At 63.5% G+C, this 57,671-nt stretch carries 50 protein-coding genes and 1 pseudogene; 31 read left to right on the forward strand and 20 right to left on the reverse strand.

Annotation, left to right across the window (positions count from 1 at the left end; genetic code table 11):
* Positions 1–139 precede the first annotated feature (139 nt).
* Entirely contained in the window at positions 140–1,393 is a 1,254-nt protein-coding gene (locus ACERK3_14185) for a murein transglycosylase A (protein MFA9479434.1), read from the reverse strand.
* Positions 1,394–1,668: 275 nt separating this feature from the next.
* On the opposite strand from ACERK3_14185, the gene ACERK3_14190 reads away from it, so the two are divergent.
* Entirely contained in the window at positions 1,669–1,932 is a 264-nt protein-coding gene (locus ACERK3_14190) for a hypothetical protein (GenBank protein MFA9479435.1), read from the forward strand.
* Positions 1,933–1,984: 52 nt separating this feature from the next.
* Here the strand turns inward: ACERK3_14190 and ACERK3_14195 are convergent, their stop codons facing one another.
* Positions 1,985–2,983: a Gfo/Idh/MocA family protein gene (locus ACERK3_14195; GenBank protein MFA9479436.1), complete on the reverse strand. Its 999-nt coding sequence runs from the start codon at positions 2,981–2,983 to the stop codon at positions 1,985–1,987.
* 216 nt (positions 2,984–3,199) lie between these two features.
* Between ACERK3_14195 and ACERK3_14200 the strand changes: the two genes are divergently transcribed.
* The 5 genes from ACERK3_14200 to ACERK3_14220 all read left to right on the forward strand — a co-directional run bounded on the left by ACERK3_14200 (position 3,200) and on the right by ACERK3_14220 (position 11,165).
* Complete coding sequence (locus tag ACERK3_14200; GenBank protein ID MFA9479437.1) at positions 3,200–5,620, forward strand: hypothetical protein; 2,421 nt, start codon at positions 3,200–3,202, stop codon at positions 5,618–5,620.
* Positions 5,621–5,705: 85 nt separating this feature from the next.
* Positions 5,706–6,737 (forward strand): ABC transporter ATP-binding protein, encoded by a 1,032-nt coding sequence (locus ACERK3_14205; protein ID MFA9479438.1) that lies wholly within the window; start codon positions 5,706–5,708, stop codon positions 6,735–6,737.
* A 274-nt stretch (positions 6,738–7,011) separates the two neighbouring features.
* Positions 7,012–8,856: an ABC transporter permease subunit gene (locus ACERK3_14210; protein ID MFA9479439.1), complete on the forward strand. Its 1,845-nt coding sequence runs from the start codon at positions 7,012–7,014 to the stop codon at positions 8,854–8,856.
* A gap of 32 nt (positions 8,857–8,888) precedes the next feature.
* The gene (locus ACERK3_14215; GenBank protein ID MFA9479440.1) at positions 8,889–10,694 is read left to right on the forward strand and encodes a HEAT repeat domain-containing protein; all 1,806 of its coding nucleotides are present in this window, start codon (positions 8,889–8,891) and stop codon (positions 10,692–10,694) included.
* A 66-nt stretch (positions 10,695–10,760) separates the two neighbouring features.
* A complete protein-coding gene (locus ACERK3_14220; protein MFA9479441.1) occupies positions 10,761–11,165 on the forward strand; it encodes an acyl-CoA thioesterase in 405 nt (134 codons plus the stop codon).
* Between the two features lie 307 nt (positions 11,166–11,472).
* On the opposite strand, the gene urtE is transcribed toward ACERK3_14220, so the two are convergent.
* The 6 genes from urtE to ACERK3_14250 all read right to left on the reverse strand — a co-directional run bounded on the left by urtE (position 11,473) and on the right by ACERK3_14250 (position 18,854).
* Positions 11,473–12,168, reverse strand: coding sequence for an urea ABC transporter ATP-binding subunit UrtE (gene urtE / locus ACERK3_14225; protein MFA9479442.1), 696 nt, complete (start codon positions 12,166–12,168; stop codon positions 11,473–11,475).
* A 12-nt stretch (positions 12,169–12,180) separates the two neighbouring features.
* Entirely contained in the window at positions 12,181–12,984 is an 804-nt protein-coding gene (gene urtD, locus ACERK3_14230) for an urea ABC transporter ATP-binding protein UrtD (protein ID MFA9479443.1), read from the reverse strand.
* A complete protein-coding gene (gene urtC / locus ACERK3_14235) occupies positions 12,981–14,582 on the reverse strand; it encodes an urea ABC transporter permease subunit UrtC (protein ID MFA9479444.1) in 1,602 nt (533 codons plus the stop codon). Before urtC ends, urtD begins: the two co-directional genes overlap by 4 nt.
* Positions 14,575–16,293, reverse strand: a complete 1,719-nt coding sequence (gene urtB / locus ACERK3_14240; protein ID MFA9479445.1) for an urea ABC transporter permease subunit UrtB — start codon at positions 16,291–16,293, stop codon at positions 14,575–14,577. The genes urtC and urtB overlap by 8 nt, the downstream gene beginning before the upstream one ends.
* A gap of 349 nt (positions 16,294–16,642) precedes the next feature.
* Positions 16,643–17,833, reverse strand: coding sequence for an urea ABC transporter substrate-binding protein (gene urtA / locus ACERK3_14245; protein ID MFA9479446.1), 1,191 nt, complete (start codon positions 17,831–17,833; stop codon positions 16,643–16,645).
* 169 nt (positions 17,834–18,002) lie between these two features.
* Entirely contained in the window at positions 18,003–18,854 is an 852-nt protein-coding gene (locus tag ACERK3_14250; protein ID MFA9479447.1) for a hypothetical protein, read from the reverse strand.
* Positions 18,855–19,255: 401 nt separating this feature from the next.
* Between ACERK3_14250 and ACERK3_14255 the strand changes: the two genes are divergently transcribed.
* The 9 genes and pseudogenes from ACERK3_14255 (at position 19,256) to ACERK3_14295 (ending at position 29,855) form a co-directional block, all read left to right on the forward strand.
* Positions 19,256–19,909 carry a sigma-70 family RNA polymerase sigma factor gene (locus ACERK3_14255; GenBank protein ID MFA9479448.1) on the forward strand — a complete coding sequence of 218 codons (654 nt, stop codon included), beginning with the start codon at positions 19,256–19,258 and terminating at the stop codon, positions 19,907–19,909.
* The gene (locus ACERK3_14260; protein MFA9479449.1) at positions 19,906–20,826 is read left to right on the forward strand and encodes an anti-sigma factor; all 921 of its coding nucleotides are present in this window, start codon (positions 19,906–19,908) and stop codon (positions 20,824–20,826) included. Before ACERK3_14255 ends, ACERK3_14260 begins: the two co-directional genes overlap by 4 nt.
* A gap of 528 nt (positions 20,827–21,354) precedes the next feature.
* On the forward strand, positions 21,355–22,386 hold the full coding sequence (locus ACERK3_14265) for a LacI family DNA-binding transcriptional regulator (protein ID MFA9479450.1): 1,032 nt from the start codon (positions 21,355–21,357) through the stop codon (positions 22,384–22,386).
* An 87-nt stretch (positions 22,387–22,473) separates the two neighbouring features.
* Complete coding sequence (locus ACERK3_14270) at positions 22,474–23,313, forward strand: LamG-like jellyroll fold domain-containing protein (GenBank protein ID MFA9479451.1); 840 nt, start codon at positions 22,474–22,476, stop codon at positions 23,311–23,313.
* 94 nt (positions 23,314–23,407) lie between these two features.
* The gene (locus ACERK3_14275; GenBank protein MFA9479452.1) at positions 23,408–25,525 is read left to right on the forward strand and encodes a LamG-like jellyroll fold domain-containing protein; all 2,118 of its coding nucleotides are present in this window, start codon (positions 23,408–23,410) and stop codon (positions 25,523–25,525) included.
* 4 nt (positions 25,526–25,529) lie between these two features.
* Positions 25,530–27,830: a hypothetical protein gene (locus tag ACERK3_14280; GenBank protein MFA9479453.1), complete on the forward strand. Its 2,301-nt coding sequence runs from the start codon at positions 25,530–25,532 to the stop codon at positions 27,828–27,830.
* A gap of 24 nt (positions 27,831–27,854) precedes the next feature.
* Positions 27,855–27,941, forward strand: a pseudogene (locus ACERK3_14285) (type II secretion system protein).
* Positions 27,942–28,016: 75 nt separating this feature from the next.
* Positions 28,017–28,457 (forward strand): hypothetical protein, encoded by a 441-nt coding sequence (locus ACERK3_14290; protein MFA9479454.1) that lies wholly within the window; start codon positions 28,017–28,019, stop codon positions 28,455–28,457.
* Positions 28,458–28,826: 369 nt separating this feature from the next.
* Positions 28,827–29,855, forward strand: coding sequence for a hypothetical protein (locus ACERK3_14295; GenBank protein ID MFA9479455.1), 1,029 nt, complete (start codon positions 28,827–28,829; stop codon positions 29,853–29,855).
* Positions 29,856–29,895: 40 nt separating this feature from the next.
* Here ACERK3_14295 and ACERK3_14300 read toward each other — a convergent pair whose 3' ends face one another.
* From ACERK3_14300 to ACERK3_14310, 3 genes are read right to left on the reverse strand one after another with little or no spacing between them, the layout of a single operon-like run.
* Positions 29,896–31,929 (reverse strand): aldehyde dehydrogenase family protein, encoded by a 2,034-nt coding sequence (locus tag ACERK3_14300; protein MFA9479456.1) that lies wholly within the window; start codon positions 31,927–31,929, stop codon positions 29,896–29,898.
* Positions 31,926–33,089 (reverse strand): isocitrate/isopropylmalate family dehydrogenase, encoded by a 1,164-nt coding sequence (locus ACERK3_14305; protein MFA9479457.1) that lies wholly within the window; start codon positions 33,087–33,089, stop codon positions 31,926–31,928. The genes ACERK3_14300 and ACERK3_14305 overlap by 4 nt, the downstream gene beginning before the upstream one ends.
* On the reverse strand, positions 33,086–34,234 hold the full coding sequence (locus ACERK3_14310) for a class I adenylate-forming enzyme family protein (GenBank protein MFA9479458.1): 1,149 nt from the start codon (positions 34,232–34,234) through the stop codon (positions 33,086–33,088). The genes ACERK3_14305 and ACERK3_14310 overlap by 4 nt, the downstream gene beginning before the upstream one ends.
* 176 nt (positions 34,235–34,410) lie before the next feature.
* Between ACERK3_14310 and ACERK3_14315 the strand changes: the two genes are divergently transcribed.
* Positions 34,411–35,397 carry a hypothetical protein gene (locus tag ACERK3_14315; protein MFA9479459.1) on the forward strand — a complete coding sequence of 329 codons (987 nt, stop codon included), beginning with the start codon at positions 34,411–34,413 and terminating at the stop codon, positions 35,395–35,397.
* A 56-nt stretch (positions 35,398–35,453) separates the two neighbouring features.
* Here the strand turns inward: ACERK3_14315 and ACERK3_14320 are convergent, their stop codons facing one another.
* Positions 35,454–36,182, reverse strand: coding sequence for an SDR family NAD(P)-dependent oxidoreductase (locus tag ACERK3_14320; GenBank protein MFA9479460.1), 729 nt, complete (start codon positions 36,180–36,182; stop codon positions 35,454–35,456).
* A gap of 202 nt (positions 36,183–36,384) precedes the next feature.
* Between ACERK3_14320 and ACERK3_14325 the strand changes: the two genes are divergently transcribed.
* On the forward strand, positions 36,385–37,047 hold the full coding sequence (locus ACERK3_14325; GenBank protein MFA9479461.1) for a hypothetical protein: 663 nt from the start codon (positions 36,385–36,387) through the stop codon (positions 37,045–37,047).
* A gap of 22 nt (positions 37,048–37,069) precedes the next feature.
* On the opposite strand, the gene ACERK3_14330 is transcribed toward ACERK3_14325, so the two are convergent.
* Positions 37,070–37,648: an SIS domain-containing protein gene (locus ACERK3_14330; GenBank protein MFA9479462.1), complete on the reverse strand. Its 579-nt coding sequence runs from the start codon at positions 37,646–37,648 to the stop codon at positions 37,070–37,072.
* Between the two features lie 67 nt (positions 37,649–37,715).
* Entirely contained in the window at positions 37,716–38,327 is a 612-nt protein-coding gene (locus ACERK3_14335) for an aminodeoxychorismate/anthranilate synthase component II (protein MFA9479463.1), read from the reverse strand.
* A gap of 251 nt (positions 38,328–38,578) precedes the next feature.
* Here ACERK3_14335 and ACERK3_14340 point away from each other — a divergent pair, with 251 nt between their 5' ends.
* Genes ACERK3_14340 through ACERK3_14350 form a run of 3 tightly spaced genes read left to right on the forward strand, consistent with a single transcriptional unit; the run spans position 38,579 to position 40,685 of the window.
* Positions 38,579–39,148 carry a hypothetical protein gene (locus tag ACERK3_14340; protein ID MFA9479464.1) on the forward strand — a complete coding sequence of 190 codons (570 nt, stop codon included), beginning with the start codon at positions 38,579–38,581 and terminating at the stop codon, positions 39,146–39,148.
* A 34-nt stretch (positions 39,149–39,182) separates the two neighbouring features.
* Positions 39,183–39,824 carry a hypothetical protein gene (locus tag ACERK3_14345; GenBank protein ID MFA9479465.1) on the forward strand — a complete coding sequence of 214 codons (642 nt, stop codon included), beginning with the start codon at positions 39,183–39,185 and terminating at the stop codon, positions 39,822–39,824.
* 27 nt (positions 39,825–39,851) lie between these two features.
* Complete coding sequence (locus ACERK3_14350) at positions 39,852–40,685, forward strand: SDR family NAD(P)-dependent oxidoreductase (GenBank protein ID MFA9479466.1); 834 nt, start codon at positions 39,852–39,854, stop codon at positions 40,683–40,685.
* A 5-nt stretch (positions 40,686–40,690) separates the two neighbouring features.
* On the opposite strand, the gene pyrE is transcribed toward ACERK3_14350, so the two are convergent.
* A complete protein-coding gene (gene pyrE, locus ACERK3_14355; protein MFA9479467.1) occupies positions 40,691–41,215 on the reverse strand; it encodes an orotate phosphoribosyltransferase in 525 nt (174 codons plus the stop codon).
* A gap of 36 nt (positions 41,216–41,251) precedes the next feature.
* Here pyrE and ACERK3_14360 point away from each other — a divergent pair, with 36 nt between their 5' ends.
* On the forward strand, positions 41,252–42,076 hold the full coding sequence (locus ACERK3_14360; protein MFA9479468.1) for an SDR family NAD(P)-dependent oxidoreductase: 825 nt from the start codon (positions 41,252–41,254) through the stop codon (positions 42,074–42,076).
* A gap of 16 nt (positions 42,077–42,092) precedes the next feature.
* On the opposite strand, the gene ACERK3_14365 is transcribed toward ACERK3_14360, so the two are convergent.
* Positions 42,093–42,674, reverse strand: a complete 582-nt coding sequence (locus ACERK3_14365) for an NfeD family protein (GenBank protein MFA9479469.1) — start codon at positions 42,672–42,674, stop codon at positions 42,093–42,095.
* A gap of 163 nt (positions 42,675–42,837) precedes the next feature.
* Between ACERK3_14365 and ACERK3_14370 the strand changes: the two genes are divergently transcribed.
* Positions 42,838–44,175, forward strand: a complete 1,338-nt coding sequence (locus tag ACERK3_14370; GenBank protein MFA9479470.1) for a GspE/PulE family protein — start codon at positions 42,838–42,840, stop codon at positions 44,173–44,175.
* Between the two features lie 40 nt (positions 44,176–44,215).
* On the opposite strand, the gene ACERK3_14375 is transcribed toward ACERK3_14370, so the two are convergent.
* A complete protein-coding gene (locus tag ACERK3_14375) occupies positions 44,216–45,217 on the reverse strand; it encodes an AAA family ATPase (GenBank protein MFA9479471.1) in 1,002 nt (333 codons plus the stop codon).
* A gap of 72 nt (positions 45,218–45,289) precedes the next feature.
* On the opposite strand from ACERK3_14375, the gene ACERK3_14380 reads away from it, so the two are divergent.
* The gene (locus ACERK3_14380; GenBank protein ID MFA9479472.1) at positions 45,290–46,297 is read left to right on the forward strand and encodes an alpha/beta hydrolase family protein; all 1,008 of its coding nucleotides are present in this window, start codon (positions 45,290–45,292) and stop codon (positions 46,295–46,297) included.
* A gap of 29 nt (positions 46,298–46,326) precedes the next feature.
* Here ACERK3_14380 and ACERK3_14385 read toward each other — a convergent pair whose 3' ends face one another.
* Positions 46,327–46,944, reverse strand: coding sequence for a superoxide dismutase family protein (locus ACERK3_14385; protein MFA9479473.1), 618 nt, complete (start codon positions 46,942–46,944; stop codon positions 46,327–46,329).
* Positions 46,945–47,183: 239 nt separating this feature from the next.
* Between ACERK3_14385 and ACERK3_14390 the strand changes: the two genes are divergently transcribed.
* From ACERK3_14390 to ACERK3_14415, 6 genes are all read left to right on the forward strand, one after another.
* Positions 47,184–48,770, forward strand: coding sequence for a sodium-dependent transporter (locus tag ACERK3_14390; protein ID MFA9479474.1), 1,587 nt, complete (start codon positions 47,184–47,186; stop codon positions 48,768–48,770).
* Positions 48,767–48,922 (forward strand): hypothetical protein, encoded by a 156-nt coding sequence (locus ACERK3_14395; protein ID MFA9479475.1) that lies wholly within the window; start codon positions 48,767–48,769, stop codon positions 48,920–48,922. Before ACERK3_14390 ends, ACERK3_14395 begins: the two co-directional genes overlap by 4 nt.
* Positions 48,923–48,972: 50 nt before the next feature.
* Positions 48,973–49,137, forward strand: coding sequence for a hypothetical protein (locus ACERK3_14400; protein ID MFA9479476.1), 165 nt, complete (start codon positions 48,973–48,975; stop codon positions 49,135–49,137).
* Between the two features lie 242 nt (positions 49,138–49,379).
* On the forward strand, positions 49,380–49,718 hold the full coding sequence (locus ACERK3_14405; GenBank protein ID MFA9479477.1) for a hypothetical protein: 339 nt from the start codon (positions 49,380–49,382) through the stop codon (positions 49,716–49,718).
* A gap of 66 nt (positions 49,719–49,784) precedes the next feature.
* On the forward strand, positions 49,785–50,690 hold the full coding sequence (locus ACERK3_14410; protein MFA9479478.1) for a helix-turn-helix domain-containing protein: 906 nt from the start codon (positions 49,785–49,787) through the stop codon (positions 50,688–50,690).
* A 179-nt stretch (positions 50,691–50,869) separates the two neighbouring features.
* Complete coding sequence (locus tag ACERK3_14415) at positions 50,870–51,196, forward strand: Rieske (2Fe-2S) protein (protein ID MFA9479479.1); 327 nt, start codon at positions 50,870–50,872, stop codon at positions 51,194–51,196.
* 45 nt (positions 51,197–51,241) lie between these two features.
* Here the strand turns inward: ACERK3_14415 and ACERK3_14420 are convergent, their stop codons facing one another.
* Both ACERK3_14420 and ACERK3_14425 read right to left on the reverse strand, forming a co-directional pair.
* Positions 51,242–52,945, reverse strand: coding sequence for a hydantoinase B/oxoprolinase family protein (locus ACERK3_14420; GenBank protein ID MFA9479480.1), 1,704 nt, complete (start codon positions 52,943–52,945; stop codon positions 51,242–51,244).
* Complete coding sequence (locus tag ACERK3_14425; protein ID MFA9479481.1) at positions 52,926–55,076, reverse strand: hydantoinase/oxoprolinase family protein; 2,151 nt, start codon at positions 55,074–55,076, stop codon at positions 52,926–52,928. Before ACERK3_14425 ends, ACERK3_14420 begins: the two co-directional genes overlap by 20 nt.
* A gap of 197 nt (positions 55,077–55,273) precedes the next feature.
* Between ACERK3_14425 and gatC the strand changes: the two genes are divergently transcribed.
* Both gatC and gatA read left to right on the forward strand, forming a co-directional pair.
* Positions 55,274–55,570, forward strand: coding sequence for an Asp-tRNA(Asn)/Glu-tRNA(Gln) amidotransferase subunit GatC (gene gatC, locus ACERK3_14430; GenBank protein ID MFA9479482.1), 297 nt, complete (start codon positions 55,274–55,276; stop codon positions 55,568–55,570).
* A 102-nt stretch (positions 55,571–55,672) separates the two neighbouring features.
* The gene (gene gatA / locus ACERK3_14435; GenBank protein MFA9479483.1) at positions 55,673–57,142 is read left to right on the forward strand and encodes an Asp-tRNA(Asn)/Glu-tRNA(Gln) amidotransferase subunit GatA; all 1,470 of its coding nucleotides are present in this window, start codon (positions 55,673–55,675) and stop codon (positions 57,140–57,142) included.
* Positions 57,143–57,671: the final 529 nt, after the last annotated feature.

The following is a 57,671-nucleotide window of genomic DNA, read 5'->3' on the forward strand; positions in this document are numbered from 1 at the left end:
TCCGCAGTCGAGACCCAACAGCATGCTGCGTCGTGGATGGTACGGGGTCGTCCGACCCTCACCCTGACCCTCTCCCTGGGAGGGAGAGGGAACCGGACGCGCTGGGATTAACTTGAAGCCGTATAAATCGTTAACCGGATCAGTCGACCGAGCGCACGCTGGCGGGGTCGCCCTGGCGGAGTTGGTCGTGCCAGTGCTGGACGCGGTCGGGCTTGAGCAGCAGGTAAAACAGTCGCCCCTCGGCGGCCTGCCGACCGGCGATGAGGCCCGCCTGTTCGCCGACGCCGAGGTAGATGTCGCCTCGGCCTGCGGCGCGGATCGCGCCGCCGGTGTCCTGGTCGACCATGAGCTGGCGGAACGGCCGCGTGCCGCCTTGTGAGGAGGGGATGGTGGTTTCGACGAAGACGACCGCGCCGCGTGGGAAGATGGACTTGTCGGTGGCGAGGGTTCGCATGGGCGTGACCTTGACGCCGAGCGAGCCGGCGGGCCAGGTGTCGCCGGCGTATTCGCCGAAGAAGACGAAGCGGTCGTTGCGTCGGGTGTAGCGTTGGAGGTCGTCGGGGTGTCGGCGGAAGTGTTCGCGGATGGCGGGGAGGCTGAGGCGATGCTCGGGGATGTGGCCGTCTTTGACGAGCAGTGCGCCGATGCTGACGTATTCGTGTCCGTTGTTGCCCGCGTAGCCGACGTACATCGTGCCGCCGTCGGCGAGTCGGAGCTGAGCGGAGCCGTTGACGTGAATGAGGTACGCGTCGAGTGCGCTGGAGAGGTAGACGAGCTCGTGGCCGTCGAGCAGTTGGCGTTCTTCGATTTCGGCGCGGGTCGGGTAGGTGACGACGCCGGTGGAGGTTTGTCTGCCTTTGACTTCGCCGGTGGCGGGATCTGCGACGAGGTCGTCGGGGCGGGTGTAGAGCGGATAGTTGTAGGTGCTCGTGCGTTCGCGGGAGGCGCGGAAGATGGGCGAGTAGTAGCCGGTGTAGAAGACGGTGCCGTTGTGGTCGTAGCCGACGGATTCCCAGACGTCGAACTCATCGCGGAGGGCGCGTCGGGCGTCGCCTGGCGAGAGGTCGCCGAGCTGTTTGAGGGCGTAGGCGGAGGCGTGTGCGTGTTCGTGGGTGATGGGACCAAGCGGGAAGTGCTGCGGGGTCGAGGGGATGCGATACCAGCGGAGGCTGTGGTCGAGGGCCTCGCGGAACTGGCGGTCGGAAAGCTGTTCGCTCACGGGGGTGAGATCGGGCATGCGAGCGGTGTCGGTGACGCGTCGGAGGCCGAACTCGCCGGGGGGGAGGGGCCGGTTGTAGTGTGGCTCTTCAACGGGGCGCTGGCAGCCGACGGTCAGCAGCGGGAGGCTGAGCACGATGAAGGTGAGGACGGCGATACCCATGCGTGCGGTCATCGAAGCGGTTCCTTAGTGGGGCGGCGGCGGGGGAGCGAATGTCGTGAGGATATATCGGCTGGTCGGCGGGTGTAGCGCCAAAGTCGCGGGGGTAGGGGGAGTTTTGAGTTTCGAGTTGGGGGGCGCCCACGGCGTGACGCCGTGGGCTTCGGGGGAAGGGAGGTATGCGAGGGCGGGTTGTATGGAATTGCTCGGTGGGTGTGGGATTGTCGGGATTGGACGCCTACGCTTGATTGGTAACGGGCAGGCCGAGCAACCGGGAGAGGAGCTTAATCATGGGCGCACGCGAACAACGGACGGGGATTGCAGCGACGATTTCGATCATCGCGGCGATCGGCAGCTATGTGACGACTTGTGCGGGGCACCCGATATGGGGCTTCGTGCTGGCGTTGGTGTCGATTCCGCTGGGTGTGGTGGGGCTGGTGATCTCGGCTTCGCCACGCGTGACGGGGGGGATGATCAGCATCGCGGCGATCGTGCTCGGCGGCCTCGGGTTGATCGTGGCGATCTTCGGCATGCTTGGCGTGCTGGTGACGTGACGTCACGTGACGTGAGGACGGTGCGATGGTTGGCGATTAATTGCGGCGGACGTTACTGGCGGCGAGGCTTGGCCGGGGCGTTGGTCCGGGCGGACTCGTAGATGGCGTCCATGAGTTCGGACTGGACGACGCCGTTAGCGGGGGTGGCGGCCGGCTCGGCGTTGCCTTGGATTGCGTCGATAAAGTTGTCGTCAGGCGTCACGGGCTCGCCGACGATGGGCGGGTATTTGATGCGGCGGTTGCCCTTGAAGACTTCGATCCACGTGCCGGACCAGCCGTCGACGTTGATCTTGCCGCCGTCGAAGATGAAGCTCATGTACGTGCCGTTGGTGGGGCAGTTGCCGCTGATGGCGATGCTGGCGAGCACGCCGTTGGCGAAGCGGATGTTGATGGCGGAGTTGATGTCGACCTTCGTGCCATGGTTGTCGATGAAGGCGAAGACCTGGTCGATGTCGGCTTCAACGGACCAGACGAGGCTGTTGAGCAGGTGGGCGCCGGAGTCGTAGGCCTGCCCGCCGCCGGAGAGTTCGGGCTCTTGCCGCCACTTGCCGAGGGTGAATGCCATCCAGCTTTGTGAGATGTGGCCGACGACGAGTTCGAGTTTGCCCAGTTCGCCGGTGCGGATGCAGTTGCGGGTGTATTGGAGTTCGGGGGTGCAGGAACTGTTGTAGCCGACGGTGACGATCTTGCCGCTTTCGTCGGCGCGGGCCTTGAGCTGGTGGGCCTGCCGCGCGTTGGTGACCATGGGTTTTTCGATAAAGACGTGGCAGTCGGCGTCGAGGGCCTGCATCGCGTGTTTGAAGTGAAGGGTGTGGGGCGTGCAGATGAACACGGCGTCGGGCGCGGCGTCGCGGTACATCGCGGCCGGGTCGGTGAAGTGCTGCGGCGCGGTGGGGCAGTCGGCGAGATGGTAGTCGGCGTAGGCGCGGGTGATCTCGTCTTTGACGTCGCAGAGGGCGACCAGTTCGACGTCGTCACGTTGGCGAAGGCGTTGGGCGTGGACGCCGGCGTAGCCGCCGCAGCCGAGTATGGCGATTCGAAGTCGGGCCATGGTGCGCTCCCGAATGAGGGTCGAGTGACTGGCCGAAGCCGTTCGTGCGATGGTCTGGAAACGAACATCGTGTTGCGCGTTAGCGTAGCGAGGGTGCACAGCGGAGGAAAGGCTGCGTTCTGACAGCGGCTTAATGATGCGGTATGATGCGGTGCCTGTGTTGACACTTTTGCGATAGCGATTTTTGCATTTTTAATCCTCTCGGAGCGGCATAGCGTGCGAAGTATGCAACCTGCGACGTTTTGTTTGAGTCTGCTGGCGGGGGTGTTTTCGATGCTGCTGGTGTGCACCGCGGCGCAGGGGGAAGTGTCGGATCGCCTCGATATGGAGGGGGCGGGGGGCATGGCGGGCATTACGGTTTATTCGCCGGACCAGTGGGGGCTGGTGCGGACGACGGTGGCGAATCGCGGGAGCGAGGCGCGGTCGCCGCTGGTGGTGCATGCGTTGGGGGAGCGTCGTCATATTCAATACGCGCATCGGTTGTGGTTGCCGGGCAACAGTCGTCGGACGCAGTTGACGCCTGTGTTGCCGCTGGAGGGGCCGCGCGATGATCGGGCGTTTGCTTTGCGGACGTGGATGATCGAAGACGCGGACGGCCGCGAGCGATCGGGCCCGCCGAGCGAGGGGCTGCTGCTTGCAGCGCGGGGAACATTTCAGATGGGCGTCATGCTCGATCGCGATGACGCGTCGGCCGGCGACGCGGCGGCGGCGCTGCGGGCGGCAGCGGGGCATGGCGTGGGCGCGTCATACTTGGGCGACAGTGCTGCGCCGGCGTTGCCTGCGGCGTGGGATGTGCTCGATGCATTCGTGCTCGGACGTACGCCGGACCTGAACGCGGCGCAGGTGGATGCGATGCGCCGGTGGGTGTTCGGCGGCGGTCGGCTTTGGGTGATGCTGGACAAGGTTGACCCGGCGTTTGTCGAACGGCTGCTGGGCGATGCTTGGGACGTGTCGGTGGCGGACCGCATCTGGCTTGACGAACTTTCGATGGAAGATGTCGAAACAGGTGACGTGCACGAAGTCATCGACGAGGCGGGCACGCAGATGCTTCGCGTGCACGCGCCGGGGATGCGGGTGACCCATGAGGTGGCGGGATACCCGGCCGCGGCGTGGCAGCGCGTCGGTCGAGGCAAGGTGATGATGACGACGGCGCACGCGAAGGCGTTCATCGAGCCTGGTGTTGATGAGGAAGGTGTCGAAGTCAAAGTCGCCGCAGCGCCGTTGCAGTCGCTAACGTGGTTTTTCGATGAGCATCGCCATCTCGCGGCGGACGAAAACGCGTTGGTGCATGAGACGATGGACGGCCAGTCGCGAGCCCAGATCGGTTACAGCATCATCAGCCGAACGCCGGTGTTCGCGGTGCTGGCGGTGTTCACACTGGCGCTGCTGGGCGTGGGTGTGATGCTGCTGCGTCGCGATCGGCTGGAGTGGATCGGCGTGGTGGGTGTGGTGTTCGCGGTGGCGACGTCGGCGGTGCTGGTGGGTATGGGCAAGATGCGTCAAAGCGATCATGCGATGACGCTGGCGGGGGCGGATCTGGTTGAGCCAGTGCGCGATCAGCCTTACGCGTCGGTGCGTGGGTCGTTCAGCGTGTTTCGGCCGGACCATGCGGCGGGGCAGGTGACGTTCGCGGGGCCCGGCGATGCGATTGCATTCCCGAAAGATGCAAGGCGGACGAGCGAGCGGGTTCGCATTGTGTGGCAGGGGCTGGACCGCTGGTCGTTTGAGAATCTGAGTCTGCCGGCGGGAGCGGCGCGTAACTTTTCGCATGATCGCGTGGTGACGTTGGATCGGCCGATGAGTGCGTCGGCACGCCTGACGGCCGAGGGGCTGGCGGGCGAAGTGCAAGGCCACGGCGGCGCGACGCTCAGCGATGCGCTGATCGCCATGCCCAACGGTCGGCTGGCGACGCGCGTGTCGAGCGATGGCCGGTTCGCCAGCAGCCTCGATGACCGACTCATCGGCGAGCAGTACGTGCATGCCGCGACGCTGGGCACGCTTAGCCAGACGCAGATGAATCGCCAACAGGCGTTTCGCCAACTGCTCGGCTCGGCGGAGTTCCCCGCGCAGCCGACGCTGCTTGCGTGGGTGGACGCGCAGGACCTGGCGGTGGAGATGTCGGCGGACGCGGTGCGGCGGGGGCAGTGGCTATTGGCGTTGCCGTTGCAGATCGAGTTGCCCGCGTCGGGCGAGCGTGTGACCGTGCCCGCGCCGATGATGACCATACGATCTTACCGCGGTGCTCCGGGTGTGAGTGGCGCGACAGTCTACGATGAGCAGCAGGGCGAATGGATCTATCCGATTTCGCAGCCGAGCACGCTGTTCATGCGGTTCGAGCCGCCGGAGGGGCTGGACGCGATTGACGTGGATGGCGCGGTGCTGTCATTGAACCTGCACGCGCCGGGCTGGGAATATGAAGTGTTGCGGATTCACGACGGCGAGGTTGAGGTGGTTTACGAAGGCCGAAACCCGGGTGGGCGGTTGAGCATTGAACTCGACGCCGACCAGTCGCCTGCGATGAACACGGACGGCGCTGCGGCGATCGGTATTCGTTTGAGCCCGATCCCCGGTTCGGACGGCGGCCGGGGTTGGAGTCTGCAACGCATGGAACTGAGCCTGCGCGGTGTCGTGCGATAAGAAGCGTCGGCCGAGTGGTCGGCTTGTACGCATCGCTGAGTTGTCATCATCAACATGATTTTCACCCCTGCTGGGAAGCTGGATTATGAGTGAGTCTCCCGTTGTTCAGATCAATAACCTCACCAAGCGGTATGGCGAGTTCGTCGCGCTGGACTCGCTGACGATGAGCGTCGACCGCGGCCATATCCTCGGGTTCATCGGCCCGAACGGTGCGGGTAAAACGACGACCATCAAGATCCTCGTCGGCTTGTCCAAGCCCACAGAAGGCCAGGCCACCATCGCCGGCGCCGACTGCGTCAAGGACACCCGGCAGATCAAACGGCTGGTCGGCTATATGCCCGACACGTTTGGCTCGTATGAAAACATGCGCGTGCGCGAGTATCTCGACTTCTTCGGCGCTGCGTTCAAGATCCCGCGAAAGGATCGGCTGAAACGCATCGACGAATGCCTGGAGATCACCGGCTCGTCGTACATGAAAGACCGCTACGTCGAAGCGCTGTCGCATGGCATGAAGCAGCGCGTGGGCATTGCCCGCACGCTGCTGCATAACCCGGAAGTGCTCATCCTCGACGAGCCGGCCAACGGGCTCGACCCGCAGGCCCGCATTGAGATGCGGCAGATCCTGCTTCGCCTGGCGGAGATGGGCAAGACGCTGATCGTCACCAGCCACATCCTGCCGGAGCTGTCGCGCATCTGCGATACCGTGTCGATTGTGATCCAGGGCCAGCTTCGCGCGTTCGGCACGCTGGAAGAGATCATGCGGAAGATCAGCCAACGGCGGATCATGGAAGTGCAGCTTACCGAGCAGGCCGCGGTGCAGAAGTGTGCCGAGCTGATCAAGCAGCACGTGGAAGATGATTCGGAGATCACGCCTTCGGAAGCGGAGGCGGAAGTGCGCTTCACCACCAGCCGGGATGATGGTCAGCTTGCGGAGTTGCTCGCGTTGCTGGGGCAGTCGGGGTTGAAGGTGGTGCAGTTCCGCGAAGTGCCTTTGGATCTGGAGGACGCGTTCTTAAGTGTGACGCGTGAGATGAAAGGCGGCAGCGGCGACCGACCGGGCGGCATGGCCGAGCCCGCGGGCACGGGCGTGGCGGCAGCGGAGCCGGCGAAGCGTTAACCGGATTGGCTGGATTTGCAGGTTCGTTTGACAGCATTCGATTTTCAGCACGAAGGACACGAAGCACACGAAGGGCACGAAGAAGAAAAAGAAGAGTGTGTTTTGTTTCCTTTGTGGTCTTCGTGTGCTTCGTGTCCTTCGTGGTGAATATTCAGTTGTACGACTTGGGCAATTAAATAATTCAGCCGGTGCAGACTGGAAGGGCCTGTGAGCCGGTCGATTGATGAATCGGTATGGATGTCCGTCGTGACGACGCCTCAGCTTTGAAAAGATCATGAACAATCCCATCATTCAACGCGAACTCATTGGAACGCTTCGCACGCCGCGGGCGTGGATGCTTATGCTGGCGATGGTTGTCGCGCTGGCGGCGCTGGTGCTCGTGCGGTGGCCAAGCGATGCGCTGGTCGACATCAGCGGCGCGGAAGCGCAGCAGGTGTTGCGCGTGTTCGGCTACGGGCTGATGGTTGCGTTGATCCTCATCGCACCGGTCTTCCCGGCGACCAGCATCGTCAAGGAAAAGCGCAAAGGATCGCTTGCGCTGCTGCTGAACTCGCCGATGAGTCCGTGGGCGATCATGGGCGGTAAGCTCATCGGCTCGTTGGGCTACCTGTTGATTCTGCTTGCGCTCAGCGCCCCGGCGGCGGCGGCGTGTTTCACCATGGGTGGGATCGATGTCGAACAGATTCTGCACATGTATCTCGTGCTCGCGATGCTTGCGCTGATGTATATGACGCTGGGGTTGCTGGTGTCCAGCTATGCGAGCAGTACGGACTCGGCGTTGCGGATTACGTATGGGTTGATTCTATTGCTTGCGATTGTGACGCTCGGGCCTTACCAGTTTATTGGCGGTTCGCCGTGGGCGACCGATACGATGGTGACGGCGACGGACTGGCTGCGGTCGGCGTCGCCGATCCCCGCGATGATGGAGGCGATGCGCGACTCGGCAATCGAAGGGCTCGCGGGCGGTGGCAATGTGATGCGCTTCACGGTGATCGCGCTGGTCAGCAGCCTGGTGTTCTGCACGTGGACCGCCAGCCGACTGAATCAACGGATCTTCGATCAGTCGCGCGATGCGGGCATGGTGACCGATGATCGCTCGGCCAAGGCGCAGGCGTATCGGCGGATCATGTACCTGTGGTTCTTCGACCCGCAGCGGCGAAGTGAGTTGATCGGCTTTCGGCCGGTGGGCATTCTTGCAGCGCTGGTGGTCGCAGTGGCGTCGGGTTCGGCGGCGGTGTGGTACTTCACGAACACCGAGTTTGAAGGCGACACCTTCGCGATGCTCGGGCAGACGATCATCGGCGTCGTGCCGGGGTTCATCTGCCTGGCGAGCCTGGTGGGGGTGTTCTGGTTGGCGATCAACGGCGTGCCAACCGCGGTGAAAGAGCAGAAGACCAACCGCTTCGGACGCGGTCATTGGATGATGCGATTGATCGTCGCGGCGCTGATTCTTTCGCTGGGCCTGGTGCTGATCACCGTCAGCGGGACGATCGATTGGGGCACGGAAACGCTGGGTGGGATTCTCGTGCTGCTGCAAATGGCGTTGATCGTGCTGCTGACGCCGAGCCTGGCGAGCGGTGTGATTTCGACGGAGCGTGAGAGCGGGGGGTGGCAGCTGTTGCAGATGACGCCGCTGTCGTCGGTGGCGATTGTCATGGGCAAGCTGTTGAGTGTGAGTTGGACGTTGGCGCTGCTGCTGCTGGCGACGCTGCCGGCGTACGTGGTGCTGATTGCGATTGATCCGGGGCAGCAAATGGTGATTCTGAACGTGCTGGTGAGCCTGGTGCTCACGGCCGCGTTCGCGGTGCTGCTGTCGGCGGCGGTGTCGAGCATGTGCATGCGAACGGCGACGGCGACGGGCGTGTCTTATGCGTTGCTGATCGGCTTGTGTGCGGGGACGATGCTGTTCTGGCTGGCGGAGGATGCGCCGTTCGCGCGGAACACGGTGGAGATGTTGTTGCTCGCCAACCCGCTTGCGGGCGCGCTGAACATCATCGAAGCGCCCGGGTTCTCCGGCTATAACCTCGTGCCGACGAACTGGTGGATCATGGGCGTGCTGATCGGCGCGTGCCTGGCGGTGCTGATCGGACGAACGTGGTATCTGACTCGGCCGCGATGAGTGAGCCGACTTTTCTGGAGTTGATACGAATCATGAGCAAGTGTGAATGGCATGGTCGTGGTCTGTTGTTTGTTGCCGCCTTGGTGGTGGCGATGAGCGGTGGTGTGTTCGTGCAGGCGGATGATGCGGACGATCTGTTTGAGTCGTTGACACCTGCTGAGGGCGGGTTGATTGATCTGCCGATGTATCGCGATCCGGCGATCGAGACGCCGGAGCATCCGCGGACGTTTCACCCGCGGCTGCAGTCGCTTTGGTTGGCGGCGCTGGAGCGCGAAGAGTCGTCGACGCGGCTGGAGGCGGCGCGGGCGTTTTACGAGGCGGCCGGGCGGGGGATGGAGAATTTGAACGATGCCGCGGCGCGGCTGATCGAAGTGGTGCGCGATGACGACGATCGGCATGTGGTGCATGCGGCGGTGGAGGCGTTGCGGGCGATGGGGCATGCGGAGGCGGCCGAGGTTGTGCTGGAGCGGGCGCAAGCGAGTCGGCATGAGGACTTGTTGATGCTGGCCGACCGCGCGTTGGCCGAGTGGGATCATGAAGCGGCGCGGTCGTGGTGGCTGAGTCGGTTGGACGATGGCGATGCGTCGCGTCGGCTGCGCGTGTCGGCGGTTCGATCGCTGGGACAGGTGGGGGCGTCGGACGCGGCGGCGGCGCTGCGCGAGTTGGCGTTGGATGCATCGACGCCAATGGAGGTTCGACTGACGGCCGGCGAGGCGCTGGGGCGGATCGCTGGCGATGGCCTGGTCGATGATGCCGAAGCGCTGGCGGCGGCGGATAATGCGTCGGTGATCGATCGCCTGGTGGCGGTGCGGATGCTCGCGGGGCATGGCGAAGATGCGGCGCTGGCGCTGGCGGAGCAATGGACGGCAGATGAAGATGCGACAGTGGCGCGGCGGGCGATGGCGAACCTCAATGCACACGACCTGGATCGGGCGGCGGCGCTCGCGGTGACGTTGCTGTCGCACGCGGATGCGAACGTTCGGCTGGAGGCGTTGCAGGCGGTGGCGTCGCAGCAGTCGGCCGAGGCGGTGCAGATCATGGCGGAGCAGTTGGATGACGTCGCGCCGGCGGCGCGGACGTTCGCCCGGCGGACGCTGGAAGGGTACGACGAAGACGCCTCGCTGAGCCCGGTGGTGCGCGAGCAGCTTGAGCGCGTGCTCAACAGCGGGGCATCGTGGCGGGCGCTGGAGCAGGCGGGGGTGCTGGCGACGTTGCTGGATCACAAGCCGACGGCGGAGCGATTGGCGGAACTGCTGACGCATGATCGGGCGGAGGTGCGTCGCGCCGCGGCGAACGCGATGCGCGTGCTGTCGGTGGAGGCGACGCTGCCTGCGATCGCAGCGCGGGCCGAGGCGTTGACGGACATCGACACGGCGTCGGACCTGGGCCCGTCCGCCTCGGAAGAGGTGACGCAGTTGTTTCACGCGATTGGGCAGTTGCGATATGAGCCTGCGGATGAAACGCTGCGGCGGTACATTCCGAAAAACTCGGACTACTCATCGGTGTCGCGCAGCGCGGCGATCTGGGCGCTGGGGCGGATCCATGAAGGCGAGTCTCGGCCGGAGCTGGCGCGGGCGCTGGTGGGACGGGTGACGGACCAGTCGATGATGGACCCGGAGTCGGAAGATGTGCAGCGTTTCTCGGCGATCGCGTTGGGGCGGATGGACGCGGCGGACCATGTCGACGACCTGCGTCGGATGTATCGGCTCGAGGAGATGTCGGAAGCGTTTCGCGAGGCGTGCCGGTGGGCGGTTCGTGAGTTGACCGGGGAAGAGCTTGACCCGCTGCCGAAGCGGCCGAGCTACATCGGCGGGTGGTTTATCGAGCCGGTGGATTGATGCGATGAGCGGCGAAGGCGGCGGCGTGCGTGGCAGGCGGACGCGAGTCGGCTATCATCGTCAGCCATGAAAATCACTGAACTTTCCGTGCCCGTGCGCGTGCGTTACGTGGAGTGCGACCCGATGAACGTCGCGCACCATTCGGTGTATCCCGTGTGGTTCGAGATGGCACGCACGGAGTTGCTTCGGCAGCAGGGCGAGGTGTATCGCGAGATGGAGGCGGGGGGTGTGCTGTTCGTGGTGGCGCGAATGAATGTGCGCTACCATCGGCCGGCGATGTACGACGACGAGCTGACGATTCATGTCAAGGCGCTGCCGAGTGCGGGGGTGAAGATCGAGCACGAATACAAGGTCTATCGCGATGGCGTGACGCTCACGAGCGCGGAGACGACGCTGGCGTGTGTGGATCGCGATGGCAAGCTTCGCGCGATCCCGGCGTCGCTGGCGATCGAATCGGTGGAGCGTGGGTGAGTAGGCTTATCACGCCAAGACGCCAAGACGCCAAGACGCCAAGACGCCAAGACGCCAAGACGCCAAGACGCCAGGAAGAAAGGCAAGCCACGAAGGCACGAAGGGGAAGAAGGGGCACGAAGGAAGAGGGAAGAAGGAAAAGTAGGAGGAGTGGGGGGATGATTCAGAGAGGAGATGTATTTGTGAATAAGGAACGCTTTTCTGCCTTCTTAAAAAATACTTCTCTGCCTTACTTCATGCTTTCTTTGTGTCCTTCGTGTCTACGTGGCGAGAACGATCTGCTGTTGCTGGCGACTTGGTGCCTGGATCATACGCTGAGGTGTCGGCTGATCATTTCCTGTGAGATTTCGCCTGCTTGCGTTTGGGCGACGACCTGGCCGGCGTCGAGGATGTAGACGCGTTGGCCGATGTCGCGGACGAAGTCGAGGTATTGTTCGACGAGGATGACGGTCATCTGCATGTCGCTGACGAGTTGCTGGAGCACCTTGCCGATGTGGTGGATGATGTTGGGTTGAATGCCTTCGGTCGGCTCGTCGAGCAGTAGGACTTTGGGGTCGCCGGCGAGGGCTCGGCCGATGGCGAGTTGCTGTTGCTGTCCGCCGGAGAGGTCGCCGCCGCGGCGGTGGCTCATCTGTTTGAGGACGGGGAACAGGTCGTAGATGTTTTCGGGGATGCGGCGTTGGCCGTCGGTTCGGCCTTGCAAGCCGATGCGCAGGTTTTCTTCGACGGTGAGTTTGGGGAAGATGTGTCTGCCTTGCGGCACGAGGCCGAGGCCGGCGTAGACGCGTTTGTGTGCGGGCCAGCGGGCCATGTTTTTGCCATCCATTTCGATGCTGCCGGAGGCGGGGCGGAGCACGCCCATGAGGTTTTGCAGGAGCGTGGTTTTGCCCACGCCGTTGCGTCCCATGATGCAGGTGATTTCTGCTTTGGGGATGGTGAGCTCGATGTCGGTGAGCGCCTGGACCGAGCCGTAGGCGAAGTTGAGGTTGGTGATGTTGAGCATGTTGGGTTGCCTTTATCGTCCGAGGTAGGCTTCGATGACCTGCGGGTCTTGCTGGACTTTTTCCATGGTTCCGTCGGCGAGCATTTTGCCTTCGTTGAGGACGGTGACGCGTGAGTCGAGTTGGCGGACGAATTCCATGTCGTGTTCAATGACGACGATGGTGTGTTCGCCGCGGAGTTCGAGCAGTAGTTCGGCGGTGAGTGCGGTTTCTTCGTCGGTGAGGCCGGCGGCGGGCTCGTCGACGAGCAGCAGCTTGGGGCGGGCCATGATGAGCATGCTGATTTCAAGCCACTGGCGTTGGCCGTGGCTGAGGTAGCGGGCGGGGGTGTGCAGGGCTTGCAGCAGGCTGACGCGTTCGAGCATGGTGAGGATGCGGTCGCGGTCGTCGCGGGTTTCCTTGCTCCAGAGGTTGGGGATGACCTTCTGTCGGCCGGGCAGGGCGAGCTCCATGTTTTCGTAGACGGTGAGCGAGTCGAAGACGGTGGGGGTTTGAAACTTTCGGCCGACGCCGCGCTTGGCGATGTCGGTTTCGGAGACGGCGGTGATGTCGTCGCCGTCGAAGTAGACGCGGCCGGCGGTGACGTCGGTCTTGCCGGAGACGATATCGCAGAGGGTGGTTTTGCCAGCGCCGTTGGGGCCGATGATGACGCGCAGCTCGTTGTGGAAGATGCCGAAGGCGTCGATGTCGAGCGCGCGGAAGCCGTCGAACTCGACGACGATGTCGCGGAGGTAGAGCAAGAACTTCAACTCGGCTTCGTCGGCGTAGTAGTCGGGTTCGGGGTTTCGTGTTGGCTTGGTGGTGGTTTTGGTGTTCATGATTGCGTTCCTTCCTTGCCGCCGAGGAAGGTGCGGAGGCTGGCGAGGTTGGATTGGAGCGTGTCGATAGCGTGCTGCCTGCCGTCGCGGATGAGGTAGTAAAGGGCGACCGCGGCGAGGATGGCGATGACGACGGGGTACTTCATGGGCAGGCCGAGGAAGTCGGCACGCATTGCGTTGGGCATCGCGCCGACGGCGTCGGCGAGGATGAAGACGAAGATGGTCGCGAGCGGGATGGCGGCGACGGCGACGCGGCCCCAGAGGGTGACGAGCAGGGCGGCGGCGAGGAGCCAGTAGGGCAGATCGAAGCGGACGTCGGCGGGCCAGCGCATCGCGTCGGGGATGATGCCCTTGCGGTCGAGCAGGAAGACGGTGAAGACGAGCAGCATTGCGATGAGTACGCGGTAGGCGTTTCGGCCAGCGGCGATTTCTTTTTCCAGCTTATCCCACAGGCCGACGAGTCCGTTGGGGAAGAGCAACACGACGGCGAGGAACATCGCGCCCTGGATGAAGGGCCAGGCCTGCGGGAGGTCGGAGGTCATCATGGAGTAGGTGAGGCCGACGACCATTGCGCCGAAGACGGCGCCCCAGAGTCGTCCGCGTCCGCCGAGGGCGACCCAGACGATCATCCAGATGGAGTCTTCGACGCGCATGAGGTTGGGTGTGATGATGCCGTTTTGCGGGACGTAGAGCATGCCGCCGACGCCTGCGAGGACAGCGGCGATGATGAAGACGAAGAGCTTGAACCACTCGGGTCGATAGCCTGCGAAGCGAAGGCGTGACTCGTTGTCGCGGGTGGCGATGAGGATACGGCCGAGGCGTGATCGGGTGAGCGATCGGCAGCCGAGGAAGGCGACGATGATGGTGCCAGCGGTGAGCAGGTAGAGGCCGAGCACCCAGACTTGTGATTGGTTGAGGCTGCGATTGAAGTTGGTCAGGCCGTTGCTTCCGCCGAGCAGCAGTTCGTTGCGGGCGAATGTGAGGGCGGCAGCCCACGCGAGGGCCTGTGTGATGATGGCGAAGTAAACGCCGCGCACGCGTGAGCGGAAGATGAAGAAGCCGAACACGCCGGCGATGGTGGCGGGGATGAGCATGCCGGCGGCGATGGCGAAGGGTAATGAAGCGAACGGCTCCCAGAACAGGGGCAGCTCGCGGACGTTGGAGAAGTGGAAGAACTGGGGGATGTTGTTGTACTCGGGGCGAACGTCGCCGCCGCCTTCGGGCAGTGAGAGGTGCATGCCGATGGCATATCCGCCGAGGCAGAAGAAGAAGGCCTGGCAGAGCGAGAGGACGCCGGTGTAGCCCCAGATGAGGTCGATGCCGAGTGCGACGAGGACGAAGCACATGTATCGGCCGATGCGGTTCATGTTGTGCGTGTCGATCAGGCCCATGAGGTTGAGCGCGGGCAGGGCGATGATGACGACGCCGGTGAGAAAGAGCAGGGCGGTAAGGCGGAATCGGCGGACGGCGGGGTCGACTTCGGGTTGGATGAGTTCGCCTTCGCTGTTGGTCGATGCGCGTAGGGGCCTGGTCGGCTTGGTGACTTGAGCAGGCTGGTGGGCCGGCGGTGTGATTGTGGTGGTGGTTGATTCAGGCATCGAGGGCAGCCCTTCCTTTGGCGGCGAAGAGGCCGGAGGGCCGCCATTGCAGGAACATGATGACGATCAGCAGGACGATGACCTTGGCGTAGACCGCGTTGGTGAATGGTTCGATGTACTTGTTGAGCAGTCCGAGGCCGAGGCCTGCGCTGACGGCGCCGAAGAGGTTGCCGACGCCGCCGGAGACGACGACGAGGAAGCTGTCGACGATGTAGCGTTGGCCCATCTGGGGTGTGAGGTTGTCCATGAAGACGACGCCGCAGCCTGCGAGGCCGGCGAGGCCCGTGCCGAGCGCGAAGGTCAGGCCGTCGACACGTCGAGTGGACACGCCGAGCGATGCGGCCATCATGCGATCCTGCACGGTTGCGCGAAGGAGCAGGCCCATCTTCGTGCGTTGGATGACCAGCCAGGTGACGAGCACGCAGAGGCCGGCGAAGATGAAGACGAACAGGCGGTTGTAGGCGAGGTTGAGGTCGTGAACGACTTCCCAGTTACCGTGCAGCCAGGAGGGCGAGAGGATGCGGTTGGTATCGCCGAACCAGACGCGCGCGGATTGCATGAGGATGAGTCCGATGCCCCATGTGGCGAGGAGCGTTTCGAGCGGTCGGCCGTAGAGATGGCGGATGACGAGCTTTTCGCACAGCAGGCCAACCGTGCCGGCGACGAGGAAGGCGGCGGGGATGGCGACGACGAGGTAGTAATCGAAGACGGCCGGGGGGAGGTAGGCGCGGAAGAGGTTGGCGACGACGAAGGTGGTGAACGCGCCGATCATCATGAACTCGCCGTGGGCCATGTTGATGACGCCCATGAGTCCGAAGATGATCGCCAGGCCGAGTGCCATGAGGATGAGGATGCTGCCGATGGAGAGGCCTTCGAGCGTGTAGCGGACCCAGCGGAGGCGTTGGGCACGGCTGTTGACGCGGTCGAGGGCGGTGGTGGCGACGGCGAGCAGTTGGTCGTCGTCGGCTTCGGTTGCACGTTCGATGGCGGCGGCGAGGCTGCGAGCGCCGCGGACGCCGCCAATCTCGCCGAGCTGTTGCGCTGCGGCGAGTTGGGTGTCGCGGTCGCCGGTGTCGAGTTCGATGCGGGCGATCGATTCGCGCAGGTAAGTGCGGAACTGTCGCGTGGGCTCTTCGTCGAGCTGGACCTTCAGCTGTGCGAGCAGGGCGTCGTCGGCGCGATCGCCTGCGCGGACGATTGCGCGACGTCGGCGCTCGGGGTCGGGGTGTCGCAATGAAAGGGCGGAGATCAGCTCGCCGAGCATGCGGCGGTCGGGGCGGGCGGCGCGGAGCATTTCGCCGACGTCGCCGAGGCTGTCCGCGTAGAGCGGTTGGTCGTTGTCGTCGCGGAGGGGTTGCTCGTTGAATGCGTCGAGGATGGGGTAGACCTCGCCGCGGTTGTCGACTTCGGTGCGTGAGCCGTAGATGACGAGGGTGTCGTCGTCGCGGATGGCGAGCAGGCCTGCGCGGAAGGCTTCGAGCGCGGGGACGAGTCGGCCGTCGCCCTGGCGTGCGAGTTGCGTGAAGCGGTCGGCACGCTCGCTGCGGTCGGTTTCGGTGACGGCGGTACGCAGCAGGTCGCGCAGCTCGGCGGGCACACGGTCGATGTCGTCGGCAAGTTCGTCGAGTGGTGCGGCGTCAGCGCCGATGTCTTCGGCGTCGAGCGTTTGCGCCTGAACGGGCGCGGGCATGGCGAGGAGTGTGATCGCCATGACTATCATCCACCACCCGAGCGAGGCGGTGGGTTGAGTCCGCCGGGCTCTTGAATGAAGCGTCATGTTGATAACCATTGGTTGTGGTTGCGGGAGGTCAGTGATTTTTGAAACGGTTGGTTCCGGGAGACCCACGGATGTAATCCGTGGGCTTCGATTTTCGTTTTCGTTTTTCGATGTTTGATGTTTGATGTTGAGGGTGAAAATGCGGTGGGGATTGGATGCCGTGTGTTTGAGTCATTGATCGATTGACTCGAACGACACGGCATCCATCCCGCCGCGCTGCTCCCTTTTGCCCGCAAGGTCCCAGAGAGCCCCTCGGAACAGATTCCCCCGGAGGTTGCGTGGTTTATTCGTCCTGCAGGTAGCTGCTGAAGGACTCGGGCTCGACGAGGCCGTCGGATTCCCAGATGATTTCGAACTGGCCGTCGGCGAGGATTTCACCGATGTAGACCGGCTTCCAGGTGTGCATGTTTTCGGCGTGCATTTTCTTCGGGCCGCCTGGGGCGTCGAATTCCATGCCGAGCACGGCTTCGCGGACGGCGTCGACGTCGGTCGTGCCGGCGGCTTCGACGGCGGCGGCGTAGACCTTCAGGCCGAAGTACGTGCCTTCCATCGGGTCGTTGACGACACGGCTGCTGCCGCCGGGCAGGTTGTTGGCCTGGGCGTAGTCGCGGAACTTCTGGACGAACTCTTCGTTCTCGGGCGTGTCGACGGACTGGAAGTAGTTCCACGCGGCGAGGTGGCCGACGAGGGATTCGGCTTCCATGGCGCGGAGCTCTTCTTCGGAGACGGAGAAGGCCATGATGGGCACTTCAAAGGGGTCGAGGCCCTGGTTGGCGAACTCGCGATAGAACGGGACGTTGGAGTCGCCGTTGATGGTGGAGAGCACGGCGGTGTTGCCGTCGCGGGCGAGTTCGCGGATTCGGCCGACGATGGACTGGTAGTCGGCGTGGCCGAAGGGGGTGTACTCTTCGCGGATGTTTTCTTCCGGCACGCCTTCGGAGATCAGGTAAGCGCGGAGGATGGCGTTGGCGGTGCGGGGGAAGACGTAGTCCGTGCCGAGGAGGTAGAACTTTTCGAAGCCGCCGCCGTCTTCGCTCATGAGGTAAGCAGCGCCGGGGATCAGCTGCTGGATGGGCGTTGCGCCGGTGTAGAAGATGTTGGGGCTTTGCTCTTCACCTTCGTACTGGACGGGGTAGAACAGCAGTCCGTTGTGCTGTTCGAAGACGGGGAGGACAGCCTTTCGGCTGACGGAGGTCCAGCAGCCGAACACGACGTCGACCTCGTGGTCGAGCAGCAGTTCGCGGGCGCTCTCGGCGAAGAGGTCCCAGTCGGAGGCGGGGTCGATGACCACGGCTTCGAGCTGTCGGCCGAGCACGCCGCCCTCGGCGTTGATTTCGTCGATGGTCATCAGCGCGACGTCGCGGAGCGAGGTTTCGCTGATGGCCATGGTGCCGGTGAGTGAGTGGAGGATGCCGACCTTGATGGGCTCTTCGTCGGCGCGTGCGGGTGAGGCAGCGGCGGTGACGAGGAGCATCGTGGCGGCGATGAGTGTGAGTGTTGTGGTTCGGAATGTTTTGAGCATGTCAGTCATTTGCCTCTTCCTTTCGGATGGAACGGTTCGCGAGTGCGTTTGGGCGTTTTGATAAAGCGGCCGTGCGGGTCGGTGTTGACGCCGACCCGCACGGCGCTGTGGTGTGGTTGGCTTAGAAGTCGAGATAGAGTCCGACGAGTCCGGTGAGGAAATCGGATCGTGGGTTGCCGATGGCGTCGGCGTCGGTCCAGTAGTAGGTGAGGTTTGCGCCGAGGCTCCAGCTGCCGTAGTCGGCGGGGATGAAGGTCAGGGGCATGCCGGCGGAGACGCCGAGGGCGGCGTATCCGAAGCCGTTGTCTGCGTAGAAGCCGTCGATGCCGAAGGCGACTTCTGCGGGGAGTGAGAAGGTGACGGGGAAGTCGCCGTCGGGCATGACGGTGTATTCGGGTTCGATTCCGAAGACGAAGACCGTGCCGCCGGTGAAGTCGGGGTCTGGGCCGTGGAGGCGGGTGTGTGCGATGAGCGAGGGGTTGAAGGCGAAGCCTTCGAAGAGCAGATCGCTGTCGTCGAAGCCGAGGACGACGTCGAATACTTCTTCCGTGCCTTCGTCGGTGTAGAACCAGGCCTGGTAGACGAGGTCGACGCGGAAGCGGTCGATGTTTTTGCCGATGCCCAGGTACCAGTCAACTTCGTTGATGGGTCCGCCGAGGGGTCCGCGGTCGGATTCGCGGATGTCGAACCAGACGCCTGTGGTGACATCGAAGTAGTCGAAGTCGATGGAGACTTCGGAGAAGGCGAAGACGGAGGGTCGGCTCCAGCTGCTCCCGGCGCCCCAGACGTCCGTGCCGTACGAGATGAAGTGCGAGGAGACTTCCGTGCCGAGTGCGCCGGAGACGCGAAGGCCGTCGGGCACGGCGATGCCCGGGTCGTCCTGAGCGACGGCGGTGGCGGCGGCCCCCCCTGTGATGGCGGTCGCCAGTGCGGCGGCCGCGGCGATGTGTCCACGTCCCTGAATTCGATGCATAAACGCTCTCCTTTCAAGCGTGTTGCCGTCCGCCGATGCTCGGCGTGGTTGTGACGGCGGTTTGTCGTGGTCGGAGCGGGCCGACACCCTGTCAGCCATCGCGACCGTGGCGTCGCTCCCCCAAGCGTCCGCCTGGGAAGCTTGGTAAGAGGCAAAGGTTGTGCCACGGGGACGAAAATGCTTATTTGCAGGGTTTAGGTTTGATGAGGTGCCTAATGATTGGGCATGGTGTCGATGGCTGCGCAGTAAACGGGTGGTGCGTTGGCGGTCGGTTGTGAGGGCTTTGGGAATTGGTTGGGTTGTCATACTTGAACGGAAGGGGGTGGTTGTGCAATACTGGAGGGCTGCGGGCGTCACGGTTTTTCGGCGTGCGGTCCGGGGGCGGGGGGGACCAAAGCTTTATGAATGGATCAGACAAGCAACGCAATGCTGGCACGCTGGCGATTACCGGCGGGCCGACGGGGAAGTCGTCTGTCGATGGCGATGGCGAGCTGTCGGATCGCGAACTGATGCGGCGGGTGGTTGACCGGGACCGCACGGCGCTGGCGGAGCTGTACGACCGTTACAGCCATTACGTGCAGGCGGCGTGCCTTCGTGTGCTGGCGAACATGACGGACGCGGAGGATGTGACGGTTCAGGTGTTTATCGAGGTGTGGGAGCGGCCGGGGCGATTCGAAGCGAGCCGGGGTGAGTTTGTGACGTATCTGATGATTTTGGCGCGTTCGCGGGCGACGGACCTGCGTCGATCGCAAACACGTCGTCGGCAGTTGATGCGGAATGCGGCTGACGAGTTGATTATGCCGATGGTGGATACGACGACGCCAGCGGAGTCGGCATCGTGGCGTGAGCGTCGCGGGCGGGTCCGTCGGGCGTTATCGCGGTTGGGCGAGCTCCAGCGTGAAGCGGTGGAGCTGGCTTTTCTGGAAGGGCTCAGTCATCGGGAGGTTGCTGAGCGGCTGAACACGCCGCTTGGAACAATTAAGACTCGTATCCGTCTAGGGCTCATCCAGTTGCGTGACTCGTTGCGTACTATGGGGGAAGGTGACGAACCATGAGCTGCGAATATTCTTCAGAACGGTTGATGTTGTACCTGGCCGGCACGCTGGAAGCGGACGAGGAGTGTGCGATCGAAGCGCATCTTCGCGACGGCTGCATGGCGTGCGAGGCCCGACTGGCTGAAGGGCGTCGTGTGCTCGATGAGATTCCGTTGGCGCTGGAGCCGCGTGCGGTTCGGCCGGCGGTGCGTGATCGTTTGATGGCGCGGATTGCCGAGCATGCGGACGAGGACGCGCCGGCGGCGATGCGTCTGACGCGGTCGGAAGCGGCGTCGGCGGCATCGGCGGCGACGTCGGTGGGGTCTGCGGGGGCGCAGCCGACGGGAGCTGCGTCGGGTCTGCGGCGATGGTCGTGGATCGGCGGGATCGGTGCGTGTGCGGCCGCGGCAGCGCTGGCGGCGGGCGTGACGTTTACGACGATGGACCGGCAGGTGCAGCGCCAGGCTGAGGCCGTGGCGTTGTGGCAGGTCGAGGTGGAGCAGTACCAGAAGCGGCTGGCGGACTCGGACACGCGGACGGTTCGGCTGGAGCAGCTGGCGGATATGGCGGCAGAGCTTTACGCGACGTTCCGCTCCTCACCGGTGGAAATGGTCCGAATGAAGGGGATAGACGAGTACCAGGACACGTCGGCCAGGCTGATCTGGGATCGCAGCCGAAACGTGGGGCATTTTGTGGGGCCGGAAGGCTTCCGCCCGCCGGACGGTCGTCGGCTGAAGCTGTGGCTGGTGTCCGGGGACGAAGAAGCCCTGTCCGCAGGCACGTTCGCACTGGACGAGTCGGGCTGGGCCCGCTTTGACATCGGCATGCCGGAGGTCGATTTCAGCACCTTCGATGCGGCCTATATCAGCTATGACGATGGCGATGACGCGGACGGCGTGTCGAAGCCTCGCCGAGTGCTGTTGAGCGGCAATTTCTAAAAATGACAACGTGGGTTCCGGGTTCGGAGCGATGGCCTGTTCAGGTGCGGGAGTCGGCTTGCGCGTTTGGTCTGTGTGGCCGAAGCGTGCGGTGCAAGATCCGCGACTGAATGGTTGTGGGTGTGCCGCAGGGCGGTCGCATCTGGCTGACCCATGTAATCACAGCGGGCGTCGAAAGCTTCGCTGTCACGTTGCCGTCACGTCCCCGTAATCCAAATGTAGCGGCGGGGCTAAACGCTGCATTTGAGCTGAACCCGTTCTAAGCATACTCGAGCCAAACGTTGCGGCCGCAAGCATCGCAGAGCGATCTGCTTTGGCATTCAATGTCAGGTGTGCGGCATCGATCGGCTGTACGACCTGTCCGAGCACCTCTCCGTCGCCAGCTTCGCGATCACCAACACCTGCCCAATTGCTTGCCAGTCAAGTCAGCCTCGGTTGAAAAGCGGGGGCAGGGTGCAAAAAGTAATTGACATTCGTTGCGATACGATATACTTTCGTTGCGGTACGAACAGGATATAGGGGTGCTTCATGGCCACGATCAGTCATATCGCCAAATCCAGCGGGCTCTCCCGGACCACGGTGGCGGAAGTGCTTCGCAACAAGCCCGGCTACAGCGAGCAGACCCGGGCGAAGGTCTTAAAGTTTGCTCAACAATTGAATTACCGCCCGAACTACCTGAGTAAGGCCCTTGCCGGCGGCCGCAGCATGACCATCGGCCTGCTGGTCTCGTCGATCGATACCCCCAACGAAGTCGAGACCATGCGTGCGATTGAGACGTCGGCCCGCGATGAAGGCTGGCTGACGTTTCTGCTGGGCTGGGAAGAAGATCTCGACGAAACGCTTTGCTCGCATGTGGATGGTCTGGTCAGTCGACGGGTTGACGGCATTGTGCTGTATCGCACTCGGCCGTTGCCGACCAACGCGCGGAAACGGCTGGACAACTGCGGCGTGCCGGTGGTGTATCTGGGCTGGGTGCCGGATGATGCGCTGCACCTCGTGCGCGACGAGCGCAATACGGCGATTCACCAGTTGGCGGAGCATCTGGCGTCGCTCGGGCATCGACGGGTTGCTTACGTTCATTCCTACTTCGACACGCTTTACCCGGATCGTCGGCTGCGCCATTTTCAGCATGCCATGGCGGCGAATGACATTGAACTGGAAGTGTCGGAGCGGTGGTATTTGCCGCGCGGGATCGAGCACGAACTTGCCAGCTACCAGATCGCGAGCAAGGCTTCGCTTACCAACGGCCCGACCGCCATCCTCGCCCACAACGATCGCTCGGCTCGCGGCATCATGACCGCGCTGCATGAGCGTGGGGTGCGCGTGCCGCACGACATCGCGGTGGTCGGCTTCGGCGATTCGCCCCAGGCGCTCGCGGGTCGGCCGGGCCTGACCACCATTCGCCAGCCCAACACCGAGCTTGGCCAGGAAGTGTTCAAGCTGCTGCATCAACTGATTGAACAACCCGAGTTGGCGACCAGAAGAAAGCAGGTCGTCATTCACTGCGAACTTATCGTGCGGGGTTCCACGTCGCCTGACCATGTCGACGAAACGGCATGAGCGGGCGGGCAAATTGGATTCGTGGTTCATATCCCAATTGGACAGTCGGTTCACTTTTGACGTTCAGGAAAGAAAGGACCTTCCATCATGTTTGCGACAATGATCAAAAAGAGCACGCTGTGCTTCGCCGTCGGCGGCGCATTGGCAGCCGCATCCCCCGCGAGTGCGGAGATTGTCGGGCTGTGGCACTTTGACGGCGACTACAGCGACGCCTCGGGCAACGGCAGCACACTTGGCTGGGCGCCTGGTGACGCAGGATTTGACGATACGAACAAGCAAGTCGGCAGCCATGCCCTTCACGCGGGTAACGTCTCAGGTGTCTCATCCGTGGTCAGGCTCAACTTGGGGCCGGAGGCCAGCGCCTTGGACGGAAAGACCGAAGTAGGGCTTTCTTTCTGGGTTTACCGAAACGCTGAAGCGACGGGCAGTGCGAGGCTTTTCGCCTTTTCCAAAGGCCAGGAGTCTGACTTCGGGCTGCAACTAACGCACAAATATCAGTCATCAGCACACCAGTACTACCTTCAGAATTCGGGACTGGGAGGCTTTGGAGGGCAGTGGGGCCATACGGTTTCCATTCCGTATCAGGAGTGGACACATGTCGCTATCACGTCTGATGGAGAGACTGCTCGAATCTTTATTAACAACGTGCAATTATCTTGGACTTCTGCAGTCAACGGCGACGGAATCAATTTAGGTAACTACCTGCACCTTGGTGGTCAGTCACAAGGCACGGGTGGGCGGATCGATTCGTATATTGATGAGTTCATCATGTATGACGGTGCGACCGACGCTGATTGGGTAGATGGCGTTTACCAGGCTGGCCTCGCGGGCCAGAACATCCCCGAGCCGGGTAGTGCGGCGTTGGCGTTGGGCGGGGCACTGCTGTTGCTTAGCAGCCGGCGACGTCGCGTGTCGATGAACAGCTGATCGCAGATCAACAATCGTCCGTGTTCCTCGCAAAGAGAGATATCGGCGGCCGGGGTTGAAAGACCCCGACCACCTTTTCCAGGAAAGGTGTGTCATGGCGAAAACAGTCCTCCCTGTGATTGCGATTTTGCTGGTCGGATGGTTGCATACCGGCACGGCGGCCGGGGAAGCGATGGCGGGCGAGGTTGAGATCGTCGGCCTGTGGTCGTTCGACGACGATACGGCTGATCGGACCGGTTCGTGGAGCGGCTTTGGCAGCAGTGCACATGGCGGAATTACCTTGGACGAGCAGCGCGTCGGCATCGGCGCGTACTCGGCTGTGCACGGGCCGGAAACGCGCACCAACTGGCGGCACCACGCCACCGGGCGCATCATCCTTGCGAACGAAGCGGCGATCGATGGCGCGACGGCGTTCGGCATGGCGCTATGGGCTCGGCCGGTGAAGGTGTGGACCAGTCGGGGGCGAATCATCAGCTTCGGGCCCGAGGCGTTCGGCATCGGCAACGTGCCGGGCGATCGGGAGGGGCAGTTTCGTCTGGCCAATGCCGACTTTGTCGACGCAGAGGCGCTGGCGCCTTTCACGCTGCCGATGGATGAATGGACCCATATCGCCGTGACTGCCGACGGTGAAACGGTTCGCTTGCTGATCAACGGCGAAGTGATCAGTGAAGCGGCGCAGACCGGCCCGCTTAACGGCGGCGAACAGCTGTATCTCGGCGCAATCGGCAGCGGCGGGGTGGGATTGCTTTCGACGTACATTGACGAGTTGGTGTTCGTTCGCGGCCCGGCTGACGCCGCGTGGGCGCAATCGATCTACGAAGCCACGCGCTCCGGCGAGCCGTTGCCCTATGAGATGCCGCCGCCTCCGCCATTCGAGCCGGTTGAGCGAGACACGTCGAAGTACCTTCGGCTGAGCGTCGACGACATCGAACTGACCGCAGGCACGCTCGAACGCATTGATTTCACCGCCACGGAAACTCCGTTGTTCGGCGTTTATATTCCACAGCGCATGCTCCGCGATGAGGCGGTCACGCGGGAGGTGATTGAGGACCTCGAGGCGCACCATTGCAATACCATCATCGTCCGCCTGGGCTGGTGTATTGAGCGTGCTTCGCTTTTGCAGTTGTTTCATGAACACAACTTTCGCGTCTTTGTGATTGTTGCGCCGCCTTACGGGGCGGACCTTGTTCGCGAACATGCTGACGTCGCCCGACGCAATCAAGAGGGTGACACGCTCGACACTGCCTCGTTCTACGATGAAAGATACATCGAGTATTTACGCGAAACGTGGTTGGCGGAAGGGCTGAAAGGCCGGGGCATCGACGGTTTGATTCTCGATGAGCCTGCGATGCGCGACTACCGCATCGCGCTGCGTGAAGGCAAGCTTTATCACGCTCACCCGGCCGAGCAGGCGGCATATCGGCGAATGCATGGTGGGCCCTATCCGAGTGACCTTGACCTCACGGAACATCGCGGGACGCAGGACTACGAGCGTGTGATGGCGTTTCGTCGGCGGATGGTGTCCGAGTGGCTGCAACTGGTGGAAGAGGTGGTGCATTCGCGCGGCCCGAACGTGCAGTATCACATCGTGGTCACGCCGGACGTGGTGTCGAACTATCGGCATTCGGGTGGGTTTTTGCGGGCGTCGGAAGCGGCCGCGGTGGATGTCGAGGCACTGCTGCGATCGGACGGCCTGCATGGCATTCAGATGACCGCTTACCTGAATGCATGGGGCGGCCACAGTCCTGCCTGGGCGCAGCAGTTCCTTCCACTTTTTAAAGACAAAGCACACGAGCACGGCAAAGCTTCGATCTTCTGGGCGCAGGCTTACCTGGAGTCGCAGCGACATGTCGAGCGTGGTATTCAACCGGGCAACGTCGGCCAACTGATTGACTACACGGTGGGCGAAGGTGTCGATGGCATGTTTGTCTGGAGCTACCGCGGTTTCTCGCAAGACGACTACAACTGGGATGACTATTTCGAAGAATTCAGCGAGGCTGCGGCCCGCCATGTCGATCGGCCGGCGGAGGGATTGAAGGTTGAGGTGGTGGACGACAATGCCAACGCGGCGCGGCGTGTTCGCGAGCTTGGCGCGGGCGAATACCAGTTGCAGATCAGTTTTCCTGAGCCGGGCACTTATACGTTGCGTGTTCGCAATCGGCTGGGGTTTGAGCAGTTGATTCCGGTTCAGGTACATGCCAGACAGGAGTAACGGCTTGACGAGTAAAGCAGGACGAGTACGGATCGCCGGGGGAGTTGTCACGGCTGTTGTCGTGGCAAGCACGCCGATGGTCGAAGCATTCGACGGGTTCGATGGCGTGCAGTTCATGCTGCCCGCGGTACGCGATGCGTATGTGGACGATCCGATCGCGATGGAGTTGGGCGACGCCCGGATGATCGGCCAATTTTCCATCGTTGGCCCTTCGTTCGAGGTGACGTCCGAGCCGGTGTATCAGCGATTCCATGAAACAAAGGCGCTTTGGGGCGGTACGACAGTTGCGCGTATCGCCTATTCGCCCCGTGTGGCCGACGACTCGGGTGAAGTGCAGTTCGCCGTGGGGCGGACGGAAGACCCCGACCGCAACCTGTTTGACTATGCCAACGTCGAGAAGCGGGAGTTGGCGGGAGAGCATATCACACGATCGCTTGCCAGCATTCCCGCGGATTGGGTGATGTACGACGAGCCGAACTGGGGCTACGCCGGTCTGGTTGATCCCTTTGAATTGCCAGTGTCTGAAGCGTTGCGGGAGAAGGTGCACAATCGGCTCGGCCGGTCGCTTGAAGATGTTCGCGCCTTCGAGGAAGACCCGGAGGTGTGGCGGGTATTCGTTCAGGAACGTCAGCGTGCGTTGGTTGAATCATTGAAGCGTTGGTCTGAAGCCGTGCAGGATGCGGGGCGGAAGTCGGCCTTGAACATTCACCCGGCGTCGATGGAAAGCAGCGCCGTGGCCGGCTTCGAGATCGCGACCGCGTTGCATGTGCTCGGCGACACTGTCGATCAGATTGGCATCGATCCTTATTACACGCTGTTCGTTGAAGATCCGCGTTATGCGGGTTTTCTGCTGCGTCTGCTTGACGACGTGACGCCACGCGATTTGCCAATGATGGGATGGATCGACAGTGTCAACGGATTGCTTGAGAAATTGGCCATCAAGAATCCGCCTGCAGAGAGCATGAAGCCGCAGATCGCCAGCTATCTGGCCAACGGTTGCGATCATCTGGCGGTCTGGGCCCATGCCTACCTCGAGTCATTAAACACACGCGATGCATATCTGGAGGTGGTGCGGTGGGTGCGGCAGAACCAGTCGTTGTATCGCGGCAATCCAAAAATGATGACGGATACGGGGATTTTCTACTCCAACGCGACTGTCGCATCGTATGACTTCTTTCCGAAAGCTTGGTCGCACGGCACGGGGCCGTTTGGCCAGTATTTCACCGCATTGAACACGTATTACATGCTGACCGCGGCGAGCGTTCCGGTCCGCGTGATCTCGACGCCCCTGGGCTACGAATCACAACTCGCAGGCAAATTGGATGGGCTGCGTCGCCTGGTGGTTATCGATGCGGTTGTGATGACGGATGATGAGATTGATGCGATTGACAGTTGGGTGCGATCGGGCGGGGAGCTGATGATCATCGGCGACCCCGGCCGACTGACCGAACACAAGCAGACGCGCGACGGCGGGCTGGCGGGGCGGTATGGCATTCAACTGACGGATGTGCAGCCACGCGAGGGGCTGCAGTTTACCGACGCTTGGCCAACTGGTGTCAACAGCGTACACAGCATCGCGCTGGACGGGAGCAACGAGTCGGTGTTTATCGATCGATACCAGTCGAATCGGCAATATGCATTGGATCCGGATCATGATGAGCGTGCCCGGTATTACCCCGAACGTTGGCCGATGCATATCCGCAGCGGCGCGCTTGAGCCGACCACGACGTATGAAGATCCGCAACGACGCGACTGGCTCGCGCGTGGGGCCGCTGGGCTCGAGAGCGATGACAACGCTGTGGTACTTGCTCGGTATGCGGACGGTGAGGCAGCGGTGGTCAAGACCTCGGCGGGCGATGGCCGGGTCATTCATATCGCTCCGACCGACTGGCTGACCCGCTACCGTGACGCGGACGCGAGGCAGGCAGCTCGCACACTGCTGCACGAAATGTCGTCCAGTCAGTTTGTGCTGACAGGCCCGGACGAGCAAGACCTTGCCTCGTTGGAGCTGGTTGTGGCCGAGCGTCGGAGCGGCGGCGATCGGGGGATCGTGGTGCATCTGGTACGTCATGTGCACGACGATCAGGGGATCATCCCGAGCGACGGTCCGGTTGAGAACATCAAGCTGCAATTGCCTTTGGACTCTGGCGAGGTGGTGCGGAGTGTGCAGGGCTATTCGCCGGACATCGATGAGCCGACGGTGACGTTTGAGCAGAATGGTGAAACAGTTGAATTGATGTTTGAAGCGGTTGACGTTTATACCGCAGTGTTGATTTGGACTTCACCGCGTTCGGGCGATCGCTGAGTTATCTATTGGACAGGCATTATCATGAACCCCATCTGCAATCTACATCGAGGCACGTCGTCAGGGCACGGGAAGGCATTCACGCTTGTTGAGCTTCTCGTGGTAATATCCATCATTGCGATACTCATTGCATTGCTTTTGCCTGCGTTGCGGTCTGCTCGCGAGTCGGCCCAGCGAGCAGGATGCATGTCCAACCTGCGTCAGATTGGTCAGCTCATTGAAATGTACCAGCATGACAATGACGGCTGGACGCCGGCGGGTGTGTACACTTGGTTCGGGCAGCCCGGCAGCGGGCCGAATGACCATTATCACATGGTCTGGCGTGTTCAGTTGGAGCCGTATGTGGAAAGAACAAGCCGTGCGTATTTCTGTCCGATTGGTGTGTCGCATTTAGGTGGGCATCACAGGAACAGTGTTTACCGCTTGAGGCCGAGGTCGAGCAGCCTGCCGCATCAACACTGGAATGAAAAGATGCTCGTCAACACCCATCCTTCCGACTTTATTCTGATGCAGGACACGTCTCCATTTTATCATGGGCGGGAAGAGAGTCCGCAGTTGTATTTCGACAAGTCGGTTCGCATTGGCAAGTGGCAGAACTTTTTCAATGAAGGCCAGTTTGCGGAATGATGCGAATTGCATTCAACCCCAGAGGGTGAGCGGTGACCTCGCGTATGCCAACGGCCGCGGCCGTTGAGGCGGATCGTAACTGACCAGGTCTGCTACAATGCAGCCGACGGTGTATGTGGGTGATGCCGTGGGGCGGCGCTTTTCAAAACAAGGCCTTTATTGCGGATTCAGTGAGTCGACGGCAACCGCAACCGCAACCGCGAGCACGTCACGATGGGTATCTACTTTCACCGCGGTGAGTCGGATCTACACCCGCGATTGTTCCGGATGCGGTATTTTCAGGAGGCAGACTTGTCGTCGACTTTGAGGGTTGGGGCCGGCTGTGGCCGCGATACTGCTTCTCAACGACGTTCGGGCTTGCGTTGAACGATGATCTGCTACTTCGTCTGCAGTCAACACCAGTACACGATCGGGCATTTCCTCGCTGGCTGGGGCGAAGTGATGGCGGATCGCGTGGCGGTCGTGCCGTATGAATCGTTGGTTGGTCGGCCGACGATCCCGGCGGCCAGCTGCTACATTTTTTCCGATGTCGAGCGATTGACGCCGACTCGTCTGGCTGTCGCGATACGCATTCGCGAACATCTGGAGGCGGCGAACGTCGGGGCGAAAACGTCCGATGCACCGCGACTGTTGAATCATCCTGTCCGTACGTGTCGCCGGTATGAACTGCTGAAGATGCTCCATGAAAAGGGCGTTAACGACTTTCGCGTTCATCGTCTCGATGAATCGCCCGAATCCTGGCGGTATCCCGTCTTTCTTCGCATTGAAAACGATCATGGGGGGAGCCGCACGCAGCTCTTGCACGATCCGCCAGCGGTGCAACAGGCGATGGCGGACCTTCGACAGGCCGGCGTTCGGCTGGACGAGGTCATCGCCACGGAGTTCTGCGACACGTCCGTCGAGAGTGGCATTCATCGTAAATACGGGGCGTTCGTGGTCGGCAGGCAGATCATTCCTCGACACCTGATGTTTGGCAGCCAATGGATGCTCAAAGAACCGGAGCTGTGGGACGATCAGCTTCGCGATGAACAGCGGACCTACCTGGAGACAAACCCACACGCAGCGGCGCTTCGGGAAATCTGTGCCGATGCGGGTGTGGACTACGGCCGAGTCGATTACGGCATCGTCGACGGCCAGGTGCGGGTGTGGGAGATCAACACGAATCCGCTCATTCAACAGCAGGTGTATCAGACACAACGCGACCCCTACACCCATGAACTGTTTTCCGATCGTATACGCAAAGCCTTCGAAGAACTGGCAGCGGGGCCTGTGCCTAAGGATCTACCGAAGTTGCGCCTCAACGCGAGCCTTGCCGCACGCATCTTTTGCGAAAGGGCGAGTGGCTGGGGGCGACGGCGGGCGCGAACGCTGTTGAATGCAATGCGAGGGCAAGCTTGAGCAGGTAGTCGCTTCCGGCCGATCGCGATCAAGAGTTCTGTCAAGGGCGCGGCTTGCCATAGATGGCTTGAGGTCGACTGTAGAACGCCTGGTCCCACGGGCCATGTTCGGGCGGGCCGAGGCCGGAGGCTTTCCATCCGCCGAACGGGGCTTGTTCGTGGATGCGCTGGCCGATCGCATTGATGCGGAGGATGCCCGCCTGCGCCGCGTTTTGAAACGCCTGCTGTTCGTGCGCGTTGTCGCTGTAGAGGGCGGCGAGCAATCCCTGCTTGACGTTATTGAGTTGGCGGATGCCGTCGTCGAAGTCTTTGGCTTCGTTGAGCACGACGATCGGACCGAAGCTTTCTTCCTGCACCACGGGATCGTCGTGGTTCGGCGATTGCAGGATCGTCGGCTCGAACCAGTTTCCGTGTGCGAGATGGGCGGGGATGCGACCGCCGCTGAGCAGCGTCGCTCCACGCGCGATGGCGGCGTCGACGATGGCGGCGATGCGCTGTTGGCTGGCACGTGTGGCGAGCGGGCCGACGCGGGTGGCCGGGTTGGCGGGATCGCCGACGGGCAGCTTGCGGACGAGCGCGGCGAAGGCGTCGGCAAACGGCTGGGCGATGCTCTGGTGGACCATCACGCGGCGGATGGCGGTGCAGCGCTGGCCGGCGAAGCTGAACGCAGCTTCGACAAGGTCGCGTGCGACGGCGTTGATGTCACAGTGCGGCGTGATGAGCGCGGCGTTGTTGCCGCCAAGCTCGGCTTGAAGCGGTTTGCTGTGCACGGCGCAGCTTGCGGCGACCTGCCGCCCGACGGCAAGCGAGCCGGTGAACGTGATCGCGTCGACGCGTTGGTCGGCGATCATGGCCTGGGCCGGGGCCGCTTGGCCGAAGATCAGATTGACCAGATTCGCCAACCCCGTGACGTTGACAAGCGTGTCGATGAGCAACATCGCGACGCGCGGCGCTTCGATGGCGGGCTTCCATACCACGGTGTTGCCCCACGCCAGCGCCGGGGCGAGTTTGCCTACGGGCAAGGCGAGTGGGTTGTTCCAGGGCGTGATGACGCCGACGACACCGAGCGGACACGATCGCGTCCATACGCCATCGGCGATCGGTTGCATCGGTTTGCTGGCCAGGCTGCGAACGGTCGCCGACAGCAGCGCGAGCGCGTAATCAACCTCGGCGGCCGCTTCCCGCTGCGGCTTGCCGGCTTCGCACATAAGCAGGTCGATGATTTCATCACGCCGACACGCGATCGCCTCCGCCCAGGCGTGCAGTGTCTTCGCGCGATCTTCCGCCGAGCGGGCCGCCCACGCCGACTGCTGAGCTGACACGGCGGCGATGGCTCGCGCGACATCGGCCTCGCCGCCCATCGGCACGCGGGCGAGGCATTGCGAGCGGTCGGCGGGATTCCGTCGCGTCACAGTTTCGTGATGATGCTCGCCGGGCGCCCAGCGGCCATCGATCCAGCCGACCGGTAACAACGGCGTGTGTGACGCTGTTTCTTCCGCGTCACAAGGCGGCTGTGGCAAGCCGGTTTCACGCAGAATGGTTGCAACATCGAGAAACCGGCATGCCCGGTCCTGAAGATGATGGCGTGTCGCCGCAGCATGCAACGGATCGTAAGAGCCCACCGCATCGTCCGCGACCCAGACCGCAAAGCCTGCCTGGTATGCGTCGAGCGCTGAAGCCCGCACGCAGCCATGCGTATGCACGCCCGCGAGCACGAGCGTGTTCACGTTGAGTTCGCGCAGCGTGGTCTCGAAGTCGGGGCAGCCGAACGCGCTGTAAAACGGCTTGGCGAACACAGGCTCACCATCGCGCGGCGCGACCGCGGGTGGCGGCAAGGCGCCGGCCGTACCTTTAATGCATGCCCAATGGTCTCGCCGCCGCCAGTGCGGCATTCGGTCGACGCCGTCCGGCCGAACGAGCGTGTGCGTGTGCAGCACGGGCAAGCCCTTGGCGCGAAAGGCGGTGAGCAACGCCGCGGCGTGATGGACCACCGACTCCGCGGGCGGGTAGAGTGCCGCCGCGCGGAGGTAGTCGCGTTGAAGGTCCACGAGTAGCAGGGCGGGGCGGGCGTTCACGGGGCGAGGTCTACCAGAGCGTCATCGAGGTCGGTAGCGATCTGCCGTGCCAGCTCGCGCGTGCCGACGATCTGGCTGGCGGGGCCGGCGATGTCGGGGGTTCGCATGCCCCGAGCGAGGGTGGTTTGAATGGCCTGTTCAATGGTGTTGGCGACCACGGTCAGTCCAAAGCTTTCGCGGAGCATCATGGCGAGCGAGCTGATCTGGCCGATGGGGTTGGCGGTATCGGAGCCCGCGAGATCCCACGCCGCGCCGTGGCCGGTTTGATAGACCGCCCGGCCGCCGGGCCCGAAGTTGCCGGAAAAGGACATGCCGCGCGACGCCAGCAGCAGGCTGCCGCAGTCGCCGAGGATGTCACCGAACAGGTTTGAGCAGACGACGACATCAAAGTCGCGGGGGGCGGCGATCAACTGGTACGCCGCGTTGTCGATTTCGAGCACGCGCGTTTCGAGGTCGACCGAGGCGGTCATCTCATGGAGCTTTTCTTTCCAGAGCTGACTGATGGCGGGGATGCCGCCGGGCTTGGTGATGACCGCAAGTCGGCCGCTTCGCTGGTGGGCGAGCTGGATGGCGACTTCGAGGATGCGCTGGACTTCCGTTTCACGGTATCGGCAGTGCTGGTAGGCCGAGCGTTCACCGTTCGGCTGCGCCTGCGTACCGTAGTCGCCGAAGTAGAAGCCGCCGGTGTTCTCGCGTACGACGATGATGTCCGTGCCGCGGACGCATTCGGGGCGGAGCACGCCGGTGTCGTGCAGCGCGGCGAACGGCCGCAACGGCGTGAGCTTGCAGTACATTTCGAACTGTTGCCGCAGGTCATAGACAAAGCGCCCGCCGCCGGGGCCGCAGAGCACCGCGCCGCCGACGGCGAAGGTCGCCTGGCAGAAATCGACGACCTCTTGCGTGAGACATTGGCCGAATTGCCGCTGTGCCTCGTAGCCGATCAACCCGCCGTTGCGTAGGTCGAAGGTTTCGCCTGTTCGGTCTGTCACCACGCGGAGCACGTCCAGCGTCGCGTCGATCATTTCCGATCCGACGCCTTCGCCACGAAGCAGGCCCATCACGAACGGCCGACGCCGCTGGGGCGCGGGCGCAAACCCCGCGATCGCTGCCGTCAGCGCTTGCGCCACATCGGGCGTGTTCGTTTGACGCAGTACAGTCACGCATCACTCCCGGCATTCGTTGCCATCTGCCGTTCGTCAGTAAACGGCTTGAATCGCTTGAGTATGTATACCAGTCCGTCGCTGTCGCGGTAGCCGCAGTCGCCCGTGCGATAATAGCCCTCGGCGGTCAGTTCTTCCGCCGGCAGGGTCATGTGCTTCAGCCGAACCACCACCTCGCCTTTGCCCGCCGCGGGCAGCGTGTCGCCCGAGGGAGACAGGACGGAAAGCGCTACGCCGTCAAGCGGTCGGCCGACGCATTGCGTCGATCGACTCGGCGGCTCATCGCTGTCAACGCATAACGGCCCCGTCTCCGTCGCGCCATACTGCTGCCTGACCGGGCAACCCGACGCAGCGTTGAATCGTGCCGCCACTTCCGGTGACAGCGCCAACGACGAACTCACACACCAGCGCAACGGCGCTTTGGCCTGCCGCCAGAGGTCGGCGTCCGCCAACTGTTGGAGATGGGCCGGCCAACTGTAGAGCATTTCGACCCGGTACGTCCGCAGCAGCTCGGCGATGCGATCGCGCTGGGGAAGCTCGGCCATCGCCACCGTACCACCGAGCGAATGGACCAGCAGCAGCGCGTTGACCAGCCCAAAGCCGTGCGACAATGGCAGCAGGCAGAGCCCGGCCGGCCGACGCTCGCGCAGGTCATCAGGCAAGCGCGCCGCAACGCGGGCCACATCGTCGCGCAGCAGCGCAAGCGAGCGGAAGCGCGGCTTCGGGCGGGCCGTGGTCCCGGAAGTGAACAGCCAGACACCGGCCTGCGAGCCGTGCGGCGCAGGCTCGCGGTCGTCGGCATTGAGCAGGTCGGCAGTGTGCCGCGGAATCTGTTCGCGCGGCCAGTCCTGGTCGGGCAGAATCACCTGCAAGCCGAGGTTCAGTCCGGCCAGGAGCGTGGCGAGCCAGTCGACGCTGCCGGGCTTTACCGCGGGGTGATCGTGGCGGATGCGCTGGCCGGACTTGAAGCCCTCGTCGACAAGGCGAGCTTGTTCGCCGGCGACGCGGTCGGCCAGATCGCCGAACGTCACATCACCATCAGGCGTGGCCAGGGCGATCGCGTCTGGAAACGGTTGGGTTGCCGGCGCGTACCATGAAAAAGCTGATTGACCGTCGGCCGTTGATGTGGGATGGTTACGGATCATTGGTCTGCCTACTCTGTCCGTACTCATCAAAAGCGGCGCATCAAGCAAAACCGCATCAAGCCTGCTCACAGAGCGTACCCGCTGCCTCGCAATGGCGTCAATCAATTCGTGTGGTGAAGTGGGGGAGTGCTCACCGTGAAGATCGACCATCCGCCACGATACCGGGAGAAAATGCGATGATTGGATCAACCATGGATCGGCTCATTCGTCGGCCCGCGCGATACTTCTACGACGATTTCATGCGCCGCGGCGGCATCGGCAACACCATGCGGGCGTCCAAGGCCTACAACCGTTTGCGCTATGCCAGTCGCTGGCGGGAACATCGCCGATGTTACGACGAGGCCTTCGACCGGTTGCTGAAGGAGAACAACGGCGATACGCCCGCCAACGTCGCCACCAACGTCATGCGCGACGGCTGGGCCATCGACACCAGCAAGACCCTGCCTCACCTCAATGAACTGCTTGACGAAACCGACGCGATCATTCAGCAGCGGGCAGGCGTGAAGGATCTCAAGCGACGCGTCAATCTGGACAAGCCTTTCTGGCAGTCGCTGCTGGAGCCCGGCGATCTCGAGCGATGCCCGTCGTTTCTTAACTTCATCCTGTCTTCGCCGGTGCTGGAAACCATCGGCCGATACATGCAAATCGTGCCGGTGTTGTCGAAGACGATGCCGCCGGGCGTTCGCTTTGTCGAGTCGAATGCAGCGTTCGAAGACGAGCCGAACCCGCCGCTGCGTTCGAGTCAGTTGTTTCATCTGGACATTCACGATTCGCCGTTGGTGTACGTGCTGGTGCTGCTGCGCGACACGACGATGGAACATGGGCCCTGGTGCTTTCTGCCCGCTTCCGTTTCCAGCCGTGCCGAGCGGGCGCTTGGTTACCGCCGCTGGCGGGCGCCTTATCGCATTACCGATGAGCAGATGTACGCGCATGTCGATCCGAAGGAACTGATCCCGTTCACCTACCCGCGGGGCACGGTGCTGTTCATCGACACCAGTCGATGCTTTCACTACGGCAGCCGTAACAGCATCAAGCCGCGCATGCAGATGATGTACGGCTTCACGTCCGCCTGCCGGACCGACCTGACGCTGACGTACATGAAACCGCAACGCTTTCCTCTGTCGTCATCCGATCAGACACTGCGCAAACTCGTCCTGCAATAGCATCGTTGACCGCGACGTACAAATCGAATCTGCGGTGACACTCCGTGAGGATGCTGTCATTTGCCGTCGACGACGATGGTTTCGCCGGGCTTGAAATCGCGTCGGCCGAGGATGCAGTCGCGGATGACTTCGGCGATTTCGACGGGGTCGAGCGTGGCTTCGCGGGGGAGGACCTTTTCGGAGAAGTTCTGGCGAAGCATGGGGGTTTCGACGGCGCCGGGCGCGATGGCGACGGCTTGGATACCGAGCTTCGCGCCTTCGGTGGCGGTGCATTGGGTGAACATGTTGACGCCGATCTTGGCTGCGGCGTACATCGCGAAGCCGGGGAACGGGTCGATGCTGGACATGGATGAGACGTTGACGACGACGGCGGCGCGCTGCTTCTTGAAGGTGGGCCAGAGTGTGGCGGTGAGCAGGACGGTCGCGCCGAGGTTGGCGTCGATGGTGTCGCGGTAGATTTCGGGGGTGATCTTGTCGATGGGCAGCAGCGGTGCGTTGCCTGCGCAGTTGACGAGCGCGTCGACTCGGCCGAAGCGTTCGAGCACGGCTTCGCCGGCGCGGGTGATGGCCTGGGGGTCGGTGACGTCGGTGGGCAAGGCGATGACCGAGCCAGGCGCGTCGGGCACTTCGTCGGCGATGCGGAGGGCGACCTGATCGAGTCGGTCGGCCCGCCTGGCGAGCAGGGCGAGGTGGTAGCCTGCTTCGGCGAGCAGCACGGCTGTCTCCGCGCCGATGCCGCTGCTGGCACCGGTGACAATCGCGACTTTACCTGTGTCATCTGCCATGGCGTTTCCCTCTGACGGATTCGAGCGTTTCATGCCACACGCGGGCGCTGATCATATGCGCGCGTGGTGTGGATGGATGGTCCATTTGAGGTTCTCGCAGATTCGTCGTCGGCTGTCCAATAGCGCGGTGGCGGAAGCGAAATCATCGACGGTGAGCGGGGGGGGTTGTTAGGATGAAGGTGACGCAAAGGAGACATCGCTGATGGATGAACAAACAGGCTCCGATCAGAATGACGCGAAGGCGCGTGCGGACACGGCGACGCGGACGGTGTTGAACCCGTTTCCGGATCATCGCGACTTGTACCTGCTGGTGGCGGGATTGTTGCTCGGCGTGTTGCTTGGGCCCGCGGTGCTGGGGCAGGTTGCGCCGGGTGTGTATGACCGGGTGTTTGTCGGTGTGGGGCCGGCGACTGCGGAATTGCGGGAGGCGGAAGCGGAACATGCGGCGGCGCTGCGGCAGTTGCAGGAGACGGGGGTGAGTGATGCGGCGATGGCGGAGCGGGCGATGGGTTTTGAGCAGCAGCGAATGTTGCTGCAGGCGCAAGCGGAGCAGGAACGGTTGGCGCATCTGGGTCGCTTGACGGGGCGGATGCTGGCGTTGGTGTTCGCGGTGGTGGGTGTGATGGTGATTGAGTCGTTGGTGAGTCCGCAGCCGGAGGGCGGGAAACGGCAGGTCGTGCCGACGGCGTTGAGTCGGCTGGTGACGATTCGCTATGCGCTGGCGGCGTTGTGGCTGGCGGTGGTGGTGGCGCAGCCGACGTTGCTGGGGCAGGTGCCGGTGGTGTTCGCGGGGGCGGTGATTGTGGTGGCGCTGGTGGTGGCGTTTGTGCCGTTGGGCGGGCGGAGCGCGGGCAGTGAAGCTTAAGGTTCACTGCCTTGAGCGGGCCTCAGGTGAGTTGGGGGTCGAGCCATTCGCAGAGGGTGTGGTAGAGCAGCAGGTGCAGTTCCTGGATGCGGGCGGTGGTGTCGTGGGGGACGATCAATTCGACAGTGGCGAGGCCTTTGCATTGGCCGCCGGCTTTGCCGAGGAAGGCGATGGTGTGGACGTTGCGTTCGCGTGCGGCTTGCAGGGCGAGTCGTACGTTTTCGCTGTTGCCTGAGGTGGTGAATGCGACGAGGACGTCGCCGGGCTTGCCGTGTGCGTGGAGCTGGCGGGCGAAGAGCTGGGCGGGGGGATAGTCGTTGATGAGTGCGGTGACGAGCGAGTGCTCGGCGGTGAGGTCGATGGCGGGATAGCCGGGGCGTTCGAGCTTGTATCGGCCGGCGATCTCGGCGGTGAAGTGGGCGCTGTCGGCAGCGCTGCCGCCGTTGCCGCAGCAAAGCAGTTTGTTGCCGGCGAGCAGGGCGTCGCGAAGGACGGCGGCGGCGCGTTCGAGGTCGGGGGCGAGCTGCTCGGCGGCGGCGAAGAGGTCGCGGGCGTCGGCGAGGTTGGTGTGGAAGGTTGAACGGATGTCGGAGGTGGGCATGAAGTGGTTCCGGCGGGTGATCCGGAGTTGCGAGGCGCTTCACTCCGGCGTGGGGTGACGGTGGTTGTCAGGTCGTGGGAGCGGTGGGCGCGGGGAGGCCGAGGAAGTTGGCGAGCAGGTGGGGGCCCTCGGTGGTGAGGAAGCTTTCGGGATGGAACTGGACGCCTTCGAGCGGTGCGGGGCCGAAGACGTCGGGCTTGGCGCGGAGGGCCATGATCTCGCCTTCTTCGGTCCATGCGGACTTTTCGAAGCGTTCGTGGTCGAAGGTGTCGGGGAGGATGGTGAGGCTGTGATAGCGGGTGGCGGTGAAGGGGTTGGAGAGTCCTTGGAAGATGGTTTTGCCATCGTGGTGGACGGGTGATGTTTTGCCGTGCATGAGGCGGTGGTTGCGGTCGACGGTCATGCCGTGGGTGTGTGCGATGCACTGATGTCCGAGGCAGACGCCGAGGAGGGGGAGCTGGCCTGCGAAGGCTTTGATGATGTCGTTGGAGACGCCGCCTTCGCGTGGGGTGCAGGGGCCGGGGGAGACGATGATGCGTTCGGGGTTGAGCTTGCGGGCCTCGTCGACGGTGATCTTGTCGTTGCGATAGACGCGCAGGTCGAGCGTGGGGTCGAGCTCGCCGATGCGCTGGACGAGGTTGTAGGTGAAGCTGTCGTAGTTGTCGATCAGGAGGATCATGGTATGGGAGATGATAGCGAGGGGGCGGGGGGATTGCAGGTTTGTGGGGTGTGTTGGGGGGTGTGATCGTGGGTGTGGGGTGGGGGTGGTTTGAGAGGGTTAGGGGGACCCACGGATTCGCTGCGCTACATCCGTGGGCTTTATGTGGGGGCGGGGGCCTAGGATTGGGTATGGATGGTGAGAAGATATTGCAGCGGCGGTTGATGGGCGAGCGGGTGCCGATGGCGGTGAAGATCGGGTACTTGTTTTTCGTGCTGCTGCTGGTGCCGGTGTATGCGGTGGTGCATGGGTGGGCGAATTTCTTGTGGTTTTCGAATGTGGCGCTGTTGGTGACGTTTGTGGCGGTGTGGGTGGAGAGCCGACGGCTGGTGAGCATGATGGCGGTGGGGGTGCTGCTGCCGGAGGCGGCGTGGAATGTGGATTTTCTGCTGGGGCTGGTGGCGGGTTGGCAGCCGTTGGAGCTGACGGCGTACATGTTTGATGAAGATCTGAGCGCGATGGTGCGTAGTCTGTCGCTGTTTCACGTGGCGCTGCCGGTGCTGCTGGTGTGGCTGGTGTGGCGGTTGGGCTATGATGTGCGTGCATGGCGATGGCAGGTCGGGCTGGGGTGGGGGGTGTTGTTGCTGACCTATTTGATCAGTGAGCCGACGGCGAACATCAACTGGGTGTTCGGGCCTGGCGAAGAGCCGCAGCAGTGGATGCCGGCGGCGGCATGGCTGGGTGTGATGCTGGTGATCTACCCGTTGGTGATCGTGCTGCCGACGCATGCGCTGCTTCGCTGGTTGTTTGGCGGGGCGGGAGCAGGTGCAGGTCGTGCGTAGAGCGGCGTGTCGGGGCGTGGGGCAGGAGGTCTGGATGTTTGTCGGCTGGCATGGCAGTGAGCGGATTGGACGGCTGGCGAAGCGCGGGCTGCTGGCGTTTTTGCTGGTGGTGTTGCTGTTGGTTTGGCCGGCGGGTTGTGCGACGACGGTCGTGCCGCCGCGTGATCCGGGCGATCCGGTGACGGTGTATCTGCTGGATCATGGGCATACGCCGAGCTTGATCGTGCCGACGCCGGAGGGGGAGCTCGCGCGCTATGCATTCGGGGATATGCGTTACTACGGGCGTGGTGAGCGTAACGTGTTTACGGGGGCGCTGGCGATGCTCGTGCCCACGGCGGGCGGGTTGGGTCGCGGTGTGTTTGAAGACCCGTCCAGCCCGGAGGCGGTGGTGGCGAGCTTGCCGGTGCACGTGGACCGTTTTTATCCGATCGTGGTGGAACGCGACGCGGCGTTTCGGCTGTACACGCAGCTCGAAGCGCAGTTCGAAGAGGCGAGCGATACGCTGGTGAGCAATCCGCTGGTCGGGCTTGATTTCGTGAACGCCGGGCAGGGGTATACGTGGTTTTACAATTCGAATCATGCGGTGGCGGACTGGCTTCGCGAGTTGGACTGCGATGTGATCGGGCTGGCGTATGTGTCGCGTTGGGAGATCAAGCCAGCGGAGCAGTCGCGGTGATTGGCGGGGCGACGTAAGCTAGGCGGCATGAGCAGCGACATAGCCAGCGATACAAGCAAACAGGCACCACTGGCCATCGTCACCGGGGCGACAGGGGGCATCGGCGCGTGCGTGGCGAGGCGGCTGTCGGGGCGCGGTTATCGCGTGGCGCTGCTGGGGCGGAACATGGCGCGGTTGGCGGAACTGGAGGGCGAGCTGGCGACGGGGCCGGGGTGTGTGAGTCTTGCGGTTGACTTGAGTCAGCGCGAGGCCCGCGCGGACGCGTTGGCGGGACTGCTGAGCGAGCATGGGCCGGCCGAGGTGCTGGTGAACAACGCGGGGTACAACACATATCAGCGGTTTGCGGAGATGTCTGCCGAGGCGTACGCGGACATTACGGAGGTGAACTACAACGCGGCGGTGGAGCTGACGCGGATGGTGCTGCCGACGATGTTGGAGCGGCGGCGGGGGTGGGTGGTGAATGTTGCGTCGGTGTCGACGCGGATGGGGCCCTGGGGCCATTCAGGTTATGCGGCGGCGAAGTCGGCGTTGATTGCGATGACGCAAAGCCTCGCGGCGGAGCATGCGGGCAGCGGTGTGCACTTTACGTATGTGAGTCCGGGGATTGTGGACACGGGCTATTACAGCGGGCCGACGATGGGGGGGCTGTGGCGATCGGTGCGAAAGCATGCGATATCGCCGGACCGCGTGGCGATTGGGATCGAGCGGTTGCTCGATCGGCCACGGCTGGCGTTGTCCGTGCCAGCGCATTATCGCGTGCTGGACTGGATCGTCGCGCTGAGCCCGGCGTTGGGGCATCGGCTGGTGGCGTCGCAGAGTCGGCCGAACGGCAAAGCGGCGCCTGCGCGGGGCGACGGTTAACGGGTTTATTCGTTGATGCCAAGCGAGGCCTTGGTGAAGAGGCTGGCGAAGGCGTAGCCGGCGGCCTCGATGTTTTCGCGTGCGCCCTCTTCGCGGTCGATGACGGCGACGATCTTGACGATTTTCGCGCCGGCGGCTTCGAGGACCTTGGCGGCTTCGAGGACCTGGCCGCCGGTGGTGGCGACGTCTTCGACGATGAGGATGCGGTCGCCTTGCTCGAGTTTGCCTTCGAGTTGCTTGGCGGTGCCGTAGTCTTTCTTCTGGTTGCGAATGAGGACGGTGGGCTTGCCGGTGGCGATGGCGGTGGCGGTGACGAGCGGGATGCCGCCGAGTTCCGCGCCGGCGAGGCGGTCGACGTTGTCATCGACGTGTTCGGCGAACTTTCGGCCGAGCGATTGCAGAATGTCCGGCTGCGTTTCGAAGAGGTACTTGTCGAGGTAGTAGTTGCTCTTGCGGCCGCTGCGGAGAGTGAACTCGCCGCGCAGCAGGGCCGTGTCGCAGATCCGCTGGATGAGTTGGTCGTCGTTCATGGCCAGCAGTATAGGAAATCGCGGTACACTGCGGGCATGGCAAGGGAACTGGCTGGAAAAGTGATATTCATCACGGGCGCGAGCAGCGGCATTGGCGCGGCGACGGCGCGGCTGTGCATCGCGGCGGGGATGAATGTGGCGTTGTTCGCTCGGCGTGAGGCGAAGCTGCGCGAGCTGGCGGGCGAGCTGGACGCGACGGGTGAGCGTGTGCTGGTGGTGGCGGGCAGCGTTGAGCGTGATGAAGACATCGCCGAGGCGCTGGAGCAGACGGTGCAGCGGTTCGGTCGGCTGGATGCGGTGTTTGCCAACGCCGGCTACGGGCTTTGCATGTCTGTCATGGGCATGACCGACGAGCAGCATCATGGCATTTTCGAAACGAACTACTTCGGCACGGTGCGTACGCTTCGCGCGGCGGTGCCGCTGCTTCGGCAGACGGCGGACGGGTTGAAGCATGTGCTGGTGTGCAGCTCGGCGGCGAGCGAGATCAGCCTGCCGCTGTACGGCGCGTATGCGGCGACGAAAGCGGCGCAGGACTCGATCGCGGGCGCGCTGCGGGCTGAGTTGAGCGGCGAAGGTTTTTCGGTGACGACGGTGCACCCGGTGGGGACGAAGACGGAGTTTTTCAGTACGGCCGGTCGGCTGTCGAATCGGAAGATCGAGGACGACACGCCGAACACGCCGGCGATGTTTGCGCAGACGGCGGAGCAGGTGGCGCGGCCGATCGTGCGGGCGTTGCGTCGTCCGCGGCCGGAGGTGTGGCCGATGATGCCGGTGCGTTTCGGGCTGGCGATGGCGACGGCGTTTCCGCGGCTGGCGGCGTGGGCGATGCGTCGGCAGTATCGGGAAAACGTCGATGGGTGATGGGTGTTTGGCGGGATCAGTTGTCGGTGCGGCGGACTTTTACGTGCATGCCGTCGATGGCGACGATGTGGACTTGTGAGCCGGAGGCGATCGTGCCGGCGGCGGCGAGGCATTCTTCGCGCTTGCCGTCGAACACGCATGTGCCGACGGGTCGCAGGTCGGTGACGGCTCGGCCTTTCGCACCGACGACGAGGCCGTTGACGTCTCGCGCGGCGGGGTGGGGCGGCAGGGACGTGCCGTCGTCGTCGGTCTGCTCGGCGTCATCGTCGGATTTGAGTGAGAGCGCCCGGCCGATGGGCGTGTTGGGCCATATCTTGATGGCGAAGCCGATGGCGAACGGCAGCGCGAGCATGGCGAAGGTGGCCCCGATCAGGCCCAGCACGGCGGAGTCGAGGAAGAGGCAGATGATGCCGCCGACGAGTGCGACCGCCGAGGCGATACCGATGAGGCCGCCGGAGGGCACGAAGATTTCGATGAAAAACAGGCCGATGGCGATGGTGATCAGCACGATGCCCCAGACGACGAAGTTGGTTTCGTCGGCAGGCTGCGGCTGCTGTTGGCCGGCCTGGGCGAGTGTGAGCAGGGTGATGGTGAGCATGTCGCAACATTATTGCCTGCTCTTGTCGTCCGTGCCAGTTTCGGGCGTAAATCGGTCTCGGTTGTGGAACGGATGTTGGCGGCAGGCTCGGCTGAATCGCGGCAAATGAGTCTCTACATTTCGGGAGGTCCCTGTTACACTTGTGGGCGGGAGGACCGCGTCCATGAGTAGTTCTGTATTTGGATCAAGAGGTCAACCGACGCCACCGAATCTTGCTCGGCAATTCACAGCCAGGCTCCAGTCGCGAAATTTTGATTCGGACCCCGCTGGCAATATGGAGGCGCTGTCGGACGCGTTGCTCAACGACGCTTGTCGCGAGCGCGTTTCCGACGTTCACCTCATGCCGGCGGGCGACATGATGCGTATCCGCTTCCGCGTTGACGGGGACCTGATCGACGCGGCGCAGGTTTCGCAGGCGATGGGCGAACGCGTGATCAATCACTTTCGCGCGATCGGCGACATCGACACCAGTCACCTGTTCCGCCCGGTGGAGAGTCGGCTTACGTACATGCTCGACAATGAAGAGCTGGACCTTCGCCTGGCGGTGACGCCTTGCATGGGCGGCGAGGCGATGGTCATTCGCGTGCTGCATCCGGAAACCGTGCAGCAGAACATCGACAGCCTCGGCCTGATCGACAGCGACCTACAGCGTGTCAGCGACTGGCTCGACACCGCGTCGGGCATGCTGCTGGTCTCCGGACCGACCGGCAGCGGCAAGACCACGACCGTCTACGCGCTGCTGCACGAGCTCAAGCAGCTTCGCCGAAGTATTTACACGATCGAAGAGCCTGTCGAGTATCAGATCCCCGGCATCTGTCAGATTGAGGTCGACGTCGACCACGGGTTGGATTTCGCCACCGGCCTGCGATCGCTGTTGCGGATGGATTCGGATTTTCTCATGGTCGGCGAGGTGCGTGACCATCGCACGGCCGACGCCGCGCTCGACGCCGCAGTGCGCGGCCGAACGCTGATGAGCACCATCCACAGCCGCGATGTCAGCGGCGTGATCACCACGCTGCGCAACTGGGACATCCAGAACCACGAGATCGCCGCGGCGGTTACGCTCGTCATCGCCCAGCGACTCGTGCGCAAGCTCTGCCCGGAATGTCGTAAAGAGAAACGCCCGACGGAAGAGCAACTGCGCTGGCTGCGATCCGCTGGCGTGGAAAACGTACGCGGTGTGTTTCACAAGGGCGGCTGCGATCATTGTCATGGCCTGGGCCACCTCGGCCGAACCGGCATTTTTGAAGTCTGGCAGGTTGACGAGGACGATTACGAAGCCGTGCTCGCCGGCAAGGACGAACGCGCGATTCAGCGCGACCTGCTCGATCGCGGCCATCGCACGATGCTTCGCGATGGGCTGGAAAAAGCGGAGATGGGCATCATCAGCCTTGACGAGCTTCGGCGTGTGCCCGACCTGCTGCCACACCGTCGGCCGGGCTCGATGGACATCGCCGCGGAGGCGACCGAACCGGTCGGCTCATCGCAAGCCGACGAGTGAGTTGTCACGGATCACTTAAGTGTCAGTCATCAGTCTGCGATTAGAAATCAGCCTCCGCCACCACCGTGTCGATGATCTGTTTGACATCGACGCCCTCGCCCGCGGCGGCGTAGTTCAGCAGCACGCGATGACGCAGCACGTGCATCGCCACCGCTTTGACATGAGCGGTGCTCGGCGTGGGCTCGCCTGCCATGGCGGCGGCCGCCTTCGCCGCGTGCACCAGCGCCTGGCCGGCGCGCGGCCCCGCCCCCCAGCCGACGTACTGTCGCACGGTCGCCGAGGCGTCGGCGTCGCCCGGCCGTGTCGCCCGCGCCAGTGACACCGCCACGTCGACCACATGCTCGCTGACCGGCATCCGCCAGACCAGCGACGCGTCACGCACCAGTTGCTCGGCCGACATCACCGGCTGAATCGACTCGCTTGCGATGCGCGGCGACTCGGCGACGATCCGCTTCTCCGCTGCCTTTGTCGGGTAGTCCATCCACAGGCTGAACAGAAATCGATCGAGCTGCGCTTCAGGCAGCGGATATGTGCCCTCCTGCTCGATGGGGTTTTGCGTGGCGACCACGACGAACGGCTCGTCGAGCGGGCGCGTCTGACCCGCGGCGGTGACCTGATGCTCCGCCATCGCCTCCAGCAACGCGGCCTGCGTCCGTGGCGGCGTGCGGTTGATTTCGTCGGCCAGCAGTAGTTGGGCGAACAACGGGCCGGGCATGAAACGTAGCCGACGCTCGCCCGTGGCCGGGTCTTCCTGAATCAGCTCTGTGCCGATGATGTCCGACGGCATGAGGTCGGGCGTGAACTGGATGCGTTTGAAGGCGAGGTCGACCGCCGCGGCGAGCGTGCGGACGAGCAGTGTCTTGGCCAGCCCCGGCACGCCGACGACAAGCACGTGGCTTTGGCAAAGCAGTGCGGTGAGCAGCGTGTCGATGGCTTCGTCCTGGCCGACGATGACGCGTTGGAGCTGTGAGCGCAGCTCGGCCCAGCGTTCGCCGATGCCGTCGAAGGCGGCCAGTTCGTCGCGCGTGAGGTCGTCGGACATGCACACGAGGATACCACGACAAGGCGGCCCGTCCCGCTTCGCGGCTGACCGGCTGTCGCGTATGATGACGGCATGATGCTACTGCTTACGCTGCGGCGGGTGCTCGTGTCCGGTTGTGCTTTGCTGCTGTGCAGCTCGTTGGCGACGGCGGACACGTACACCGCCCGCGATACGCTCGGGCCCTTGCACGACGACCGCGCCGCGGCAGCGCGGTTGCTCGAGCGGGTGTATTGGGAGGCGACGTCGTTCGAACTGACCGTGGGGCCGTCCGAGTTGGCGGACGAGGGTGATGCGGTCGTGCGGTATCCCTCGCCGCTGCCGAGCGGCAATTCGCGGATGGACACGGTGGCGATGCTGTGGTTCAAAGCACGCGACGCGTCGGGCGAGTTGCTGGACGAGCCGGCGCCGGCGGTGGTGCTGATTCACAGCATGCACGGCCGACTGCTGTTCAGTAAGACGATCGCCCGCGCCTTTTCGCGGCAAGGTCTGCACGCGTTCATCATGCAGATGCCCGGCTATGGCGAGCGGTCCGAGCCGGGCATGTCGGGCGTGGTGGCTGTGTTTGAGAACGCGAGCCAGGCGGCGGCCGACGCGCGTCGGGCGCGTGATGCCGTGGCGGTGCTGCCGCAGGTGGCTGACGGTCCGATTGCCTTGCAGGCGACGAGCCTCGGCGGGTTCATCGCGAGCGTGGCCGCATCGCTTGATGACGCGTTCAACCCGGTGATGCTCGCGCTGACTGGCGGCAATGGCTGGGACGTTCTGCACAAGGGCGACCGCGATGCCCTCGCCGCCCGCCGCCGACTGGCGGAGTATGGCTACACCGGCGACACGCTGCGCGAACGGCTGGATCTCATGGAACCACTGCACGTGGCTCATCGCCTGGACCCCGACCGAACGTGGCTTTACTCCGGCCGACATGACACGGTCATTCCGCCCGCGAACGCCGACGCGCTTGCGGAGGCGATCGGCCTGGACGAATCGCATCACCGCCGACTGAACGCCGACCACTACTCCGCCATTTTGCAACTGCCCGTTCTCATTCAGGAGATGGTGCAGTTGGTACGCAATGCCGACCGGTGAGGCGGGGGCGCGTCACACGCATTGCGTTTTCACTCGCCATCGAGTTGAGCTACGCCGATGACGCCGCAGCCGATGCGCGGGCCTGCGTCGCCGAGCGGCTGGCTGCCGTCGTCTTCATCGCGGTGGACGATCACGGCCCGGCCGACGATGGGGTTGTGCGTGCCTGCGAGTGAGATGTTTTCCACGATGAGTTCAAACTCGGCGACGCCGTCGTCGTCAGCTTCGAGGTTGCCGAAGTCGCCGGCGTGCAGGTGGGCTTCTTCGTCGTTGGGGATGCCGTGGGGGTGGCCTTCGGGGTTGTAGTGTCCGCCGGCGCTGGTGGCGTCGTCTGCGGAGCAGTCGCCGAATTCGTGCACGTGGAAGCCGTGCTTCTGGTTGGGTTCGAGGCCTTCGATGCGGGCGGTGACGGTGACGCGGCCGCGGTGGTCCTGCTTGAAGCGGACGGTTCCGCTGGCGTCGCCTTCGGACGTGCCGTGCACGACGGCGACGAGTTCGTTGACGCCGACGAACGGCGGCATGGGTTCGTGGGAGTTGTTGTTGTGGTGGTGGCCGTGATTGTCCGCGGTGGCGACGATCGCCGCGCCGCCGCAGCTGATGAGAATGGCGGCGGCGGTGATGATGCTGAGCGTGGAGATGGTCTGTGTCATGGTGGGGCGTCCTTTTTTCGGGGTCGTCTCGTATCAGGCAATGAAACAATCTTGCCTTGTCATGGTTGATCTTCTGTCGCGAGTGGGGGTGGGTCAAGTATCGGTCGCGGTTGATGAGCGTGAGGGAAGCCTCTCGGCCGACTGGATGATGCCTTGGCGAGCGGGGGTGCATTCGCTAACCTTGGCGATCATTGTCTGTTGAGATGATCGAAAATGAACGCGGCTTATAGGGGCTGACCATGGCGAACGGGCCGGGCTCGAGCGAAAACTGGGGCACGCGTGCCGGGGTGATCCTGGCGGTGACGGGCAGCGCGGTGGGGCTGGGTAACTTTCTGCGGTTCCCCGGCCTCGCGGCGGAGTGGGGCGGGGCGTTCATGATCCCCTATGTGCTGGCGTTCCTGCTGCTGGGCTTGCCGGTGGTGTGGGTGGAGTGGTCGGCCGGTCGGTGGGGCGGCCGACAGGGGTACAACTCGATCATCGGCATCTTTTTCGCGATGAGCAAAAGCCGACTCGCGCCGTACCTGGGCACGATCGGGATGCTGATTCCGGTGATGATCTACATGTTCTACGTGTACGTCGCGTCGTGGTGCCTGGGCTACGCGTGGATGTATGCGACCGGGCAGATGCGCGGCGTGGACAATTATGCGACTTTCGCGCTGGACTACATCGGCTACACGCAGGACAACGGCTGGGTGTTTATGAACCCGTTCGAGTCACCGTTGATTTTCCTGGTGATCACGTTCGTGCTGAACTTTATTTTGATCTATCGGGGGGTCACGCGCGGGATTGAGTTGTTCTGTAAATATGCGATGCCCGTGCTCGCGGTGATCGCGTTGATCATGCTCGGGCGGGTGTTGACGCTCAGCCCGCCGGAGGACGCACCGGAGCGGACCGTGCTCGCCGGGCTGGGGTACATGTGGAACCCGGACTTCGCGGCGCTCGCGAACCCGATGATCTGGTTGCAGGCGGCGGGGCAGGTGTTCTTCTCGCTGTCGATCGGCTTTGCCATCATCATCACCTACGCCAGCTACATGCGCAAAGATGACGACGTGGCGTTGTCGGGCCTGACAGCGGCGTCGGGCAACGGGTTTACGGAGGTCGTTCTGGCGGGGTTGACCATCATCCCCGTGGGCTTCATGTTCATGGGCGATGCGATCAGCGAACGCTTGGGCAGCTCGTTTCAGCTTGGGTTCATGGCGCTGCCGAATGTGTTTGACCAGATGCCGGGCGGGCAGTTCTTCGGCTTCCTGTTCTTCTTCCTGTTGTTCCTCGCGGCGGTGACGAGCACGCTGTCGATGCTTCAGCCGCCGATCGCGTTTCTGGAGGAAGGGCTCGGTGTCGGGCGGAAGGCGGCGGTGACGTTGCTTGGCTTTGTCACCGTGATCGGCTGCGGTTTCGTGGTTTACTTCATGAGCGGCGCGGTCGCGATGGATACGATTGAATTCTGGGCGGTGGACATGGCGATTCCGCTGCTGGCGTTGGTGATTCTGTTGATGTACGGCTGGGTGCTGGGTGTTGATAAGGGGTTCGATGAGCTTCGTCGGGGCGCGGAGATTCCCGTGCCCGGGTTTGTGATGGTGTTGATCAAGTACGTTTCGCCGACGTTCCTGGTCGCCATCTTCGCAGGGCTTGTCTATACCAGCCTGCTGGCGGACCGGCCGGCGGATGCAGACCCGACGCCCTTCGAGGTGCTGGTGGACAACCCGGTGGCGCAGCTTTCATTCGGGCTGATCCTGGCGGTGTTGGTCTTGTTCGTCCTGCTGACGGGGCAGGCAGTGGCGCGATGGCGGAAACGTGAGCTTGCACAGACGGAGGTGTCGCCATGACTGCTGAAGGCTGGATCATGATGCTGGTGTCGGTCGGCGGGATGTGCGCGTTTCTGGGCTGGTGCGTCTACAAGGTTGTGGCCACGCCCGGCTCGACGGAGCACCTGCATAGTCAGGCGGATATCGATCCCGGTGACCGTGAGAAAGATTGAGGCGGTATTCGCGATGCGGTGCTGCGTTGTCCGCGCGGCGCGATTGAAGGTTGAAACAGGCGCAACTCGGCCTGAAGCGCTGCGTGCAGCGCGGCGCGGTCTGGCGGGCGATCGGCGCGTGGGGGGCGCGGTGCGTCGAGGCGGTGGATGGTTTCCAGCAGCAATCGTTCGAGGGTGGGCACGTCGGCGCGGTTCAGCAGCAGGCGAAAGCTTGACGGCAGGTGCTGGTCGGGCGGCGGGGCGTGCCAGCAACTGGGGTTGAGGGCGAGCAGTCGGCGAAGCAACTGCAGATCGCGATCGTTGGATTCCGGCATGGCATGGCCCCCCCGGGTGCTCACAGCCCGACATTTCGGCCAAGATTGGCTGATGTGGGTAAATAGGTATTGCTAACAATCATATCACAATTAAAATACGATGACAGGTCTGACGCAAGCATTTTTCCCGTCGGGGGGTCGGTATGGATCGGAAAAAGCCGCTGAATCTGACGGTGCCCGCTGAACTGGCTGAGCGTTTTGAGCGCGTGTGCAAAGACTTCGGCCACGGCAAGCAGAAGGGCGTCGTGCTCAGTGCGGCCATTCTGATGTACCTCGGGGCCGACCCGAAGCAGCAGGGCGATGTACTGCGTCAGGTGATCCGCCAGGACATTGCTGAAGGTGTGGACCGCATGACGGAACGTGCCCGGGCCGTTGAGAAGTCGCGGTCGAAAGGTGACGGCAAGGGCGACGGCTCAGCCGAGCCGAGCGATCGCGCTTCGCGACGAAAGCCGCCGACGAATCGGAAGAAGCGTGGCAAGTAGGGTGCACGTTGATCGAGCGCAGCGACCGCCACGGCCAGGCGTGCGCTCGGCCGGTACACTGTCGGCGTGAGCAAGCAGCGGTCCGAGCAATCCGCGAATCGCCAGCCACGTTGGAACGTGGACGTTGCCGACCGGCTCGCGGCGCAATGTTTTTTCATCCAGCGATTGGAGCGGCGGACGGGCACGTCATTTCACCGTCAGCCAGGCATTGAGATACACCTTACCGACGAGGGTCGCGGTCGGCTGCATGTCGCCGGCCAGGCGATCGATCACGCGGCCCGGCATGTGATGATCTTCCCCGGCGAGGCGGCGCACGAACTGCACGCCGACCCGGAAACGGCGTATCGACGTACTGTGATCTGCTTCGACCATACGCGCCTCGCATCGGTCGGACGAGAGGCGGGCGTGCCGCTGCTGGATGTGCGGTGGCTCGACACGCAGCCGGTGCATCACCTTCGCCTGGGGCTGTCGGCGTACACGGAACTGGCCTCGCTTTGTGAGCAGATGGACAACGAAGCGCTGCTCACGCGAACCGGCTGGCAGGCGATGGGGCTGGCGCTGTTGACGCAGATCATGGCCCGGCTGCAACGATGGGCGGCGGCGCAGGCGACGCTGGGCGTTCATGTCGGCCCGGAAGATGGGTCCGATCTTGTGCAGCTTGGCTGCGCTTATGTTCAGGAACATCTCGACGAAGACCTTTCGCTCGAACGCGTGGCGGGCGTGCTTGGTGTCAGCTCGGCGCACCTGACACGATCGTTTCGGCTGCATGTGGGCGTGCCGTTTCATCAGTATGTGCTTGCGCAGCGCGTGCGCGAGGCGTGCCGGTTGATGTACGAACGGCCGAACGTATCGTTGACGCGCATCGCGATGCAACTGGGCTTTGGCAGTTCGTCGAGCTTCAGCCGAACGTTTCGGCGGATCACCGGCCAGAGCCCCACGGCGTATCGGCAGCAGGGGCGTCGAGGGGTTTGAGTGGCTTGCCTGAGGTCAAAATTCGTCAAGTCGGATCGTCACGATTCGGCAAGCAGATATGGCGCGCCCGCTTAGCATGGTTCGGGTGTGGACAATGCATCACCTTGCCAGGAGACATTGACGATGCTGATTGACGTTGACGTGCATCATACGACGCCTTCGAAAGAGCAGTGGCGAAGGTGGACGAACTGCAGCCGGGGCAGTCGAAGGTGGTTGATGTGGCGGGGAAGTCGGTGGGGGTGTTTCACGAAGGTGGGACGTATCACGCGGTGCTGAACTTTTGTCCGCATGCCGGTGCGCCGATCTGCCTCGGTCGCGTGCGCGGTGCGGTGGTGGTGGATGACGAGGGGCGAACGGGCTACGACCACGAACGGCGGGTGTTGCGGTGTCCGTGGCATCACTGGGAGTTTGATCTGGCGACGGGCAAGCCGTTGACTGCGATTCGAGAAAAGTTGAAGACGTACCCGGTGCGCGTGGAAGGTGATGAGATTCAGGTTGATATCTGATTGTGTTGGTTCGTCGATTTTCACGGGCCCGCGTGGGCGCGGGGGCTAAATGGAGCGTGGCGTGCCCCAGCCGCCGCCGCCGGGGGTTTGGATTTCGAGCGTATCGCCTGGCTGACAGGTGATGGTGCACTTGCCGGGGAGTGGTTCGCGTTTGCCGTTGGGGTGGATGAGGATGTTGCGGCCGGGCTGTGCGGGCTCGCCCCCGGCGAGGCCGTAGGGAGCGTGGCGTCGGCGTTCGGTGAGCAGTGTGAGTTGGACGGGGGTGTCGAAGGTGTATCGTCGGATGAGTCCGTCGCCGCCTGCGTGTTTGCCCGCGCCGCCTGAGCCGGTGCGGATGGCGTAGGCCTGGACGCGGAAGGGGTAGGCGTGTTCGAGCGCTTCGACGGGGGTGTTGAGGGTGTTGGTCATGTGAGTGTGGATGGCGTGGCCGCCGGGCGCGTGGGGGCCTGCGCCCGCGCCGCCGGCGAGCGTTTCGTAGTAGGCGAAAGGCGGGTGGGAATGTGGAATGTGGGATGTTGGATGGGGGATGTTGGAGGGGCCGGGGGGCGTTTGGGTGAGATTCGACATTCGCGATGCCACATCCGACATGTTCTCCGTGCTGCCGATGGTGAGGTTGTTCATCGAGCCGGCGCTGGCGGCGGGGGCGATGTCGGGCAGTGCCTGGGCGATCGCGCCGAAGAGGGTGTCGACGATGCGCTGGCTGGTTTCGACGTTGCCGCCTGCGACGGCGGCGGGGTAGGTGGCGTCGACGATGGAGCCGGGGCGGGTGAGCAGGGTGACGGGGCGGAGGACGCCGGAGTTGGAGGGGATGTCGCTGCCGGGGTCGCTGGCGGCGAGGCAGCGGAAGACGTACATGGTGGCGGAGAGGGCGATCGCGCGGACGGCGTTAACGGGGCCGAGCGTCTGGTCGTCGCTTTCGCGGAGGTCGACGGTGGCGTGGTCGGCTGCGATGGTGAGGGTGCAACGGATGGCGATGTCGTTGTTGCCGTGGCCGTCGTCGTCGAGCAGGTCGTGGAAGTGATATTGGCCGTCGGGGAGTTTGTGGATGAGGTTGCGGACGAACCGGGCGGTGTAGTCCTGCAACGCGGCGGCGCAATGGGCGAGGCGCTCAGGCGTGTGGTGTTCGGTGAGTGAGGTGAGTCGGGTGATGCCGACGTCGAGGGCGGCGCATTGCGCGAGCAGGTCGCCGCGGCGTTCGTCGGGCGTGCGGGTCTGGTTGCAGATGTTGGTGATCAGGTCTTCGGTGAGGCGGGAGGGTGGGATGCGGACGCCTTCGTCGTCGATGTGTTGTGAGATGGGCAGCGAGCCGGGCGTGATGCCGCCGACGTCGGCGTGGTGTGCGCGGTTGGCGACGTAGAAGTCTGGCGGGGCGGCAGCGTTTGGCGTGGCGGTGAGGAAACAGGGGGCGACGACGGTGATGTCGGGCAGGTGTGTGCCGCCGGCGTAGGGGTCGTTGACGATGAAGCGGTCGCCGGGGCGCATTGTGGCGGGGTCGAACTTTTCGAGCACGGCTTTGACCGACAGTGGCGCGGAGCCGAGGTGGACGGGGATGTGTGCTGCCTGGGCGATCATGTCGCCTTGCGGGTCAAAGATGGCGCAGGAGAAGTCGCGCCGCTCTTTGATGTTGGGCGAGTAGGCGGAGCGCATGAGGCGGACGCCCATTTCTTCAGCGATGGAAGCGAACAGGTGTTTGAAGACTTCAAGCTCGATCGGGTCGAGCGTGGCGGTGTCATGGTTGGTGGTGTTCATCTTGTCGCTTGAGCATGAGTTGGCCGAGCGTATTGACGACGCCGTGCCAGTCGGGCGGGATGAGGGTGGTGGCGGAGTATTCGGTGATGATGGTGCGCGGCGGGAGGCGGTCGTTGGCTCGGAGGGCGTCGCGCGGGATGGCGTGCCAGGTGTGTTGATGTTCGCCTTCGTGGACGGTGACGTCGCGGGTGGCGGGGGGCGGGCTGTTTTCGTTGCGTGGGGCGAGGGGTGGAATGTTGACGGGTTGCTCGCGGCCGGAGGCTTGCCAGCGGGCGGCGACGAGTTCGATGGGTTTGTCGGCGGCGGTGTAGCCGTAGAGTCGCTGGTGCTCGTCGAGGAAGCGGGCGATGGGGTTGGGGTGATCGAAGGGGACGGTGATTTCGTAGGACTGGCCGAGGTATCGCATGTCGATCGCGCGGTGGTCGAGGCGGTCGGCGTCGGGGAGGTTTTCGTTGGCCATCGCGGCGTCGGCCTGTTGCTTGAGTGTGGCGAAGGCGGCCTGCACGGCGGGGTGTGATTCGAGGTTCGCGTCGTCGGGTTGCACGGTGACGAGCAGGGCGTGGGAGAAGGTGTAGGTGGGCGTTGCGCCGAGCATGCCGACGGCGCTGAGCAGGCCGGCATGTTGCGGGACGAGGACGCGGGTGATGCCGACGGCGTCGGCGAGTCGGCAGGCGTGCAGTCCGCCCGCGCCGCCGAAGGGGACGAGCGTGAAGCGGCGCGGATCGCGGCCGCGCTGGAGTGAGATGCGGTGCACGGCTCGGGCCATGGTCGCCTCGGCGATGCGGAGGATGCCCGCGGCGGTGTCGTGCAGGGCGAGGTTGGCGCGCGTGGCGATGGTGTGGACGGCGGCCTCGGCGCGGGCGCGGTCGATGGCGAGATCTTCGCCGAGCGAGATGTCGGTTGGCAGGTGGCCGAGGGCGACGTGTGCGTCGGTGACGGTGGCGAGGGGTTGGTCGGGTTGTTGTCGGCCGTAGCATGCCGGGCCGGGGTTGGCGCCGGCGGACTGGGGGCCGACGCGCAGCGCGCCGCCGGGGTCGAGCCAGGCGATCGAGCCGCCGCCCGCGCCGACGGTGTGCATGTCGATCATGGGCAGGCGGACGGGCAGGTCGCCTGCTTCGCCTTCGCTGGTGAGCACGGCTTTGGGATCGCAGAGCGCGACGTCGGTGCTCGTGCCGCCCATGTCGAAGCTGATGATGCCTTCGACGTCGGCGTGCTTCGCGACCGCGGCTGCGCCGAGTACGCCGCCCGCGGGTCCGGAGAGTACGGTGCGGACGGGGGCGTTGCGGATGACGTCTGGCGGCAGCGTTCCGCCGTGTGATGCCATGATGCGCAGGTTGGCTTCGCCGAGTTCGTGCGTGAGTCGATCGAGATAGCGCACCATTTTCGGCGCGACGACGGCGTTGACGACGCAGGTGGCGGCGCGTTCGTACTCGCGATACTCCGGCAGCAGTTCGTGGGAGACGGTCAGGTGCAGGTCGCGGCCGAAGGCATCGCGTAAGGCGTCGGCGATGCGGCGCTCGTGCTGCGGATTGGCGTAGCTGTGCAGCAGACTGATGGCGACGGCGGTGACGTTGAGGTTGCGCAGTTGCTCGATGAGGGTATCGATGTCGGTCTGGTTGAGCGGCTGAAGCACGCGGCCGTCGTGCGCGATGCGCTCCGGCACGCCGAGGCAGCGGTCGGTGGGGATGGGTGGTTTGGGACGATGGGGGACGAGTGCGTAGAGGTCCGGCCGATGCTGGCGGGCGATGGCGAGGGTGTGCTCGAAGCCTGCGGTGGTGATGAAGGCGGTGTTTGGTTTCGAGTTCCGAGTTTCGAGTTTCGAGTTGGGGTGGCTGGCCGAACTAGAAACTCGAAACTCGGAACTCGAAACTTCCTCGATGAGTGCATTGGTGGCGACAGTGGAGCCGTGGATGACGTGCGGGGGGTGGTCGTGGCGTGAAGGGCGGTTGGCTTTGCGGAGCAGGTGATCGATGCCGACGAGGACGGCGCGGGCCGGGTCGTCGGGGGTGGACAGCAGTTTGTGCGTGGTGTGGACGCGACGGTTCACGTCGAGCAGCACGAGGTCGGTGAACGTGCCGCCGGTGTCGACGCCGACGTACACTGGGGCGTTTGTGACGGTTGATCGCTGCACGGGTGCGGTTTTACCACAAACTGTTTGCCGTGTGGGGGATGTCGGCTTTGTCGTGATCGCGTTCGGTGGGTATCCTCATCGCCATGACAGAGAATTCTCCCACCCCCGGAAGTCCCGGAAGCCCCGGAAGCCCCGGAAGCCCCGGAAGCCCCGGAAGCCCCGGCACCCCCGGAAGTACGTCTGAAGCGCCTGGCCGCATCACGGAGCAGCAGGTGCGGCATGTGGCGAAGCTCAGCCGACTTCGGCTTAGCGACGATCAGGTGCACCAGTTCACCGAGCAGTTGGCTGACGTGCTGGACTACGTGGCGAAGCTCAATGAGTTGGACGTGGAGAACGTAGAGCCGATGGCTCACGCGATGGACCTGCTGAACGTGCTGCGTGAAGACGCGGAGAAGCAGGGTCTGTCGGTGGAGGAAGCGCTAGGCAATGCGCCGGACGCGTCGCCGCCGTTCTTCAAAGTGCCCAAAGTGCTCGGCGAAGCGAGCGGAGCGTGATAACCGGTTTCGAGTTTCTGGTTCCGAGTTTCGAGTTTGCAGCGATGCGAACCGGCTTGGCAACTCGAAACTCGGAACTCGAAACCAGAAACTGATTGAACGATGAACCCTACCGAAACCACCCTCGTTGAACTGCGTGATGCGATTGCGGCCAAGGATGTGTCGGCCGAGCAGGCGACGCGCGCTTATCTGGACCGAATCGAATCGCTCGACGGCAAGCTGCATGCGTACCACGAAGTGTTCGCGGAGCGGGCGATGGAGCGCGCACGCGATGTGGATGCGGGCAAGCTCACTGGCGCGCTGGCCGGCGTGCCCGTGGCGATCAAGGATGTGCTGGCGACGCAGCGCGGCACGACGACGTGCTCGTCGCGGATGCTCGAAGGCTTCAAAGCGCCGTACCGCGCGACGGTGGTGCGCAAGCTGGAAGAGGCTGGTGCGATCATCCTCGGCAAGACGAACATGGACGAGTTCGCAATGGGCTCGTCGTGCGAGCATTGCGCGTGGGGGCCGGTGACGAATCCGTGGGGTGAGAATCGCGTGCCCGGCGGCAGCAGCGGCGGGGCGGCGGCGGCGATGGCGGCGGATATGTGTGCCGGCTCGATCGGCTCGGATACGGGGGGCTCGATTCGACAGCCGGCGTCGTTGTGTGGCGTGGTGGGGCTCAAGCCGACGTATGGGCGCGTGTCGCGATGGGGGCTGGTGGCGTTTGCTTCAAGCCTCGACCAGCTTGGCCCGTTCAGTCACACGATCGCGGACGCAGCGCTGCTGCTGAAGGTGATGGCTGGGCATGATCCGCTGGACTCGACGAGCGCGAACATTGCCGTGCCGGACGATCTGGATGATGTCGACATCAAGCCGGAGAAGCTGCGCATCGGCCTGGCGAAGCAATACATGTCCGACCAGAACGACCCGGCGATGAACGAGGCGATCGAAAAAGCGAAGCAGGTTTACCAGCAACTCGGCGCGGAGATTGTTGAAGTCGACTTGCCGCATACCGATTATGGCATCCCGGTGTATTACATCGTCGCGACGGCCGAGGCGTCGAGCAACCTCGCGCGATACGACGGTGTGCACTATGGGCATCGCACGACGCAGGCGGAAGACCTTGTCGATCTCTACTCGCGCAGCCGAAGCGAAGGCTTCGGTGATGAGGTGAAGCGACGCATCATGCTTGGCACGTATGCGCTGTCCAGCGGCTATTACGACGCCTACTACTTGCGTGCGTTGAAGGTCAGGCGGTTGATCAAGCAGGACTTTGACAGCGCGTTTGAGAAATGCGATGCGATCCTCTGTCCGACGACGACCGGGCCTGCGTTCAAGATGGGCGAAAAAACAGATGACCCGTTGTCGATGTATCTCAATGACGTTTACACCGTGCCCGCGAGTCTGGCGGGTATCCCGGGTGTGACGCTGCCTGGCGGCTTTGCGGATGCGGAGGGGCAGCGGCTGCCGCTTGGCATTCAATTGCTGGGGCCAGCGTATCAGGAGGCGAAGTTGCTGCGTATTGCGCGCTGCTACGAGGCGCAGACGGATCATCATCGTGCACGGCCGACGACGGCCGGCGCGGTGTGAACGTCGACCCTGCACGCATGTTGCTGGGGGAAAGCCTTAATCTGCGAGCGTGACTGGGGTTGACGCCGTAGAATCCCGGGACGCAACTGAAGCAGTGCGTGGGGATGAGCGGGAAGTGCGGGTGGCTGACGCCTTGGTGTGGGAGGAGCGAAATCCGAAAATTGATGACCTGGGAAGACCCCAAGCTTGATTCAGGGGTCGACATGGGCTAAAAAATGCTGGCGGAACGCCGATCACGCGCGCCGCCGCCCAACCGCATGCTTTCTCCCCTCCGCCCCGTTGTCGCTTCGGCGACAGCGGGGTTTTTATTTGGGGGTGCAGGTACGCCTACGCGGATTCGCATTTAGCCGCGGGCCTTGGCCCGCGATCTTGACCCGTTGGGCAAAAAAAGCGGTGCAAGGACCGCTGCTAAATCTTGGAATTGTAAAAACCGCTTTGTCGTACTAGCGGTTGCGAGCTTTCAATTCGCAACAAGTGCGCTGCCGACCTAAGCCGGCAGGCTGAGTGACAGTTCACACGTTGCAACTGA

It is taken from the genome of Phycisphaerales bacterium AB-hyl4 (assembly GCA_041821185.1).
Lineage (GTDB): Bacteria > Planctomycetota > Phycisphaerae > Phycisphaerales > Phycisphaeraceae > Natronomicrosphaera > Natronomicrosphaera hydrolytica.

Coding starts and splice junctions, on each gene's coding strand:
- ACERK3_14185 (MFA9479434.1), bottom strand. CDS start 1,393: ATGACCGCACGCATGGGTATCGCCGTCCTCACCTTCATCGTGCTCAGC.
- ACERK3_14375 (MFA9479471.1), bottom strand. CDS start 45,217: ATGTCCGACGACCTCACGCGCGACGAACTGGCCGCCTTCGACGGCATC.
- ACERK3_14395 (MFA9479475.1), top strand. CDS start 48,767: ATGACTGCTGAAGGCTGGATCATGATGCTGGTGTCGGTCGGCGGGATG.
- ACERK3_14310 (MFA9479458.1), bottom strand. CDS start 34,234: ATGATCCGTAACCATCCCACATCAACGGCCGACGGTCAATCAGCTTTT.
- ACERK3_14385 (MFA9479473.1), bottom strand. CDS start 46,944: ATGACACAGACCATCTCCACGCTCAGCATCATCACCGCCGCCGCCATT.
- ACERK3_14320 (MFA9479460.1), bottom strand. CDS start 36,182: ATGGCAGATGACACAGGTAAAGTCGCGATTGTCACCGGTGCCAGCAGC.
- urtB (MFA9479445.1), bottom strand. CDS start 16,293: ATGGCGATCACACTCCTCGCCATGCCCGCGCCCGTTCAGGCGCAAACG.
- ACERK3_14210 (MFA9479439.1), top strand. CDS start 7,012: ATGAACAATCCCATCATTCAACGCGAACTCATTGGAACGCTTCGCACG.
- ACERK3_14335 (MFA9479463.1), bottom strand. CDS start 38,327: ATGATCCTCCTGATCGACAACTACGACAGCTTCACCTACAACCTCGTC.
- ACERK3_14380 (MFA9479472.1), top strand. CDS start 45,290: ATGATGCTACTGCTTACGCTGCGGCGGGTGCTCGTGTCCGGTTGTGCT.
- ACERK3_14290 (MFA9479454.1), top strand. CDS start 28,017: ATGTCCAACCTGCGTCAGATTGGTCAGCTCATTGAAATGTACCAGCAT.
- ACERK3_14360 (MFA9479468.1), top strand. CDS start 41,252: ATGGCAAGGGAACTGGCTGGAAAAGTGATATTCATCACGGGCGCGAGC.
- urtD (MFA9479443.1), bottom strand. CDS start 12,984: ATGAACACCAAAACCACCACCAAGCCAACACGAAACCCCGAACCCGAC.
- ACERK3_14270 (MFA9479451.1), top strand. CDS start 22,474: ATGTTTGCGACAATGATCAAAAAGAGCACGCTGTGCTTCGCCGTCGGC.
- ACERK3_14220 (MFA9479441.1), top strand. CDS start 10,761: ATGAAAATCACTGAACTTTCCGTGCCCGTGCGCGTGCGTTACGTGGAG.
- ACERK3_14405 (MFA9479477.1), top strand. CDS start 49,380: ATGGATCGGAAAAAGCCGCTGAATCTGACGGTGCCCGCTGAACTGGCT.
- ACERK3_14255 (MFA9479448.1), top strand. CDS start 19,256: ATGAATGGATCAGACAAGCAACGCAATGCTGGCACGCTGGCGATTACC.
- ACERK3_14370 (MFA9479470.1), top strand. CDS start 42,838: ATGAGTAGTTCTGTATTTGGATCAAGAGGTCAACCGACGCCACCGAAT.
- ACERK3_14275 (MFA9479452.1), top strand. CDS start 23,408: ATGGCGAAAACAGTCCTCCCTGTGATTGCGATTTTGCTGGTCGGATGG.
- ACERK3_14205 (MFA9479438.1), top strand. CDS start 5,706: ATGAGTGAGTCTCCCGTTGTTCAGATCAATAACCTCACCAAGCGGTAT.
- ACERK3_14420 (MFA9479480.1), bottom strand. CDS start 52,945: ATGAACACCACCAACCATGACACCGCCACGCTCGACCCGATCGAGCTT.
- ACERK3_14315 (MFA9479459.1), top strand. CDS start 34,411: ATGATTGGATCAACCATGGATCGGCTCATTCGTCGGCCCGCGCGATAC.
- urtA (MFA9479446.1), bottom strand. CDS start 17,833: ATGCTCCTCGTCACCGCCGCTGCCTCACCCGCACGCGCCGACGAAGAG.
- ACERK3_14390 (MFA9479474.1), top strand. CDS start 47,184: ATGGCGAACGGGCCGGGCTCGAGCGAAAACTGGGGCACGCGTGCCGGG.
- ACERK3_14215 (MFA9479440.1), top strand. CDS start 8,889: ATGAGCAAGTGTGAATGGCATGGTCGTGGTCTGTTGTTTGTTGCCGCC.
- pyrE (MFA9479467.1), bottom strand. CDS start 41,215: ATGAACGACGACCAACTCATCCAGCGGATCTGCGACACGGCCCTGCTG.
- ACERK3_14325 (MFA9479461.1), top strand. CDS start 36,385: ATGGATGAACAAACAGGCTCCGATCAGAATGACGCGAAGGCGCGTGCG.
- ACERK3_14195 (MFA9479436.1), bottom strand. CDS start 2,983: ATGGCCCGACTTCGAATCGCCATACTCGGCTGCGGCGGCTACGCCGGC.
- ACERK3_14345 (MFA9479465.1), top strand. CDS start 39,183: ATGTTTGTCGGCTGGCATGGCAGTGAGCGGATTGGACGGCTGGCGAAG.
- ACERK3_14260 (MFA9479449.1), top strand. CDS start 19,906: ATGAGCTGCGAATATTCTTCAGAACGGTTGATGTTGTACCTGGCCGGC.
- urtE (MFA9479442.1), bottom strand. CDS start 12,168: ATGCTCAACATCACCAACCTCAACTTCGCCTACGGCTCGGTCCAGGCG.
- urtC (MFA9479444.1), bottom strand. CDS start 14,582: ATGCCTGAATCAACCACCACCACAATCACACCGCCGGCCCACCAGCCT.
- ACERK3_14330 (MFA9479462.1), bottom strand. CDS start 37,648: ATGCCCACCTCCGACATCCGTTCAACCTTCCACACCAACCTCGCCGAC.
- ACERK3_14265 (MFA9479450.1), top strand. CDS start 21,355: ATGGCCACGATCAGTCATATCGCCAAATCCAGCGGGCTCTCCCGGACC.
- ACERK3_14190 (MFA9479435.1), top strand. CDS start 1,669: ATGGGCGCACGCGAACAACGGACGGGGATTGCAGCGACGATTTCGATC.
- ACERK3_14365 (MFA9479469.1), bottom strand. CDS start 42,674: ATGCTCACCATCACCCTGCTCACACTCGCCCAGGCCGGCCAACAGCAG.
- ACERK3_14295 (MFA9479455.1), top strand. CDS start 28,827: ATGATCTGCTACTTCGTCTGCAGTCAACACCAGTACACGATCGGGCAT.
- ACERK3_14350 (MFA9479466.1), top strand. CDS start 39,852: ATGAGCAGCGACATAGCCAGCGATACAAGCAAACAGGCACCACTGGCC.
- ACERK3_14250 (MFA9479447.1), bottom strand. CDS start 18,854: ATGCATCGAATTCAGGGACGTGGACACATCGCCGCGGCCGCCGCACTG.
- gatA (MFA9479483.1), top strand. CDS start 55,673: ATGAACCCTACCGAAACCACCCTCGTTGAACTGCGTGATGCGATTGCG.